This is a genomic window from Flaviramulus sp., assembly GCF_982512915.1.
Genome location: NZ_CEWOCJ010000001.1, coordinates 230,686 through 288,356, shown reverse-complemented (window position 1 = coordinate 288,356; position 57,671 = coordinate 230,686). Strand labels below are relative to the sequence as shown.

The 57,671-nt window shown below is 31.2% G+C and carries 49 protein-coding genes (2 of these 49 only partly in view); 21 read left to right on the top strand and 28 right to left on the bottom strand.

What is annotated here, in order from left to right:
- Positions 1–298: the 5' portion of a VOC family protein gene (locus tag AC1XJX_RS01350; protein ID WP_482002160.1), read on the bottom strand. 170 nt of this gene lie to the left of the window's left edge; the window shows 298 of its 468 coding nt (coding positions 1–298); it begins with the start codon at positions 296–298; its stop codon lies off the left edge, out of view.
- Positions 299–383: 85 nt separating this feature from the next.
- Between AC1XJX_RS01350 and uvrC the strand changes: the two genes are divergently transcribed.
- The 10 genes from uvrC to AC1XJX_RS01300 all read left to right on the top strand — a co-directional run bounded on the left by uvrC (position 384) and on the right by AC1XJX_RS01300 (position 15,991).
- A complete protein-coding gene (gene uvrC, locus AC1XJX_RS01345) occupies positions 384–2,180 on the top strand; it encodes an excinuclease ABC subunit UvrC (RefSeq protein ID WP_482002159.1) in 1,797 nt (598 codons plus the stop codon).
- Positions 2,181–2,186: 6 nt separating this feature from the next.
- Entirely contained in the window at positions 2,187–4,421 is a 2,235-nt protein-coding gene (locus AC1XJX_RS01340) for a patatin-like phospholipase family protein (protein WP_482002158.1), read from the top strand.
- Between the two features lie 310 nt (positions 4,422–4,731).
- Complete coding sequence (locus tag AC1XJX_RS01335; protein ID WP_482002157.1) at positions 4,732–5,889, top strand: homogentisate 1,2-dioxygenase; 1,158 nt, start codon at positions 4,732–4,734, stop codon at positions 5,887–5,889.
- A 182-nt stretch (positions 5,890–6,071) separates the two neighbouring features.
- The gene (hppD, locus tag AC1XJX_RS01330) at positions 6,072–7,232 is read left to right on the top strand and encodes a 4-hydroxyphenylpyruvate dioxygenase (protein WP_482002156.1); all 1,161 of its coding nucleotides are present in this window, start codon (positions 6,072–6,074) and stop codon (positions 7,230–7,232) included.
- 184 nt (positions 7,233–7,416) lie between these two features.
- Positions 7,417–8,199 (top strand): DUF3108 domain-containing protein, encoded by a 783-nt coding sequence (locus AC1XJX_RS01325; protein ID WP_482002155.1) that lies wholly within the window; start codon positions 7,417–7,419, stop codon positions 8,197–8,199.
- 6 nt (positions 8,200–8,205) lie between these two features.
- Complete coding sequence (locus AC1XJX_RS01320; RefSeq protein WP_482002154.1) at positions 8,206–9,123, top strand: tryptophan 2,3-dioxygenase family protein; 918 nt, start codon at positions 8,206–8,208, stop codon at positions 9,121–9,123.
- Positions 9,081–10,400, top strand: coding sequence for a peptidoglycan DD-metalloendopeptidase family protein (locus AC1XJX_RS01315; protein WP_482002153.1), 1,320 nt, complete (start codon positions 9,081–9,083; stop codon positions 10,398–10,400). The genes AC1XJX_RS01320 and AC1XJX_RS01315 overlap by 43 nt, the downstream gene beginning before the upstream one ends.
- Before the next feature lie 2 nt (positions 10,401–10,402).
- Complete coding sequence (gene pgi, locus AC1XJX_RS01310; RefSeq protein ID WP_482002152.1) at positions 10,403–12,022, top strand: glucose-6-phosphate isomerase; 1,620 nt, start codon at positions 10,403–10,405, stop codon at positions 12,020–12,022.
- A 178-nt stretch (positions 12,023–12,200) separates the two neighbouring features.
- Complete coding sequence (locus AC1XJX_RS01305; protein WP_482002151.1) at positions 12,201–15,449, top strand: TonB-dependent receptor; 3,249 nt, start codon at positions 12,201–12,203, stop codon at positions 15,447–15,449.
- 101 nt (positions 15,450–15,550) lie between these two features.
- On the top strand, positions 15,551–15,991 hold the full coding sequence (locus AC1XJX_RS01300) for a hypothetical protein (protein WP_482002150.1): 441 nt from the start codon (positions 15,551–15,553) through the stop codon (positions 15,989–15,991).
- Here AC1XJX_RS01300 and AC1XJX_RS01295 read toward each other — a convergent pair.
- Positions 15,988–17,031, bottom strand: a complete 1,044-nt coding sequence (locus AC1XJX_RS01295; protein WP_482002149.1) for an endonuclease/exonuclease/phosphatase family protein — start codon at positions 17,029–17,031, stop codon at positions 15,988–15,990. The genes AC1XJX_RS01300 and AC1XJX_RS01295 overlap by 4 nt on opposite strands.
- Before the next feature lie 108 nt (positions 17,032–17,139).
- Here AC1XJX_RS01295 and AC1XJX_RS01290 point away from each other — a divergent pair, with 108 nt between their 5' ends.
- From AC1XJX_RS01290 to AC1XJX_RS01280, 3 genes are read left to right on the top strand one after another with little or no spacing between them, the layout of a single operon-like run.
- A complete protein-coding gene (locus tag AC1XJX_RS01290) occupies positions 17,140–19,950 on the top strand; it encodes a carboxypeptidase-like regulatory domain-containing protein (protein ID WP_482002148.1) in 2,811 nt (936 codons plus the stop codon).
- 12 nt (positions 19,951–19,962) lie between these two features.
- Entirely contained in the window at positions 19,963–21,399 is a 1,437-nt protein-coding gene (locus tag AC1XJX_RS01285; RefSeq protein WP_482002147.1) for a DUF5689 domain-containing protein, read from the top strand.
- A 40-nt stretch (positions 21,400–21,439) separates the two neighbouring features.
- Positions 21,440–21,820, top strand: coding sequence for a hypothetical protein (locus AC1XJX_RS01280; RefSeq protein ID WP_482002146.1), 381 nt, complete (start codon positions 21,440–21,442; stop codon positions 21,818–21,820).
- On the opposite strand, the gene AC1XJX_RS01275 is transcribed toward AC1XJX_RS01280, so the two are convergent.
- Positions 21,821–22,795, bottom strand: coding sequence for an endonuclease/exonuclease/phosphatase family protein (locus AC1XJX_RS01275; RefSeq protein WP_482002145.1), 975 nt, complete (start codon positions 22,793–22,795; stop codon positions 21,821–21,823). It lies immediately after the preceding gene.
- Positions 22,796–22,864: 69 nt separating this feature from the next.
- On the opposite strand from AC1XJX_RS01275, the gene hflX reads away from it, so the two are divergent.
- Positions 22,865–24,082, top strand: a complete 1,218-nt coding sequence (gene hflX, locus AC1XJX_RS01270; RefSeq protein ID WP_482002144.1) for a GTPase HflX — start codon at positions 22,865–22,867, stop codon at positions 24,080–24,082.
- A 106-nt stretch (positions 24,083–24,188) separates the two neighbouring features.
- Here the strand turns inward: hflX and AC1XJX_RS01265 are convergent, their stop codons facing one another.
- The 17 genes from AC1XJX_RS01265 to AC1XJX_RS01185 form a co-directional block, all read right to left on the bottom strand.
- The gene (locus AC1XJX_RS01265; RefSeq protein ID WP_482002143.1) at positions 24,189–25,115 is read right to left on the bottom strand and encodes a DUF3078 domain-containing protein; all 927 of its coding nucleotides are present in this window, start codon (positions 25,113–25,115) and stop codon (positions 24,189–24,191) included.
- Between the two features lie 71 nt (positions 25,116–25,186).
- A complete protein-coding gene (locus AC1XJX_RS01260; RefSeq protein ID WP_482002142.1) occupies positions 25,187–25,702 on the bottom strand; it encodes a DUF2480 family protein in 516 nt (171 codons plus the stop codon).
- Position 25,703: 1 nt separating this feature from the next.
- Positions 25,704–26,027 carry an SUF system Fe-S cluster assembly protein gene (locus tag AC1XJX_RS01255; protein WP_482002141.1) on the bottom strand — a complete coding sequence of 108 codons (324 nt, stop codon included), beginning with the start codon at positions 26,025–26,027 and terminating at the stop codon, positions 25,704–25,706.
- 66 nt (positions 26,028–26,093) lie between these two features.
- Positions 26,094–26,516, bottom strand: a complete 423-nt coding sequence (locus AC1XJX_RS01250; RefSeq protein ID WP_482002140.1) for a SufE family protein — start codon at positions 26,514–26,516, stop codon at positions 26,094–26,096.
- A gap of 40 nt (positions 26,517–26,556) precedes the next feature.
- Complete coding sequence (locus tag AC1XJX_RS01245) at positions 26,557–27,351, bottom strand: META domain-containing protein (RefSeq protein ID WP_482002139.1); 795 nt, start codon at positions 27,349–27,351, stop codon at positions 26,557–26,559.
- An 89-nt stretch (positions 27,352–27,440) separates the two neighbouring features.
- Positions 27,441–28,499 (bottom strand): zinc metalloprotease, encoded by a 1,059-nt coding sequence (locus AC1XJX_RS01240; RefSeq protein WP_482002138.1) that lies wholly within the window; start codon positions 28,497–28,499, stop codon positions 27,441–27,443.
- 140 nt (positions 28,500–28,639) lie between these two features.
- A complete protein-coding gene (locus tag AC1XJX_RS01235) occupies positions 28,640–29,854 on the bottom strand; it encodes an aminotransferase class V-fold PLP-dependent enzyme (protein ID WP_482002137.1) in 1,215 nt (404 codons plus the stop codon).
- Between the two features lie 90 nt (positions 29,855–29,944).
- Entirely contained in the window at positions 29,945–31,258 is a 1,314-nt protein-coding gene (gene sufD, locus AC1XJX_RS01230; RefSeq protein ID WP_482002136.1) for a Fe-S cluster assembly protein SufD, read from the bottom strand.
- Between the two features lie 152 nt (positions 31,259–31,410).
- Positions 31,411–32,163, bottom strand: a complete 753-nt coding sequence (sufC, locus tag AC1XJX_RS01225) for a Fe-S cluster assembly ATPase SufC (RefSeq protein ID WP_482002135.1) — start codon at positions 32,161–32,163, stop codon at positions 31,411–31,413.
- Positions 32,164–32,168: 5 nt separating this feature from the next.
- Positions 32,169–32,579, bottom strand: a complete 411-nt coding sequence (locus tag AC1XJX_RS01220) for a hypothetical protein (RefSeq protein WP_482002134.1) — start codon at positions 32,577–32,579, stop codon at positions 32,169–32,171.
- A gap of 52 nt (positions 32,580–32,631) precedes the next feature.
- On the bottom strand, positions 32,632–34,083 hold the full coding sequence (gene sufB, locus AC1XJX_RS01215; protein ID WP_482002133.1) for a Fe-S cluster assembly protein SufB: 1,452 nt from the start codon (positions 34,081–34,083) through the stop codon (positions 32,632–32,634).
- 9 nt (positions 34,084–34,092) lie between these two features.
- Positions 34,093–34,422 (bottom strand): HesB/IscA family protein, encoded by a 330-nt coding sequence (locus AC1XJX_RS01210; protein ID WP_482002132.1) that lies wholly within the window; start codon positions 34,420–34,422, stop codon positions 34,093–34,095.
- Between the two features lie 247 nt (positions 34,423–34,669).
- The gene (locus tag AC1XJX_RS01205; protein ID WP_482002131.1) at positions 34,670–34,831 is read right to left on the bottom strand and encodes a hypothetical protein; all 162 of its coding nucleotides are present in this window, start codon (positions 34,829–34,831) and stop codon (positions 34,670–34,672) included.
- A 94-nt stretch (positions 34,832–34,925) separates the two neighbouring features.
- Positions 34,926–35,990 (bottom strand): cytochrome-c peroxidase, encoded by a 1,065-nt coding sequence (locus AC1XJX_RS01200; RefSeq protein WP_482002130.1) that lies wholly within the window; start codon positions 35,988–35,990, stop codon positions 34,926–34,928.
- Positions 35,991–35,995: 5 nt separating this feature from the next.
- Positions 35,996–36,766, bottom strand: a complete 771-nt coding sequence (locus tag AC1XJX_RS01195; protein WP_482002129.1) for an MbnP family protein — start codon at positions 36,764–36,766, stop codon at positions 35,996–35,998.
- Between the two features lie 9 nt (positions 36,767–36,775).
- Positions 36,776–38,113: a hypothetical protein gene (locus AC1XJX_RS01190; protein WP_482002128.1), complete on the bottom strand. Its 1,338-nt coding sequence runs from the start codon at positions 38,111–38,113 to the stop codon at positions 36,776–36,778.
- 17 nt (positions 38,114–38,130) lie between these two features.
- The gene (locus AC1XJX_RS01185) at positions 38,131–39,498 is read right to left on the bottom strand and encodes a choice-of-anchor B family protein (protein ID WP_482002127.1); all 1,368 of its coding nucleotides are present in this window, start codon (positions 39,496–39,498) and stop codon (positions 38,131–38,133) included.
- Between the two features lie 84 nt (positions 39,499–39,582).
- Between AC1XJX_RS01185 and thiL the strand changes: the two genes are divergently transcribed.
- Positions 39,583–40,629, top strand: coding sequence for a thiamine-phosphate kinase (gene thiL, locus AC1XJX_RS01180; protein WP_482002209.1), 1,047 nt, complete (start codon positions 39,583–39,585; stop codon positions 40,627–40,629).
- Here the strand turns inward: thiL and AC1XJX_RS01175 are convergent.
- From AC1XJX_RS01175 to AC1XJX_RS01165, 3 genes are all read right to left on the bottom strand, one after another.
- Positions 40,619–40,870: a hypothetical protein gene (locus AC1XJX_RS01175; protein ID WP_482002126.1), complete on the bottom strand. Its 252-nt coding sequence runs from the start codon at positions 40,868–40,870 to the stop codon at positions 40,619–40,621. The two genes, thiL and AC1XJX_RS01175, sit on opposite strands and share 11 nt — an antisense overlap.
- A 57-nt stretch (positions 40,871–40,927) precedes the next feature.
- Positions 40,928–41,182: a hypothetical protein gene (locus AC1XJX_RS01170; protein ID WP_482002125.1), complete on the bottom strand. Its 255-nt coding sequence runs from the start codon at positions 41,180–41,182 to the stop codon at positions 40,928–40,930.
- Positions 41,183–41,265: 83 nt separating this feature from the next.
- Positions 41,266–42,045, bottom strand: coding sequence for an alpha/beta fold hydrolase (locus AC1XJX_RS01165; RefSeq protein ID WP_482002124.1), 780 nt, complete (start codon positions 42,043–42,045; stop codon positions 41,266–41,268).
- Between the two features lie 35 nt (positions 42,046–42,080).
- Between AC1XJX_RS01165 and brnQ the strand changes: the two genes are divergently transcribed.
- Positions 42,081–43,355 (top strand): branched-chain amino acid transport system II carrier protein, encoded by a 1,275-nt coding sequence (brnQ, locus tag AC1XJX_RS01160; RefSeq protein WP_482002123.1) that lies wholly within the window; start codon positions 42,081–42,083, stop codon positions 43,353–43,355.
- A 2-nt stretch (positions 43,356–43,357) separates the two neighbouring features.
- On the opposite strand, the gene AC1XJX_RS01155 is transcribed toward brnQ, so the two are convergent.
- Entirely contained in the window at positions 43,358–44,014 is a 657-nt protein-coding gene (locus tag AC1XJX_RS01155) for a hypothetical protein (RefSeq protein WP_482002122.1), read from the bottom strand.
- A gap of 97 nt (positions 44,015–44,111) precedes the next feature.
- Between AC1XJX_RS01155 and AC1XJX_RS01150 the strand changes: the two genes are divergently transcribed.
- Positions 44,112–45,434: an aspartate kinase gene (locus AC1XJX_RS01150; RefSeq protein ID WP_482002121.1), complete on the top strand. Its 1,323-nt coding sequence runs from the start codon at positions 44,112–44,114 to the stop codon at positions 45,432–45,434.
- Between the two features lie 50 nt (positions 45,435–45,484).
- On the opposite strand, the gene AC1XJX_RS01145 is transcribed toward AC1XJX_RS01150, so the two are convergent.
- Together AC1XJX_RS01145 and AC1XJX_RS01140 are read right to left on the bottom strand one after the other, a co-directional pair.
- A complete protein-coding gene (locus AC1XJX_RS01145; protein WP_482002120.1) occupies positions 45,485–46,789 on the bottom strand; it encodes a leucine-rich repeat domain-containing protein in 1,305 nt (434 codons plus the stop codon).
- Positions 46,790–46,816: 27 nt separating this feature from the next.
- Positions 46,817–48,106 carry an aminopeptidase P N-terminal domain-containing protein gene (locus tag AC1XJX_RS01140; RefSeq protein WP_482002119.1) on the bottom strand — a complete coding sequence of 430 codons (1,290 nt, stop codon included), beginning with the start codon at positions 48,104–48,106 and terminating at the stop codon, positions 46,817–46,819.
- 222 nt (positions 48,107–48,328) lie between these two features.
- Between AC1XJX_RS01140 and AC1XJX_RS01135 the strand changes: the two genes are divergently transcribed.
- The 4 genes from AC1XJX_RS01135 (at position 48,329) to AC1XJX_RS01120 (ending at position 52,812) form a co-directional block, all read left to right on the top strand.
- Positions 48,329–49,015: a succinate dehydrogenase cytochrome b subunit gene (locus tag AC1XJX_RS01135; RefSeq protein WP_482002118.1), complete on the top strand. Its 687-nt coding sequence runs from the start codon at positions 48,329–48,331 to the stop codon at positions 49,013–49,015.
- A gap of 1 nt (position 49,016) precedes the next feature.
- Complete coding sequence (locus tag AC1XJX_RS01130) at positions 49,017–51,017, top strand: fumarate reductase/succinate dehydrogenase flavoprotein subunit (RefSeq protein ID WP_482002117.1); 2,001 nt, start codon at positions 49,017–49,019, stop codon at positions 51,015–51,017.
- 10 nt (positions 51,018–51,027) lie between these two features.
- The gene (locus tag AC1XJX_RS01125) at positions 51,028–51,768 is read left to right on the top strand and encodes a succinate dehydrogenase/fumarate reductase iron-sulfur subunit (RefSeq protein WP_482002116.1); all 741 of its coding nucleotides are present in this window, start codon (positions 51,028–51,030) and stop codon (positions 51,766–51,768) included.
- A gap of 132 nt (positions 51,769–51,900) precedes the next feature.
- Positions 51,901–52,812 (top strand): M28 family peptidase, encoded by a 912-nt coding sequence (locus tag AC1XJX_RS01120; protein ID WP_482002115.1) that lies wholly within the window; start codon positions 51,901–51,903, stop codon positions 52,810–52,812.
- 21 nt (positions 52,813–52,833) lie between these two features.
- Here AC1XJX_RS01120 and AC1XJX_RS01115 read toward each other — a convergent pair whose 3' ends face one another.
- Both AC1XJX_RS01115 and AC1XJX_RS01110 read right to left on the bottom strand, forming a co-directional pair.
- Positions 52,834–53,970, bottom strand: a complete 1,137-nt coding sequence (locus tag AC1XJX_RS01115) for an efflux RND transporter periplasmic adaptor subunit (RefSeq protein WP_482002114.1) — start codon at positions 53,968–53,970, stop codon at positions 52,834–52,836.
- A 3-nt stretch (positions 53,971–53,973) separates the two neighbouring features.
- Positions 53,974–57,671 carry the 3' portion of a CusA/CzcA family heavy metal efflux RND transporter gene (locus AC1XJX_RS01110; RefSeq protein ID WP_482002113.1) on the bottom strand. Its footprint extends 616 nt past the window's final position, so only the last 3,698 of its 4,314 coding nucleotides appear in the window; its start codon lies beyond the right edge, outside the window; the stop codon is at positions 53,974–53,976.

The following is a 57,671-nucleotide window of genomic DNA, read 5'->3' as shown; positions in this document are numbered from 1 at the left end:
AATCTGATGTGGTAACAGCAAAATGGACCGCTTTATTAAGTTTAATATTTCCTTTTATAGTAGAGATTAAATGAAGTTCTTTTCCATCACCTAATGAAAACCATTTAATACCATCAGCCTTAGTTTTATTCGTAATTTCCTTAAGATTTAAAGTGTTTTTGTAGAATTCTGCCGATTTATCAAGGTTTTTAACAGAAAGTGCTATATGATCAAAACTCAAATAAAAATTTAATTTTTCTTGAGCTATGGCTTTTATCGAAATTAGGATGATAGCTAATAAGACTATATTTTTTTTCATTTTTTTTTAAAATTTCAATATACAAGATAGTAAAAAAGGAAAGCTAATTTTTACATTATCTATAATTTAATATACCTTTGATTTAATGGACACGCCTGCTTTAGATATACAATTACAAACCTTGCCTAATCAACCCGGAGTTTATCAATATTTTGATAAAGATGGTACTATTATTTATGTAGGTAAAGCTAAAAATTTAAAAAAACGAGTTAGTTCGTATTTTACTAAAACCCACGATAACGGTAAAACCCGCGTACTTGTAAAAAAAATTGTAAATATAAAACACATTGTTGTTGACACCGAAACTGACGCGCTTTTACTTGAAAACAACTTAATTAAAAAACACAAACCACGCTATAATGTATTATTGAAGGACGATAAATCATATCCATGGATATGTATTAAAAACGAACGTTTTCCAAGAGTTTTTTCAACACGAAGAGTTTTTAAAAACGGTGGCGAATATTTTGGTCCTTACACCAGTGTAAAAACAGTTTACACACTTCTGGATTTAATAAAAGGTCTCTATTATTTAAGAACCTGTAATTATGATTTGGCAGAGGAAAAAATACAAGCTGGAAAATATAAAGTGTGTTTGGAATACCATTTGGGAAATTGCAAAGGCCCCTGTGAAGGTCTTGAAACCGAAGCGGAATACAATGAAAACATTAAAGCCATCAAGGAAATCTTGAAAGGAAATTTTAAAGATTCATTGCAGCAGTTTAAAAAACAAATGCGAGATTTTGCTGATAATATGCAGTTTGAAGAAGCCCAAAAAATAAAGGAAAAAGTAGAGGTTTTAGAAAATTATCAATCAAAGTCTACTATTGTAAATCCAAAAATTAGTAATGTTGATGTTTTTACTATTATAAGTGATGAAAGTTATGGGTATATTAATTTTTTGCAACTTTCGTACGGCTCCATTATACGCTCTCATACGCTTGAAATAAAAAAGAAATTAGATGAAACCGATAAGGAATTATTGGAGCTCGCCATTACCGAAATTAGGCAGCGATTCCATTCAAAAAGCAAAGAAATTTTTGTGCCTTTTCAAGTCGATTTAGGGGAAGATATTAAGGTAACCGTACCGCAATTGGGCGACAAAAAACATATTCTGGATTTATCGCTTCGTAACGCTAAATATTTTAGAATGGAGCGTTTTAAACAAATGAAAATTGTCGATCCAGATAGACATGTAAATAGAATTATGGCTCAAATGAAGGTAGATTTAAGACTTTCTGAAGAGCCACGACACATTGAATGTTTTGATAACTCAAATATACAAGGCACCAATCCTGTTGCAGCCTGTGTAGTTTTTAAAAACGGGAAACCCAGTAAAAAAGATTATCGCCACTTTAACATCAAAACTGTTGTTGGGCCTGATGATTTTGCCTCAATGGAAGAAGTGGTTAACAGGCGATATAAAAGAATGCTTGAAGAGGAGCAACCTTTGCCACATTTAATCATCATAGATGGAGGAAAGGGACAATTATCATCCGCTTTAAAAAGTTTGGATGCTTTAAATCTAAGAGGAAAAATTGCCATCATTGGGATTGCAAAACGTTTAGAAGAATTATTCTATCCAAACGATTCAATTCCCTTATATTTAGATAAGAAAAGTGAAACCTTAAAAATTATACAACAATTAAGAAACGAAGCACACCGTTTTGGTATTGAGCACCACCGAAATAAACGCAGTAAAAGTGCTTTAAATACAGAGCTTGAAACGATTGCTGGTGTTGGAGAAAAAACAATCGTTGAGTTATTAAAACATTTTAAATCTGCTAAACGCGTTGCGAATGCCAAGTTAGATGAGTTGGAGGAAGTTATTGGAGTTTCAAGAGCAGAAAAGGTTTATAATTATTATCATAATGCAGAATAATACATTTTGAAAACTAAAAATATCATATTAACCCTATGCATACTAGTTTTGTTTTCCGCGAAAGCGCAAAATGATTTAGTAAAAACCCCTGAGCCAAAAGTTGGTTTGGTGTTAAGTGGTGGTGGCGCCAAAGGGTTAGCTCATATTGGTGTTTTAAAAGTAATTGATAGTTTGGGTATTAAAGTTGATTATGTTGCAGGAACTAGTATGGGAGCTGTTATCGGCTCTCTTTATGCCTCAGGATATTCTGGTAAGCAACTCGATTCGATATTTAAAACCGTAGATTTTGATGCGATTATAAATGATAATTTGCCAAGAGCTTCAACCGCTTTTGACGAACGTGCCAATACCGAAAAGTATCTAGTAAAATTACCTTTTAACAATTTTAAAGTTAAGTTGCCATCAGCACTTTCAAAGGGTTACAATACCTATAGTTTATTGTTAAAATTAACTTTACATGTAAATAAAATTGAAAATTTTAGTGAATTGCCTATTCCATTTTTTTGTTTGGCAACTAATATCGAAACGGGAAAACAAGTTGTTTTAGATAGCGGTAACTTGACGCAAGCTGTCATGGCAAGTTCTGCATTACCATCGTTATTTCAACCAGTAAATATTAATGGAAATCTTTTAATTGATGGTGGTGTTGTAAATAATTATCCGGTTGATGAATTACGAGCAAAAGGTATCGATATTATAATAGGCGTAGATGTGCAACACGGTTTAGCCTCTAGGGATCAATTAACATCAGCTCCTGAAGTTTTAATTCAGATAAACAACTTCAGAACCATTAACGATATGAAGTTTAAAGTGAATAAAACAGATATTTATTTAAAACCAGATATTGATAATTTTAATGTAGTTTCTTTTAATGAAGGGTCAAAAATAATTGAAGCTGGGAAAAATGAAGCATTATCAAAACTAAGTGCATTAAATGTTTTACAAACCAATTCAAATCCTTTGTTACTTAAACCTAAACAAATTGATAGTTTAATAATAAATACTATAACTGTAAAAGGTAATGAGAAATACACAAGAGCTTACGTTTTAGGAAAACTAAAACTTAAAAACGAAGAAAAAATAAGTTATGATGATTTTAAAAAAGGCATTAATAATTTAGTAGCCACCAACAATTTTGATGCTTTTGAATATCAATTAAAATCAACAAAAGATAAAGAAGGTTATGATTTATTGGCCAATTTAAAAGAAACACAAGTAAATACTTTTATAAAATTTGGTTTGCATTATGACGATTTATATAAGAGTGCTGCTTTAGTAAACTTAACTAAAAAACAACTACTTTTTAAAAACGATGTTGCATTACTTGATGTTATTTTGGGGGATAATGTGAGGTATAATTTTGAATATTTAATTGATAAAGGTTTTTATTGGAGCATTGGTATAAATTCTAGATACAATCAATTTAACAAAAATGTAAATGCGCAGTTACTATTAGATGATAATCAAATAGCAACTACTGGAATAAATAAAATTGATGTAAAGCTAAGAGACCAAACCAATCAGTTTTATCTTCAAACGTTGTTTAGAAGAGATTTTTCATTTAGTATTGGTGGCGAGCACAAACGTTTAGAAGTTAAATCTGAAACTATTTTTGGAAACAATTCTACAGATGATTTTTTCTTTGAAAACACCGACTATTTGAGTGTTTTTGGTAATCTAAAATTAGATACTTATGACAATAAATATTTCCCCAAAAAAGGTGTTTATTTTAATGGAGATTTACATACGTATTTATACGCTTCTAATTTTAATGAAGTATTTGAAGACTTTTCCATAGCAAAAGCAGATATGGGTTATGCTTTTAGTGTTTCTGATAAATTTGCTTTTAATTTACAAACAAGTGGTGGTTTTAAAATGGGCAGTAATTCTACTAGAACTTTAGATTTTGCTTTAGGTGGTTATGGTAATAATTTTATAAATAATTTCATACCGTTTGTGGGTTACGATTTTATTTCACTTACAGGTAATAGCTTTGTAAAAGCATCATTTATTGCAGATTTCGAGGTATATAAAAAGCACCACATTACAGCCGAAGGCAATTGGGCAAATATAGATGATAATATTTTTGAAACTGGAGAATGGTTAACCTTGCCAGATTACCGAGGTTATGCATTAGGGTATGGTATTGATAGTTTTTTAGGTCCAATTCAAGCAAAATATAGTTTCTCTCCTGAGGAAAAACAAAGTGTTTGGTTTTTTAACATTGGTTTTTGGTTTTAATTTTAAAAAAAAAATCAAACACTTCTGTGGATGTTTCTCTTAAAAATGTTATTTCCCAGAAATCTAGAATCTAAATAAATTTCTAATACTGTTCATTTTACGCTTTACTGGAAAATCAAAAATTCTAAAAAAATTACGATATTTGTATCATTATGAAACTTTTTTGGACAGATTTACTTCAGCATCTTCATTTTCTTATCAAGAGAAATCCTGAATAATTAGGCATTATTGTCATTTCTGCTAAGGCAGAAATCTATTTAATTTCACTATCTTTAGTATATTTTAACAACACATTTTAATTTTAAAGAAAATGCCTTTTTATCATAAATTAGGAGAAATTCCACACAAACGTCACACACAATTTAGAAAAGCAGATGGCAGTTTGTATTACGAGCAATTGTTCGGAACCATTGGGTTTGATGGCATGTCCACAAATAGTTACCACGAGCAACGCCCAACACAAGTAAAAGAAATAAAAAAACAATACAGTGTAGCCCCAAAAATAGCTTTAGTAAATAATATAAAATCTTATCGATTAAAAGGTTTTCAAGTAAAACCAGAAATAGATTATTTAGAAAGCAGAAAAACGATTTTGATAAATAAAGATTGCGCTATTATTCTTGCAGCGCCAAAGCAATCAACTCAAGATTATTTTTATAAAAACACAGATGCAGATGAGCTTATATTTATCCATAAAGGTTCAGGTAAATTAAGAACTCATTTAGGAAATCTAGATTTCAAATACGGGGATTATTTATTAGTGCCAAGAGGCATTATTTATAAAATTGATTTTGATACAGAAAACAATAGGCTGTTTATTGTGGAGTCTCGCAGGCCTATTTATACGCCTAAAAACTACCGTAATTGGTTTGGACAATTATTAGAACATTCGCCATTTTGCGAACGAGATATCCGCAGACCTTTCGAGCTTGAGACCAATAACGAAAGTGGTGATTTTTTAATAAAAGTTAAAAAGCAAGATGATATTATTGAGATGGTTTATGCCTCTCATCCTTTTGATGTGGTTGGATACGATGGTTATAATTATCCATATGCTTTCTCCATTCACGATTTCGAGCCTATTACTGGGCGCATCCATCAACCGCCACCAGTACATCAAACTTTTGAAACTGATGCCTTTGTTGTGTGCAGTTTTGTTCCACGTATTTACGATTATCACCCACAGTCTATTCCAGCGCCATACAATCACAGTAATATAGATTCTGATGAGGTTTTGTATTACGTAGATGGCGATTTTATGAGTAGAAACGATGTAGAAGCAGGTCACATATCATTACATCCAGCAGGTATTCCGCATGGTCCACACCCAGGGGCTACAGAGCGAAGTATTGGAAAAACAAAAACCGAAGAACTCGCTGTTATGGTAGATACTTTTAAGCCTTTAATGGTAACAGAAGAAGCCATGAAAATAGCCGATGAAAGCTATCATAAATCATGGTTAGAGTAATTTAATTTTTTGCTATTTCCTGCATTACGCTATATTTTTGAAAAAAAAGATGCCGCTTCAAATGCGAAGCATTCAACAAAACCAAAAGAAAGTACAATAACTGAGTTAATCATGGCTAGGGTTTAGAGTTAAATTTTGGCATTAAGAATAAACAATTTAACTCATAAATAAATATTCAAAAAATGAGTAAAGACATAAAATCAGTAAACTACGGTTTAGAAAAAATATTTGAAGGCGCACAAGATTTCTTACCACTTTTAGGAACAGATTATTTAGAATTCTATGTGGGTAATGCCAAACAATCAGCACATTTTTATAAAACAGCATTCGGTTTTCAATCATACGCTTACAAAGGTTTAGAAACTGGCTCAAAAGATCAAGTTAGTTATGTGTTAAAACAAGATAAGATTAAACTAGTTTTAACAACTCCTCTCAATAGTAAATCACCAATTAACAATCATATTGTAAAACATGGTGATGGTGTCAAAGTGGTAGCGCTTTGGGTTGAAGATGCAAAAAAAGCATATAAAGAAACTACAAGTAGAGGAGCCAAATCTTATATGGAGCCCGCTGTAGAAAAAGATGAACATGGAGAAGTTGTTAGAGCAGGAATTTATACTTACGGAGAAACAGTGCACATGTTTGTAGAACGCAAAAATTACAATGGCACTTTTTTACCAGGTTTCCGCGAGTGGAAAAGTGATTATAATCCAGCCCCAATAGGCTTAAAATATATAGATCACATGGTTGGAAATGTAGGTTGGGGTCAAATGAATACGTGGGTAAAATGGTATGAAGACGTAATGGGTTTTGAAAATTTCTTATCCTTTGATGATAAACAAATCCATACAGAGTACTCTGCACTTATGAGTAAAGTAATGAGTAATGGTAACGGACGTATAAAATTCCCAATAAACGAACCAGCTAAAGGTAAAAAACGTTCACAAATTGAAGAGTATCTCGATTTTTATGAAGGAGCAGGTATTCAACATATAGCTGTAGCTACCGATGATATTATTAAAGCAGTAAGCCAATTAAAAGTGCGTGGTGTAGAATTTTTATCAACACCACCAGAAGCTTATTATAAAGCTGTTCCTGGAAGATTAGAGGAATATAGTCATGAACTAAGAGAAGATATTGAAACTTTAAAAAATTTAGGTATTATGATTGATGCTGATGAGGAAGGTTATTTATTACAAATTTTTACAAAACCACTACAAGATAGACCAACTTTGTTTTTTGAAATTATACAAAGAATGGGAGCTAGAGGCTTTGGTGCAGGAAATTTTAAAGCCTTGTTTGAATCTATTGAACGTGAACAAGCAAATAGAGGGACACTTTAAAAAATTTTTTTTCAAAAAAAAGCTCTGTCAAATTTATTTTGATGGAGCTTTAATTTTATGTTAAGTTTCTTGTAATAAAAGGTGGTCTGAAGAATTTTTATATTTTTGGAATAGTAATTGTAATTTATAATCTTTAACAATAAAGTATTGTAAATCGAGTTACAATAAAATCACCCAAATAGAAATGAAAAAAATACTACTAATAACATTGGTAATAGCTTCACTCCAAATAGCTTATGCTCAGAAAGAATCTTCATTTGGTGATGGTGAATGGTTTAAATTTAAAATGAGTTATAGTAATTGGCTAAAAGCAGGTAATGCAACACTTACAGTTAAAGATACCAAATTAGAAGATAAAGAGGTTTATCATGTTGTTGGGAAAGGCTGGACAACAGGCATGATAAAATGGTTTTTTAAGGTTAAGGATAGATACGAATCTTATTTTGATAGGAAAACAATAAAACCATATAAATTTATCAGGAATATAGATGAAGGGGGGCATACAAAAGATATAGAAATTAATTTTGATCATGAAAATAATAAAGCTTTTGTAAATGATAAAAAGCAAAATGTCCAAAAAGTTTTTGAAATCAAACCAAATATACAAGACATGGTTTCAACATATTATTATCTTCGAAATAATATCGATGTTAAAAATTTGAAAATAGGTGATGAGATTCGTACAAATATGTTTTTTGATGAAGAAAATTATGGTTTTAAGCTTATGTATTTGGGAGAAGAGATTATAGACACTCAATTTGGCGAAATTGAATCTCTAAAATTTAGGCCCTATGTAATGGCAGGACGTGTTTTTAAAGAAGAAGAAAGTTTAACACTATGGGTTTCAAAAGACAAAAATAAAGTACCTTTACGCATAAAAGCAGATTTGGCTGTGGGATCGTTAAGAGCAGATCTAGAGGCTTTCAAAGGATTAAAATATCCTTTTAAAATAGTTGTAAAAAATTAAAAAATTTTGAACTCCAAAATAACTAACCAGCTTAAGGAGAAATATGAAGCCATCGACCAAGATGTTGATGTTCATTTAGAAGGTTTATTATACAGTAAACCAATAAATTATTGGGATTATATTCAAACCGATGCTTTATTAAATTTACAAATACAACGCACCGTTTTTCCTGACGAAAAGGTGTTTATTATGTATCATCAAATTTCTGAGTTATTGTTTAAAATGATTCTTAGTGAAATAGAACAACTAGCTAAAAATGACGCTATTTCTACTGAAATTTTTACTGATAAAATAATGCGTATAAGTAGGTATTTTGATGTACTTACATCATCTTTCAGTATCATGAAAGACGGTATGGATTTAGAGCAGTACAATAAATTTAGAAACACTTTAACACCAGCAAGTGGTTTTCAAAGTGCTCAATACAGAAAAATAGAGTTTGCTTCAACGGAGCTTATTAATTTAATTGACAAAAGATTTAGAGATACAATTGATAGAACCTCCTCTTACGAGCATGCTTTTGAGCATCTTTATTGGCAAGCTGCAGGGAAAGATTATAAAACTGGTAAAAAAACTTATACATTAAAAGCTTTTGAGGATCGATATAAAGACGAATTTATTAGATTTACAAAGTTTTATTATGGTAATAATTTGTGGTCTAAATTTAAGGCTTTACCAGAAGAAGCTAAAACAGATAAAAATTTAATAAACGCCATGCGTCATTATGATTATACTGTTAATATTAAATGGGTTATGGCACATTATAATACTGCAAATCATTATCTAAATATCAATGGTAAAGCTGCAGAAGCAACCGGAGGAAGTGAGTGGGTAAAATACATGCATCCTAAATATCAAAAAAGAATATTTTTTCCAGATTTATGGACAGAAAAAGAAAAGGAAACTTGGGGAATAAATATCTAATAATACTAGCATTAGTTTTAGGGTTTTTAAGTTGTAAAAAAGAAGAAAAACCTTTAATAGAACAAGAATTAGCTTTAGTAGAAGAGCCAAAAGAGATTTCAGAATTTGGATTTAAGCTCAATGATTTTATTGTTAAAAGAGATACCATTAAAAATGGAGATACATTTGGTTTTATTCTAGAACGAAACAATGTAGGTTATCCAAAAATATTTCATATAGCGCAAAAAGCTAAAGACACTTTTAATATTGCTAGAGGTTTACAAGTTGGTAAACCATATACACTTTTATGTGCAAAAGACTCACTAGAAACGGCGAAATGTTTTATTTATCAGCCTAATTTAGAAGAATATGTTGTGATAAATTTTCAAGATTCTATTCACGCATATACTAGTAGAAAACCTATTAAATATGTTGAAAAAACAATAACAGGGGTTATTAATAGTAGTATTTCTGAAACCTTAGATCAGCAGGGTGTTAGTGCCGTTTTAACAAATAAATTGGCAGATGATATTTTTGCTTGGACTATTGATTTCCGCCGTCTCCAAAAAGGAGATCGTTTCAAGGTTATTTATAATGATAAGTATATAGACGATAGTATTTATGCTGGAGTTCATAATGTAAAAGCTGCTTATTTTGAGCACAATAATGAGCCTTTTTATGCTTTTAGATTTAGATCAGATTCATTAAAAGGGAATGTAGATTATTTTAACGAAGAAGCTAAAAATTTACGTCGCGCCTTTTTAAAAGCACCTGTAACTTTTTCTAGAATTTCTTCTAGATACAATCTAAAAAGACGGATTGCTGTTTATGGGTATCAAGTGCGCCCGCATAAAGGCACTGATTTTGCTGCTGATATTGGCACACCTATTAAGGCAACAGCTAACGGTACGGTGACAAAATCTAGTTATACTGGAGGGAACGGTAATTATGTTAAAATCAGACATAACGCTACTTATGAAACGCAATACCTTCACATGAAAAAGCGTAATGTTAAAGTTGGCCAATACGTAAAACAAGGTGATATTATTGGTTGGGTTGGAATGACTGGTAATACTGGTGGACCCCATGTGTGTTATCGTTTTTGGGTTAATGGAAAACAAGTAGATCCCTTTAAGCAAAAATTACCAGAAGCGAAACCAATTTCAGATTCCCTAAAAACAGAATATTTAGAATTTATAAAGCCTGTAAAATATCAATTGGATAATATTAATTTTAAACCCCAAATTGATAAAAAAGAGGACCCTAAAAAAACCACAATAAACCAAGCAAACTCATAACTATGTCATTACCAAATGTAAATCCAACAACAACTAGTTCTTGGAAAAAATTAAGCGAACATTTTGAAGAAATAAAGAATGTTCACATGAAAGATTTATTTGCAAAAGATGGCAACAGAGCAAATAAATTCACTATAAGATGGGACGATTTTTATGTAGATTTTTCAAAAAACAGAATTACAGAAGAAACATTTAAATATTTGTTAGAACTAACAGATGAGGTGAAGTTAAAAGACGCCATTGAAAGTCAGTTTTCCGGCGAAATAATTAATGAAACAGAAGAAAGAGCTGTTTTACACACCGCTTTAAGAGCTCCAAAAACTACGGTCTTTAAAGTTGAAGGTGTAAATGTCATGCCAGAAATTTATGAAGTAAAAGCAAAAATAGAAGCCTTTACCAATGATGTTGTAAATGGACATTTAAAAGGTTACACTGGAAAAACTTTTACAGATGTTGTAAACATTGGTATTGGTGGTTCAGATCTTGGTCCTGCCATGGTTGTTGATTCTCTTCAATACTACAAAAATCAATTAACTACTCATTTTGTGAGTAATGTTGATGGCGACCATGTAAATGAAGTAATTAAAAAACTTAATCCAGAAACAACCTTGTTTGTTATTGTTTCCAAAACATTTACAACTCAGGAAACTTTATCAAATGCTAATACACTTAAATCGTGGTTCTTGAAATTTACTTCAGAAGATGCTATTGCTAAGCATTTTGTAGCGGTTTCTACAAATATTAAAAATGTAAAGGCTTTTGGTATTGACGAAAATAATATTTTCCCAATGTGGGATTGGGTTGGAGGGCGTTTTTCTCTTTGGAGCGCCGTAGGTTTAACAATTAGTTTAGCCGTAGGTTACATTAATTTTGATAATCTTTTAAAAGGGGCTCACAAAATGGATGAGCATTTTAAAAATGAAGATTTTTCAACTAATATTCCAGTTGTATTAGCTCTAATAAGTGTTTGGTATAATAATTTTTTTAAAGCTGAAAGCGAAGCCGTTATTCCTTATTCACAATACCTAAATCAATTTGCTACTTATTTACAGCAAGGTATAATGGAAAGTAATGGAAAAAGTGTAGATAGAAATGGAAATCCGATAGATTATCAAACAGGAACCATTATCTGGGGAGAACCAGGAACAAATTCTCAACATGCTTTTTTTCAATTGATTCATCAAGGTACTAAGTTAATACCTGCTGATTTTATTGGTTTCAAAAAATCGTTACACGGAAATCAAGACCATCAAGATAAATTGATTTCTAATTTCTTAGCGCAAACGGAAGCTTTATTAAATGGGAAAACAAAAGCTGATGTTAAAGCAGAAGGCACAAGTAATACTTTATTACCATTTAAAATTTTTGAAGGTAATAAACCAACCAATACTTTATTCATCAATAAGCTTTTACCTGAAAGTTTAGGTAAGTTAATTGCACTGTATGAGCATAAAATATTTGTTCAAGGTATTATTTGGAATATTTTTAGTTATGACCAGTTTGGTGTTGAATTAGGAAAACAACTAGCGAGTAAAATTTTACAAGAAATTAACAGTAGCTCTGATAATGAACATGATTCTTCTACTCATAATTTATTAAATTATTACAAGGAAAACTCATAAATGGTTGCTAAATAATCAACTATAAACCTAAAACGATTTGATATTTTAAATGTTAAATCGTTTTTTTTATTCACTAGTGTTAAATTAATTAACATTTGCATAATATTTAATAGATTATTATGTGTAATTTTGCAGCGACTAATTTCAAAAAATTAAATAATTAATCATTTAAAAAATTATGAGAAAAATTACTCAAATTTTAATGCTGGTTGTAAGTATGTTGGCAGTGACTTTGTCATTTGCTCAAACAACAACTTCTGCTCTTAATGGGCGTATTACTGACACTAACGGGGAGCCACTTCCTGGAGCAAATGTAGTTGCAAAACATTTACCAACAGGTACTGTTTATGGAGCTGCAACAGATTTTGACGGATTCTACAGGATATCAAACATGAGACCAGGAGGTCCTTATTCTGTAGTAATTACTTATGTAGGTTATTCAGAGTTTTCTGAGCAAGGACTTCAATTAACACTTGGTCAAACGACATCTATTAACAAACAATTAGCTGAAGAGGCTAATGCCTTAGAAGAAGTTGTTATTACTACTACACGTAACAATGTATTTGATTCTAACAGAACGGGTGCTGAAACTACAGTAAGTAAGAGAGATTTAGCCACTATTCCATCTGCTTCTAGATCTGTAGCAGACTTTTTAAGAGCAACACCTCAAGCACAATTAAGTGAAGGTAATGATGGTTTTTCTGTTTCTCTAGGAGGTCAAAATAACAGATTTAACAACTTTACTGTTGATGGAGCTGTTAGTAATGATGTTTTTGGTCTTGCAGGTTCAGGAACAGACGGTGGACAAACTGGAGCAAATCCATTTTCTATTGATGCATTAGAGCAAATCCAAATTCAATTAGCACCTTTTGATGTTAAAATTTCTGGTTTTACAGGCGGTGCAATTAATGCTATTACACGTTCTGGTTCTAACAACGTAGAAGGTTCTATTTACACATTTTTTAGAAATCAAGATCTTGTTGGGAAAACACCAACGGCTTTAACTAATGATGGAGACACTAGAGAGAAATTAGCTGATTTTACGGCTTTAACTTACGGAATAAGAGTAGGTGCTCCAATTGTAAAGGATAAATTATTCTTGTTTGTTAATTATGAAAAACAAGATAATGAAACGCCACAGCCATTTAATATTAGTAATTATATTGGTGATTCATCTGCATCTGATATAGAATCTTTAAGACAATTTTTAATTTCTAATTATGGTTATGATCCTGGAGTTTATAATAATAATGCCTCTACTTTAGTAAATAACATGGTTACTGCTAAATTAGATTGGAATATAAACGAAAATCACAGTATTACTTTGTCACATAGGTTACAAGATGTTGATAATTTGGAAGCTAGAAGTTCTTCTAATGCAGCAATAAATTTTATTAACGGATCAGAGCTTTTTGTAAATAAAACAAATGCTACAACCTTACAATGGAATTCTTCTTATGGTAATAAGTATGCTAACAGTATGACAATTGCATACAAATCAGTAAGAGATGATAGAGATCCTGATGGATCTCCTTTCCCAACTGTTAGATTAGATGATGGTGCTGGTAGTATCAATTTTGGTTCTGAGCCATTCTCAACAGCTAACTTATTGGATCAAGATATTTTTACATTTACAAATAACTTTGAAATTTTTAAGGGTAGACATACAATTACTTTAGGTACACACAATGAGTATTCTAAGTTGAAAAACTTATTTATACCAAATAACTATGGTAGTTATCGTTTTAGAAACGGTTCAACTCTTTCTGGATTAGAGTCTTTTTTAGCTGGTTTAGCTACTTCTGATTACGACAAAGGTTATTCTCTTGCAGGTGGAACTGCTGTAGGGGATGAATCATCAGGAGCTTCAGAATTTGAAGTATTTCAATTAGGTTTTTATGTTCAAGACGAAGTACAAATGTCTGATGATTTTAAGCTAACTGCTGGTATTCGTTTTGATATGCCTTTCTGGTCTGATGGTCCTGTAAATGAGGATTTCAATAACAGAACAATTCCTTTGTTGGAATCTTTTGGAAAAGATTTAGAAGGCGCACAAGTAGGTCGTGGTGTAAACACTATAATGCATGTGTCACCTAGAATTGGATTCAATTGGGATGTTAATGGTGACAAAACAACACAAATACGTGGTGGTTTAGGTATTTTCACTTCTAGACTACCTTTAGTTTGGCCAGGAGCAACTTACAATAGTAATGGTGTAACAAGTGGTTCAAGTGATGAACGAAACTTTACTGACCCTATTTTCTTTAATTCAGACATTAATAATCAACCAGTGCACATAGCTCCTGGATCAGGTGCAACTTCTGGAAATGTAGATTTATTTGCTCCAAACTTTAAATTACCACAACGTTTTAAAGTAAACCTTGCTTTAGATCAAAAGTTACCTGTTTGGGGATTAATAGCTAGTGCTGATGTAATTTGGAATGATAACATTACAGATGTTTACTACCAAAACTTAAATTTAAAAGGCCCTGTTGGTACTTTAGCAGGAGCTGATAACAGACCAGTATACAACAGATCTGACCTTATCGATCGTACATATAGTGGTATTTATTTAGCTACTAATACTGGAGGAGGAAATTCTTGGAATGCTGCCTTTACATTAAGAAAACCTTTTGAAAATGGTTTTGCTGGTCAAGTATCTTATTCTTATGGTGAAGCAAATGCTATATTTGATGGTACTTCATCTCAAAACAGTTCTCAATGGAGAAACCAACAAACTGTAAACGGTAAGAATTCAGTTTTACCTGTTACTAGATCAGATTTCTCTCAAGGACATAGAATTTCAAGTAACATGTCTTACGAGATTGATTGGAATGACAATATCAAAACAACTATTGGATTATTCTATAATGGTTCTCAAGGACAACCTTTCTCTTATGTATATAGAGCTGGTCGTTTTATATTAAATGATGATAGTAGAGATAATGCTTTAATGTACGTTCCTGCAACAGCTGGTGAAATTGTATTACAAGATAGATCTGGTTCTGCTGCTGGTACGGCTGATGAGTGGGCAATATTAGATAACTATATTAGTAACGATAAGCATTTAAGCTCAAGAAGAGGTCAATATGCTGAAAGAAATGGTTCAAGAGGTCCATGGAGTCATATTTTAGATTTTAAATTGTTACAAGACATTTCTTTTCCAGCAATGAAAAAGAAAAATACGTTACAATTATCTATTGATATTTTTAACTTCACTAACTTAATCAATAAAGATTGGGGAAGACAAGCATTTGCTTTTAGCAATACCTCAATATTAGAAACTACAAGCGCTAGTGTTGGTAACACACCAGAATTTAGACTTATAGAAAATGTACTTGAAGAAGGTCCTACTGTATTTGATGATAGTGGAATTCAAAGTTCAAGATGGCAAGCTCAAGTTGGTTTAAGATATACTTTTAACTAATTTTAGTAAAATATTAAAAACTTAAAACCGCTTCAATTTGAAGCGGTTTTTTTATGCTTTTAATTATTACATTTGCTAAATAAAAATTAATACAAATCATCATGTACGAAACTGTAAAAACCCTACATTCATATTGGGCATATTTAGTCCTTTTAGTTTTAATTATTGCTACAGTAAATGCTATTGTTAAAACTTTAGGAGATAATGAATATGAAGCTTCCGATTTTAGAAAATCATTATTTACCTTGATAGTTTCACATATTCAATTACTTATAGGGTTGGCTTTGTATTTTGTATCTCCTAGATTACAAATCTTTAGCGAATTAGGAATGGGAGATATTATGAAAGATTCTGTAAATAGATTGTATTTAGTAGAGCACCCTTTAATAAATATTGTAGCAGTGGCTTTAATAACAATTGGCTATTCAAAACATAAAAAGAAACGCATATCGAAACCTAAATTAAAAACAATTGCTATTTTTTATTCAATAGCCTTAGTCTTGTTTTTATCTAGAATTCCTTGGAGCACTTGGTTAGGTTAGTTAACTTCCTTAATCACATAAACATATACAGGAAAGTGATCGCTAAAACCATCGCTGAAACCACCATTAGACCAGCTTCTGTAAGGATAACCTTTATAAGTACCTCTTTTAGTAGTTAAATATTGTTTGTTAAAAATCCCTGCTTTATAAAATCTAAATGATGAATAATCTCTTTCCAGTAAAGGTTTGGTAAGTAAGATTTGATCGAATAGGCTCCAGTTGTCTCTGTAAGCTGTAGTACCAATTCCGTTTTTAAAAAAACTTTCATAAGGATTGTAAATACCTTTTAATCCCATCTTGCTTTTGTCTTTTTTGGTTTTTAATATTTCTTTAATACTTTTATTAGTAGGGTCGTCATTTAAATCACCTGTTATAAAAACCTTTGCGTAAGGATCTATAACTTGTAAGGAATCAACAAGGTGTTTAGTTAGTTTTGCTGCAGCGACACGTTTAGGATTACTTTTTGCTTGTCCACCACTTCTGGATGGCCAATGATTAACAATAATATGAATAAGTTCTCCGTCTAGATTCCCGCTAACTAATAATTGATCTCGTGTATAAACTCTTTTTTGAGTATTATCATCATAAATTTTTAACTCATGACTACTTGTCGAAATTGGTGAGAATAATTGTTTTTGATAAAGTAACCCCACATCAATCCCACGAATATCTGGTGATGAGTAATGAATTATGCCATAGTCTTTTTTAATCAATATGGAATCGTTTATTAAATCTTCAAGTACGGCTCTATTTTCTACTTCTGAAACACCTAAGATTACAGGAGAATTGTTAGTTACGTCTAACCCAATTTCAGAAATAACCCGCGCCATATTTTTAATCTTTTTTTTATAGATAAAAGTTCTGTTGGTGTTAATTTCCATAATTGGACTAGCTTCATCAAACTTATTTGGATCATTAATTGTATCAAATAAGTTTTCAAGATTATAAAATGCAACGGTATGAATTTTATATGTTTTTTTATTCTGACCGTTAAGAAATAAACAAAAGAATAATAAAATAAAAAAGCTAATCTGTCTCATTAATAACTATCTAAGGTTACAATTTTCAATACAAAACTTACGCCAAAAGTAAATATTTAATATAAATGAATTAAATTTAAAATTTTGATTGAAATTCTAGATTAAGAAATGAAGAAATTATCCGTAGTACTTTTAGTTTCAATTTTATCAATTTTCAAATCCCTTTCACAAGAAACAATTATTAAAGGTAGTGTGAGAGATGGTGTGTCTTATGAGTTAATATCTGGAGTTTTAATTACTATTGAAGAAACTAATCAAACAACTACAACTAATGCCTTAGGTGAATTTATTTTTTCTTTAAATGTGCCTTTAGGAGAACAGATTTTAAAGATTTCGAAAGTAGGATTTAATACAAAACGTTATCCTATTATTGTAAACAATAATGCTACAGTTAAAATTTTTGACATGACTTTAGAAAGAGACCTTGCAGAAAGTCAAGATTTATTTACCATTACACTTTCTGATGACGAATTGGATAATGATTTTTTAGGTTCTGATAATATTTCAGGATTGCTGTCATCATCTCTAGATTTGTTTCAACGTACTGCTGCCTTTGAATTTAGTGCCTCTTTTTATAGATTGAGAGGTTTAGATTCAGATAATGGATCTATTTTAATTAATGGAATAGAAATGAATAAACTCTATAATGGGAGACCACAGTGGAGTAATTGGGGCGGATTGAATGATGTTATGCGCAGTCAAGAATTATCGGTTGGTTTAACACCGTCTAATTATAGTTTTGGAGGCGTTTTAGGAACTACAAATATAAATACTAGGGCTTCAGAAGTATCCGAAGGAGGGCGATTAACATATTCCTCATCAAACAGAAGTTATACAAATCGTCTTATGTTTTCTTATGCTTCGGGTTTATTAAAAAATAATTGGGCTTATACATTATCATTTGGAAGGCGCTGGGGAAATGAAGGATATCAAGATGCTACTTTATACGAATCGAATTCGCTTTTTGTTTCAGTTGAAAAGAAGATTAATAAACATAGTTTTAATTTCACAGGTATTTATGCTCCCAATAGGCTAGGGAGATCATCACCAAACACTCAAGAGGTTTATGATTTAAAAGGTTTTAATTATAATGAGTATTGGGGTTTTCAAAACGGAGAAAAACGTAACTCTCGCATCAAAGAAGTAGAAGAACCTATTTTTATATTAAACCATTTTTGGAATATTAATAGTAAAACAAGACTAAACACCAATTTAGGATATCAATTTGGTGAAACTGGAAATAGTAGAATTGCATTTACAGGAACTAATAGAATAGTTACAACAGATGGACAAGTAACTTTTGAAGGTGGGGGACGAAATCCAAGCCCTACTTATTATCAAAAACTACCTAGTTATTATGAGCGTAATTTTCCAGACGATTTAGAGTTTGTCTATGGAGCACAACAGGCATTTTTAAGCAATGGGCAATTAAATTGGAATAGTTTGTATGAAGCCAATTTATCAAATGCTTCACAAGGGAAAAACGCAACTTATATGCTTTATGAGGATGTGGTAGATGATTCTCAATTTACAGTAAATACTATTTTAACAAGTGAAATAAATGATAATATATTATTTAATGCTTCTTTAGGGTATAAAAATTTAAAATCTAAAAACTATGCACAAGTTTTAGATTTATTAGGGGGCACAGGGTTTTTAAATGTAGATGCTTTTGATGGTATTCAATTCGATTTAAGAAACCCTAATAGAGTTTTGCAAGTAGGTGATGCTTATAGTTATAATTATAATTTTTTGGCAAATGTTATGTCTGGTTATGCTCAAGCTTTATTCAAATATAAAAAGTTTGATTTTTATGCATCTACAAGTTTAATAAATACGCAATACCTAAGAGAGGGGTTGTTTCAAAATGAAAATTTTGAAAATAATTCCATCGGAAAGGGAGACCAGCTATCCTTTTTAGGATTGGGTTTTAAAGGTGGTTTAACCTATAAATTTACTGGATCTCAATTGTTTGACGTTAATGTAGGTTATATAACTAAAGCACCATCTATAAGGAACAGCTATTCAAATTCAAGATTTAACTACAATATTGTACCTCGTATTAAAGAGGAAAAAATAATGGCATTTGATGCCAGTTATATTTATAGAAGCTCGGTTTTAAATGCCAAAATCACGGGCTATTATACTCATTTAAATGATGCCAACGAAATTTCATTTTTCTTTGCAGATGGTATTGGAAACGTAATTGCAGGTTCTAGTTCACAGCAATCAGGAAATGATGATACCGAATTTATTCAGGAAATATTAACAGGAATAGATAAATTACATTTAGGTGTAGAATTAGGTTTAGAGGCACAAGTAACATCAACTATAAAATTAAGAGGTGTAACTTCAATTGGCCAATTTACTTATGCCAATAATCCAGATTTATATTTGTCTTCAGATAGGTTTGAGAATGTTTATTTGGGGACTTCGAAATTGAAAAATTATAAAGTGGCAGCAGGTCCTCATCAAGCTTTTTCATTTGGATTTGATTACCGAGACCCTGATTTTTGGTGGTTTGGAGCTACAGCTAATTTTTTTAGAAACACTTATATTGATATTAGTCCGTTAACTAGAACAGATAATTTTTTTAAAGATATTGATGGTTTTACTTTTAGTGATTACGATGAAACTTTGGCGAGAGAACTTTTAAAACAAGAACGATTTGATGATTATATGTCTGTCAATCTGGTTGGTGGTAAATCATGGAAAATCAATCAATACTATGTTGGTTTTTTTGCAAGTATAAATAACTTTTTAGATGAAGCCTATAAAACGGGAGGTTTTGAACAAGGTAGAAATGCTAATTATGAACAATTAAGAGATGATAAAGCTTTAGATGCACCTGTTTTTGGATCTAAATATTGGTATGGAAGAGGCGCAACTTATTTCGTAAACCTTTATGTTAAATTTTAAAAGTATTATGCCATGAAAAATATAAAAAAACTTTTAATTCTTTTGGGTATTTTGATGATAGCATCTTGTGTTAATGATGATGATTATGGTATTCCAATTCCGGGAGAAGCTGAAAACGTAATGGTTCCTGCTAATAAAATTACCACATTCAGAGCTATAAAACAGCGTTTTGATCAAGCTATTAATAATGGAAATTTAATTACTACAATTGATGTCGATGAAGAGATTTATCTTGAAGGATATGTTGTTTCTAGTGATGCCGCTGGCAACTTCTTTGAAGAGCTTATTATTCAAAATAAAACAGATGCTAGTAACCCTGATAATGACCCTAGATTAGGTTTTAGGATTGATATTAATGTTTCTAGTTTATCAGAAACTTTTGAGTTTGGAAGAAAAGTATATATAAAGTTAAGCGGATTAACGATAGGGAAGTCTAATGGCATTTTAACTATTGCGAAAGGCGAAGGGCAACGTCTTGAACAAATACAAGAATTTGAATACCGTAATATTATTATTAGAACGCAAGAGGTAGTAAGTATTATTCCAAAAAGTACTACTCTGATTAACTTAACAGAAGCTGATAGAAATACCCTTATAAAACTTGATAACATGCAATTAAATAGGTTTGAGTTAGGCGCAACATATGCAAGTGAGTCTATTGATCAATTTGATGGATTGCGTACCTTAGAAAATTGTGATTCTGGAGTGTCAATTATCATGCAGACTAGTACATTTTCCAATTTTAGAACTCTTATTATTCCCCAAGGTAAAGGTTCTATTACTGGAGTTTTTAGTAGAGATTTTGGTGATGATTTTAATGTGTTAATTCCTAACAGCGCAGTTGATGTTGATTTCACCAATACAGAGCGTTGCGACCCATTAGAATTAGATTGTGGTTTAGCAGAAACTATTGGGACTCAAAATTTATTTTATGAAGATTTTGAGACGCAATCTAATAATAGATTGATTGAAATTAGTGGTTGGACAAACTACATTGAAGTTGGCAGTGAGGGATGGGAAGGATATTCCTCTACGTCTTCAAATGCATCTTTAGGGCGTTCTGCAAGAGTTCAACCTGCAAGTTCTGGAGATTTAAGTAATATCGCTTGGTTAATAACCCCTCCCATAGATTTAGACGCTTACAATAACCTAACACTACAATTCAAAACCTCTAATAGTTTAGCTGATAGTAGTTTTCTGGAAGTTTTGTATAGTTTAGATTGGGACGGCATTGAAGCTAATATAACATCGGCAAATTGGGGAGTATTATCTGCTGCATATGTTGTAAAAGATACCGATTCATTTGTGCAGTGGTTTAATTCTGGTAATGTCAATTTATATTGTTCATCTGGGACCATGTATATTGCTTTTAAATATACAGGTGGTGGCATAGATACTTTTGATGGTATTTATGAATTAGATGAGATTAGTGTTGATTATCTACCATAGAAAATTGCTTCATTTTAATATTCAGTAAAAAACACTCAAAATGACACTATCCGAAACACTATTCCATAATATTTTTGTCTACTATAAACCTAGATGGAAACAAAAAGCGAATGGAGTTGCATTAATTTATATTACTATTTTACAGGTTTCCATGATATTGCTTCTTGGTGTTTTCTTTTCAGAATTTTTTGAGCAAATGAATATGGATACCATCTCGTCTTCAAAAGGATGGGTGTTATTTGCTTTAGTGGCTATTTTTTGTTACTTCAAAAACTGGATGTATTATACAGGTAAAAGACGTATGATTATACAAGCTAAAATGAATAAAACAAAATCTAACAGCACTTATAATATTTACTTATTATGGCTTTTACTAATTGCTATTTTGGGTTTAACTCTTGTAATTGTTCAAGCTAGTTAATTACTTCTTAAAAATGGCATATACAGGAAAATGGTCGCTATATCCACCCTGATACTTTTTGCCTATATAGGTTCTAAATGGCGACCCTTTAAATTTTCCGTTAAAGAGTTTTAAAAAATCTTCATCAAAAATATTCGCAGTAAAGTATTCAAATAAATCTTTTGAAGGCTTAAAAAAGTTTTCTGAAATTAAAATCTGATCAAATAAATTCCATTGGCGATTGTGGTATGTTGATCCTCTATTAAAAGATCGTAAAGCTTCCATCGGATTAAATAAGTTACAGCAATCAGCAAGTTGCTTGATGCTTAAATTATGTGGGTCATCATTAAAATCTCCAATTATAATAATTTTAGCATGCTCATTTTCTTTTTTAATAGAAGTTATTAACTCAATCACTTTATTTGATGAAGCTAATCGTTTAGGTTCGGTTTCTTTTTCTCCTTCACGTCTAGACGACCAATGATTTACGATAACATATACATGTTCTCCATCAAGTAGACCAGAAACTAATAAAACATCTCTTGTATAATCTGGCAAGTCTTTATAATCAAATAATGGAACAGTAAAAGTTTCAGAATATAAAACTTCAAAAGCATGGGTATCATAAATTAAAGCAACATCGATACCACGTTCGTCGGGAGAGTTGTAATGCACGTACTTGTAATGACAAGATTCTAAATGTTTTGATTTTATTAAATCCTCAATCACTTTAGCGTTTTCAACCTCTGCTAAACCAACTAAGGCTGGATGTTTTCCCGTTTCTTTTTTACCAATATTGGAAATGGCAAAACCTAATTTTCTGAGTTTATTCTCGTATCGTTTGGGAGTCCATTTTTTAACGGATGTTGGTAAGAAATCATTATCGTTAGTATGTTTATCATCAACTAAATCAAATAAATTTTCCAGATTATAAAATGCTACAGTTTGCATATCATTACGCACAGGAATATCGTCTAAAAAATCAGTCATATTCATAATATAATGTCTAAAAATATAAAAATTAAAATGGTCGCAATTACGTAACTTTGTATAATATTTATTTATATGATTGAAAAGAAAGACATTGCTTTAGAGAAAGCGGTTTTAATAGGTGTTATAACAAAGGAACAAGGTGAAGAAAAATCTAAAGAATATTTAGATGAGTTAGAGTTTTTAACCTTTACAGCAGGAGGTTATGCGGTTAAGCGTTTTGTGCAAAAAATGGATATGCCTAATCCTAAAACCTTTATTGGAACGGGAAAAATAGAGGATGTTCGCCAGTTTATAGAAGAAAATGATATAGGAACAGCTATTTTTGATGATGAATTATCTTCGGCTCAAGAACGTAATATTAGTAAAATACTTAATTGTAAAGTATTAGATAGAACCAACCTTATACTTGATATTTTTGCACAACGCGCTCAAACAAGTTATGCACGAACTCAAGTAGAATTAGCACAATGCGAATATTTACTACCAAGATTACGAGGGATGTGGACACACTTAGAACGACAAAAAGGTGGTATTGGAATGCGCGGACCTGGAGAAACAGAGATTGAAACCGATAGACGTATTGTAAGAGATAAAATTGCCCTTTTAAAAGAACGCATTAAAACTATTGACAAGCAAATGGCAGTGCAACGCGGTAACCGTGGAGCCATGGTTCGTGTGGCTTTAGTTGGTTATACTAATGTTGGTAAATCCACATTAATGAATGTAATTAGTAAAAGTGATGTTTTTGCTGAAAATAAACTTTTTGCAACATTAGATACTACGGTAAGAAAAGTAGTAATTCAAAACCTACCATTTTTATTAAGTGATACCGTTGGTTTTATACGGAAGTTACCAACCCAGCTAGTAGATAGTTTTAAAAGTACTTTAGACGAGGTAAGAGAAGCTGATTTGCTTTTGCATATTGTTGATATATCACATCCAAATTTTGAAGAACATATCGAGTCTGTGAACAAAGTTTTAGGCGAAATAAAAAGTAGTGATAAACCCATAATTATGGTCTTTAATAAAATTGATGCCTACGAGCCTGAGCCTTTAGATGAAGATGATTTAGAAACTGAAAAAACAGAAAGGCATTACACGCTTGAAGAGTGGAAGAGTACTTGGATGGGTAAAGTAGGTAACAACGCCTTGTTCATTTCTGCGCTAAATAAGCAAAATTTAGAAGACTTTAAAAAACGTGTCTACGATGAGGTTCGTGAAATTCATGTAACCCGTTTCCCTTATAATCATTTTTTATATCCAGATTATATAGAGGAAAAAACACATTAATATTTTAGGCGTTTCCATTTGGGTTCTGCTATTGATTTCAATCGATAGAACATAAAAAAAGCGCACTTAAAAATGGTGCGCTTTTTTTATTAATATCAGATTTCGATTAAAATTTATAACTCAAACCAATAGTGTAATAGGTTTGTAAATCATTATTAACAGTATCAAAAGTATCTGAAGTATTTCCTAAAGTATTAATGGAGTAATCTAATGCTTCTTGTCTATTATTCCTTAAACCAAAATCAAAACCAACACCAATCATTTTCCATAATGTATAGCTAAATGAGTTATTCCACGTCCAGTTTGATAAGTTGCTACTTTCGTAACTCTGGAACATTGATAAGTTTGTTTTAAAGCTTACAGCATTAATTTGTCTTGTATAATCTACAAGTATTTTAGCACCTAAAGACGATGCGAATATAGCATCTTGTCTACTAAAAACAAAGTTGTAGTTTAATGGATGTATTACAACAACTAAATCTTTAATAGGTGTCCAAGTAGCACCAACTCCTAAATCTAAATATCCAGGATTATTAAAATTGTTTAAAATAGTGGTTCTATATTCTCCTAAACCAGATATCGCAAATGTTTCACTTAATTTTTGTCCATATAATGAAGAAATGTTAAATACATCAGTAGCTTCTCTAAATTTAGAGTTATCCGTAGGATTGTCTTTGTCATCAAACTTAACCCAAGATAAGTTTACGTTACCAGCATTTCTCCAAAAGAATTTTTCTTTATTCAAATTAGCAAAAGCATTTGCTGTAAAACCAATATTCCCTGAAACGTTATTTGGAGAGCCTTGAGAATACCAATTGCTAAAGTTTGATAAACTTCCGCCAATAGTACCAAAAGCACCTTTTTTCCAACCCGGTAAGGCGTCAATTTGAGCTTGTAAGGCATCAACTCGCCCTTGAATAGCTTTAATAGAATCTTTTTTAACAGCTTGTGTAGCCTTTAATTCATCTTCCGTTTGTGCGTTTATCGAAACCATCCCGATAAAGAATAGACATAATAATACTATTTTTTTCATTTTTTATTAGTTGTTAAATTTTTTGTAAATATAAGATTAAGACCCTGTTATGCAATTTAGTCACTTAAAATTTATATAAATTGTTTCTTTTTGAAAAGAGGTACTGAAGAACAAGCTTCGCCATACATAATAGATTTGGCAACTGGTTTTAGTTTTGTTGCTAGCATAATATAAGCATTTTCTGGCACAGGTTTTTTTGAGCAACCTTTTATAATAATAGGTTTATCTTGAAATTCAGTTACATCTAAATTGGCTATAATTTCTTGATATATAGATGTTTCTAGAGATTCTAGATTGCCAATAATTGTTTTTTTTGAGAAAGATTCTAATTGAATACTTAAAAGCATATAGGCCCAACCTGGAATAATAGCATCTGTACTACAGGTTAATGCTACATAAACATCCTTAAATTGACTCCAATCAAAGCTTTCAACTTGGTTTCTAAAATCTTTTTCGCGTAATACAAAACCCTCAAATAACCAGTCTTTAATATCAAATAATACACGTTTGCCTGAAGGGTAATAATCTTCAAGGTTAAACGTAATTAATTTGCTATTCGCTACGCGATTTATAATATCATCTTGCATTTTACAACATACCAAGCTCTAACTTAGCTTCTTCACTCATTAATTCTTGAGTCCATGGCGGATCAAAAGTAATTTCAACTTCAGCACTTTTTACAGCATTAAGCGATTTTACTTTTTCTTCAACCTCTAACGGTAATGTTTCTGCTACTGGGCAATTTGGTGTTGTAAGTGTCATTAAAATTTTTACATCGTAATCTTCATTTACAAACACATCGTAAATTAAACCCAGTTCGTAAATATCTACAGGAATTTCCGGATCGTAAATGGTTTTAAGAACGTTTACTATTTTTTCGCCTAATTCTGTGGTATCTAAAGTTTCACTCATTTTTTTAAATGTTTAAACGTTTATTTATTGAATTGTCTTATTGATTAAACGTATTAACTTATAAACTTAATTTAATTGCGTTTGATATGCAACGGCATACATTTTTAGTTGTTTTATCATACTAACTAAACCATTAGCCCTAGTTGGAGATAAATGTTCTTTTAATCCAATTTTATCAATAAAATCAGTATTTGCTTCAATAATATCTTTAGGGTTTTGGTTTGAAAAAACTCGTATTAAAATAGCTATAATACCCTTAGTGATGATAGCATCGCTGTCTGCAGTAAATGCTAATTTGCCATCAGTCATTTCAGCATGAACCCATACTTTACTTTGGCAGCCTTTAATAATGTTGCTATCGGTTTTATATTGCGTGTCAATTAAAGGTAAATCTTTCCCTAAATCAATCATATATTGATAGCGCTCTTCCCAATCTTCAAACATTGAGAATTCATCAATTATTTCATTTTGTATGTTTTCAATAGTCACAATCACAAATTTTTATACAAAAATACAATAACAAAAGTTGCTATTCAATATTTTCTGAAATAGATAAGATTTCTTTAACTAAGTTTTTAATAGCTTTAGGCGGATTTCCATGATCGAAAGGCTCAGACTCATATAATTTACCTTTATGAGTTATTTTTAACTTTGCAAAAGCTGCACCATCATATAAAAAGGCTTTACTGGGTGCTTCTAAATTAGGTATGGTTTCTATAGAAATATTCTTTAAGTTTTCTGTTATTTTTTGCCAAAAATCATCATTACAATTTTTAATAGCTAACTTACTATCTATTTGGTTTGAAGTTGAAATGGTTTTTTTATTAATAATGATTTGTTTGAAAAATCCTCTCGATGATGCTGTATATTCTAACTCTGAATTATCAAAAACAATTGGTTTTGTGGCATTTAGTAATAATTCCTTTTTATTAAAAAGGGAAAAACCTCCATCCTTTCTAAACAAAATAACATGAGCTTTATTAAGTGTCTTTAAAAACTTACTTTCTACGCTATTAGCATTTTCTTCACACATCATTCTAGTAGAACCCAAATCTCCAAATTTTAATGTATTGCCTTCTATACTATAAGACCCGAAAAACCGATTGCAACCAGAAAATCCTGATACCTGTTTTGTACTGTTATTAAAAGTTATAGTTACATTGTGAGTTGAAATATCTTCAGTTTCTAAATGGGTTATTTGATAAGTTCCTTTAAGAACTTTTGGAACTGTATTATTATCTTCTTTTTTCATAAGTTGAAATTCTTTTGGTCCCCAACAGCATTGTAAAATTATAATACTAATTATTGTTAAAATGTATTTCATGAAATTAATGAATTTTTAGATTTTTAAAAAATAATATACAAAAAAGACGCCAAAGTTGGCGTCTTTCGAATTTTATTAAATAAATTCTTTTAATTTCCAGCTAATTCAGCTCTAGCACCACCTGAAGTAAAAATTGCTCTCATTCTTGCTTTCTGACCCTCTGAGAACATAAACATACATGCATCATTTGTGTAATCCATATAATTCATTGTCATATCATTAGACTTACATTTAACCGTTGGATAAGAAGGGCAACCATAGTTAGGTGCATTTGAACTAGGTGTGTCAGACACAAAATCATCTTGTCTACAACTTCCATCACCCCAAATATGGCGTAAGTTTAAATAGTGACCCACTTCGTGAGTTGCAGTTCTTCCTTTATCAAAAGGAGTAGCCACAAAGCCAGTAGTGCCAAAGTATTGTGGAGATATAACAACACCATCTGTAGCTAATGAGCCACCAGGAAATTGTGCATAACCTAAAATACCACCTCCAATATTACATACCCAAATATTTAAATGAGTTGAAGGGGTTACTGGAGGATATGTAGTTTTTACCGCACTTGTAGTACCCCAAGAAGTTCTTGAATTAGAATTTCTGAAAACACCAGCTAAAGAAAAGTTTATTTCTGAATCAGCCGCTCTACCTGAAAATTCCGCAGGGATACCATTGGCATCGTTATTAGTTTTTCTGAAATCTTGGTTTAAAACAGATATTTGAGAGTTAATCTGAGCATCACTAATATTTTCATTTGAGTTGCTATAAACTACATGTACATATACAGGAATATTTACAACACCTAAGTTATCAACAGGAGGTTCGGTACCACCTCCACCACCTCCACCACCTGGGTTCGATGGTTTACCTTTAGCGGCTATAAAACTTCTTGTATGGTATTCTATATCATACATTTTTTTTGCAAGACCAGGGTTGGCCTCAAGATTTCTGTTAAGAACAGACATGGTGAAACAAGTTTTTGGATCGTCTTTCCCATTACTAGGTTTTGAAACTAATGCGTCACTTTCGTCTGTGTAAACATAAAAATCGCTCATGTCGATTTCCTGTACGTCAGCAACTTCATTTTTTTGGTCATCACACGCTGTAAATAATAAGGCTACAGCTACCATGCTTAAAAGTACTTTTTTCATTTTATAATAAATTTGAATTAGTCGGTGTTGAAGATATAATAATTTAAGAATAAATCTAACAATTGTTTAAAAAAAATATTAAATATTCTAAAAATACCATATTAATTAAGATATGAAAATTAAACAAAATGAATATAATTTTAAGAAAGCATCATTTTTGCTTTCTTAACACCATTAACTAAAGTGTCAATTTCAGCCTTGGTATTATAAAAAGAAAAAGAAGCCCGAACCGTACCTGGGATTTTATAATAATCCATTATAGGTTGCGCACAATGATGGCCTGTGCGAACAGCAATTCCTAATTTATCTAAGATACTACCTACATCATAAGGATGAATATTCTCTAAGTTAAACGAAATAACAGCTGTTTTATGTTTTGAAGTACCGTAAATTTTTAAACCATCAATTTTAAGAAGTTCATTTGTGGCGTATTCTAGCAAGTCATTTTCATAAGAAGCAATGGTATTAAAACCAATAGCATTCATATAATCGATGGCTGCCCCAAAAGCAATGCCTCCACAAATATTTGGTGTCCCAGCTTCAAATTTATGTGGTAAATCAGCATAGGTTGTTTTTTCAAATGTAACCTCTGCTATCATTTCTCCACCACCTTGGTATGGAGGTAATTTTTTTAACCACTCCTCTTTACCATAAAGCATACCAACACCAGTTGGTCCGCATATTTTATGAGCTGATGTTACGTAGAAATCTACATTTAAAGCTTGTAAATCTGGCTTAATATGTGGGCAAGATTGCGCGCCATCTATTAAAATAGCAGCACCAAATTGATGGGTTTTTTCTATGAGGTATTCAATGGGGTTTATTGTACCTAAGGCGTTTGAAACGTGGTTTACAAAAACCAATTTTGTTTTTTCTGAAAGTATTTTGTCAAATTCAGAGATTACCAACTCGCCTTCTTGGTTCATCGGAATTACTTTTAAAGTTGCACCAGTACGTTCGCAAAGCATTTGCCAAGGCACTATATTACTATGGTGCTCTAAAGCTGAAACGATAATTTCATCTTCTTTTTTTAAAATTGATGAAAAGCCATTGGCAACTAAATTAATACTATGAGTTGTACCCGAAGTGAAAATGATTTCGTGGGAAAATTTAGCATTAAAATGCGCTTGTATTTTATGACGTGCTTGCTCGTATAAACCTGTAGCTTCTTGACTTAAGGTGTGTACACCTCTATGAATATTAGCATTGTAGTTTGAGTAATAATCTACAATAGTATCTATAACTTGTTTTGGGGTTTGAGAAGTTGCAGCATTATCAAAATACACCAAAGGTTTGTCATTTACTTTACGGGAAAGTATGGGAAAATCTTTTCTTATGTCTTCTACTTTAAACATAGTTTTTTAATAGCCCCGATAGAAGCAACATCCTTTTTTAAGGTACGAGAAAAAGATATAGCGGATAGCGGGAGATTGCTTCAAATAATATTATAAATCAAACCCAATATTTACGCCTAATTTGTTGGCGATGATTTTGGTGATGCGTTGTTTCATTTCTGGAATTTTAACCGAGTTTAAAACGTTATTACTAAAAGCATACATTAGGAGTGCTTTGGCTTCTTTTTTTGGAATTCCGCGAGATTGCATGTAAAACAAGGCACTTTCGTCTAACTGACCAATGGTACAACCGTGAGAACATTTTACATCATCTGCAAAAATTTCTAATTGTGGTTTAGTATTTATAGTTGCTTTGTCGCTAATTAAAATGTTATTATTAGCTTGAAATGCATTAGTTTTTTGAGCTTCTTTTTCAACAATAATTTTTCCGTTAAATACGCCTGTTGAATTTTCGTCGAAAATACCTTTATAATCTTGATGACTTTCGCAATTAGGTTCTATATGATGTACTAAAGTATTGTGGTCTACATGTTGGTTATTGCCAATAATAGTAACACCCTTTAGCGTAGAATCGATACGCTCTCCGTTTTGATAAAAATTAAGGTTGTTACGTACTAATTTACCACCAAACGAAAAAGTATGAACCGATGCTACACTCTCTTGTTTTTGTTGAATGAAAGTGTTATCAATTAAAGAGGCATTTAGCGAGTCATTTTGTATTTTATAATAATCAACTATAGCTCGTTTATTAGTAAAAATTTCTGTAACAGAGTTTGTTAAAACTGGATTTGAATTTAAACTTTGATGACGCTCTATGATTTGTACATGCGAATTTTCATCAACAACAATTAAGTTCCGCGGTTGTAACATGTTTGCTGATTCGTTTCCTGTTGAAAAATAAATAATTTGTATCGGTTTTTCAACAAGTTTGTTTTTTGGAATATGGATGTAAGCACCCTCACTTGAAAACGCCGTATTTAATGAAGGTAGACTATCTTGAGTAGCCGCTTTGTTAAAGTAATTTTCAATAACTAAACGGTATTTAGGTTTTGAAAGTGCTGAGGACATTAAACAAATATCCATCCCATCATGTGTGGTTTGAGATAGGTGTGAAGAATATTTCCCATCGATAAATACTATTTTGAAAGAGTCTATATCATGAATAAAATATTTTTTTACATCACTATATTCTATGGTGTTTTCTTGTTTAGGGAAAACGCTATAATCTTCCTTCAGTATTTTATTTAAAGATGTGTATTTCCAAGCTTCCTCCTTTTTAGTAGGAAAACCTTTTTCTTCAAATATTTTTATGGCATCGTTTCGAAGGTTGTGTACATAAGAATCTATATCTACACGATCTTCAAAAACTAAATAGGACGATAATAATTTTTCTTTTAAATCCATGTTTCAGTCTTCAGTGGTCAGGCTTAAGTAAGCAGTTAAAAAGCATTACTAAGTCTGTATAATTTATAACTGTTTTATTATTTCTAGTTTCGTAAGAATAATCAGAATTTGAATAGGCGATTGCCAATTGGTAACTGAATACTACTAACTAACTATGCGTTTACTTCTTCTTTAATCCAATCGTATCCTTTTTCTTCAAGCTCATGAGCTAATTCTTTAGTACCCGATTTAACAATTTTACCATTATAAAGTACGTGTACAAAATCCGGAACGATATAATCTAATAAGCGTTGGTAGTGTGTAATTACCAATACTGCGTTGTCTTTGCTTTTGAGTTTGTTAACACCATTAGCAACAATACGGAGTGCATCAATATCTAAACCAGAATCCGTTTCGTCAAGAATGGATAATTTAGGATCTAGCATAGCCATTTGGAAAATTTCGTTACGTTTTTTCTCACCTCCAGAAAACCCTTCGTTTAATGAACGCGATAAGAATTTTCTATCAATTTCTAATAAGTCAGCTTTATCACGAATTAATTTAAGCATGTCTTTTGCAGGCATATCTTCTAATCCCTTAGCTTTACGAGTTTCGTTAATAGCTGTTTTAATAAAGTTAGTTACAGAAACTCCGGGAATTTCAATAGGATATTGAAATGATAAAAAGATGCCTTTGTGTGCACGCTCTTCAGCAGCTAAATCTTCTATATCTTCGCCTTCAAAGATGATGTTTCCTTTGGTAACTTCGTAATCTTCTTTTCCTGAAATAACAGATGCAAGTGTACTTTTACCAGAACCATTTGGTCCCATGATAGCGTGTACTTCACCTGGTTTAATTTCAAGGTTGATACCTTTTAAAATACTTTTATCGTCAACACTTGCGTGTAAATTATTTATTTTTAACATACTATTTATTGTCCTAGTTTAATAATATTTTGATCTTTTAATAAAGGTTTTGATACACTTAAAATTTCTTTTATTTCAACTCTTAATGGCCAACCTTCTTCATTTTCTGGTTTTGGTATTATTTCCCCTTTTATTTCTACGATAATCATATCTGTTGGTTCAGTTTTAAAAGGCTTTACTTGTTCATCAAGTTCATGCATTTTTTCGTCTATAACCACACCATAAATTTCGTTATTAGTTTGCAGTACTGCTGCATCCGCATAATAGATAAATTCGCCTTTTAAATGAGTTAAGCCATTATTTTGTTTTTCAGCACTTTCAGAAGAAATAGTTTCTTCCTTTTGTTTGGATTTAGTTTCGTTTTTACAGCTTACTGAGGCTATAAGAAAGCTCACGATAAAAAACACCTTTTTCATATAAAAAATTTAGTTTTAATTTAAAAGATTACGGCATACGTAGGAATGACAATTATCCAACACTTCCTTCTAAACTTATTTCTAATAATTTTTGAGCTTCTACAGCAAATTCCATAGGAAGTTTGTTTAAAACTTCTTTACTAAAACCATTCACAATTAATGCGATGGCTTTTTCAGTATCTATTCCACGTTGGTTACAATAGAAAATTTGATCTTCCCCAATTTTGCTGGTAGTAGCTTCATGTTCTATTTTAGCAGTTTTATTTTTAGCTTCTATATAAGGGAACGTATGTGCACCACATTCATTACCCATAAGTAAACTATCACATTGTGAAAAGTTACGAGCATTATCTGCATTTGGGCTAATTTTCACTAAACCACGATAACTGTTTTGAGATTTTCCTGCTGAAATACCTTTTGAAATGATGGTTGACTTCGTATTTTTTCCTAAGTGAATCATTTTTGTACCGGTATCAGCTTGTTGAAAATTATTAGTTACTGCAATGGAGTAAAACTCGCCAACCGAATTATCACCTTTTAATACACATGATGGATATTTCCAAGTTACTGCAGAACCAGTTTCTACTTGTGTCCAAGAGATTTTTGCATTTTTCTCACACAAACCTCTTTTGGTTACAAAATTGTATACACCACCTTTGCCTTCAGCATTTCCAGGGTACCAGTTTTGCACTGTAGAATATTTAATTTCTGCATCATCCAATGCTATAAGTTCAACAACTGCAGCATGTAATTGATTTTCATCTCTACTTGGAGCCGTACAACCTTCTAAATAGCTTACATAACTACCTTCATCAGCAATTACAAGCGTTCTTTCAAATTGACCAGTTCCTGCTTGGTTAATTCTAAAGTAAGTTGAAAGCTCCATAGGGCATTTAACACCTTTTGGGATGTAACAGAAAGAGCCATCACTAAAAACAGCAGAATTTAAAGCTGCATAAAAATTGTCTTTTTGAGGGACAACGGTGCCTAAGTATTTTTTTACAAGTTCTGGGTGCTCTTTAATAGCTTCAGAAATACTCATAAAAATTATTCCTTTTTCTCCTAATGTTTTCTTAAACGTCGTTGCTACTGAAACAGAGTCAATAACAACATCCATAGCAACATTAGCTAGTTTTTTTTGCTCATCAATTGAGATTCCTAGTTTTGCAAATGTTGCCAGTAATTCTGGATCAACTTCGTCTAAACTATCGTATTTAGGTTTGCTATTTGGTGCAGAGTAGTACGATATTGCTTGAAAATCTGGTTTTTTATAATGTACATTTGCCCATTCTGGCTCGCTCATTTCTCTCCAAGATTTAAAAGCCTCTAATCTCCAATCTGTCATCCATTGAGGTTCTTCTTTCTTTTTAGAAATAGCTTTAACAATATCTTCATTTAATCCAATAGGGAATGTGTCCGATGCTATATCTGTATAAAAACCATATTCATATTCTTTGGTTTTTAGCTCTTCTCTTAAATCGTCTTCTGTATATTTATTGCTCATTGTTTTATTTTATAGAGAGAAACTTTCACCACATCCACAAGTACGGTTGGCATTTGGGTTGTTAAACACAAAACCGGTTCCATTTAATCCTCCTGAATATTCAAGCGTTGTACCTATTAAGTATAGGAAGCTTTTCTTGTCAACAATAATTTTCACACCATTGTCTTCAAAAACCTTATCATCTTCTTGATTTTCTTTGTCAAATTTTAAATCGTAAGACAAACCAGAACAACCACCACTTTTTACACCAACACGTACATAATCAGTGCTTGGGTTATAGCCGTCATCTTGCATAAGCTCGATAACTTTCTTTTTAGCTGTTTCAGAAACTTTTATCATATGCTTTTAATTAAATTTAGTAAAGTTTTAATAATATTTTTATTAAGACAGTTTCTAAATAGAGTGCAAATATACAATATAAGTCATGGATTCCAATATAACCTAACATTATATTAGCATATAATACGATAGGTTTTTATTATTAATCAATAAATGAAACTAGGGAATGAACATTTTTTAATAAGTATCTTGATATTTTGAAATATTACTTTATTAAATTGTTTAAAAAGTAATTGTATTTATTAACTTATGCTGCGGAAGGTTCAATTTGAAAGTCTTCATTATCATCAAATAATTTATGGCAACATTTACAGATTAATTCAGGAGAATCAGGACTTGTTTTTTTTAACCGCATATAATTATGCCCAAAAGTAAAGCAAAACAGGTTTGTAGTTAGTTCAGTTTTCATTTTAATGATTTTAGGGACAATAAATTTAAACAAAATACTGTTTTAATCGACAAAAGATTATATTTTTTCGATGAAATGCATTTTTTTATTGAATTTAATCGTTTATAAAATCCGGATTGCCTATAAAATCATAGTCAGAAAGTGCTAATAAAAAAGCTTTTAAATTGGATTTTTCTTGAATTGATAATCCAACACCACCTTGAGCTACTTTTTTCATTAGTGGGTCTATGGTTGAAGAGTTTTTTAAGCCTTCGCTATAATGATTGATAACTTCATCTATAGTTGTGAATCTTCCATCGTGCATGTAGGGTGCTGTGAATATTAGATTACGCAGAGAAGGGGATTTGAATTTGCCATTATCAGCAGGGTCTCCAGTAATGGTGCCTAAACCTAAATCTGTAAAGGTTTCGTCTAAACCATTGTTGTGAAAAATGTTATCTGTCCATAATGGGTTTTTATCACTTCCATGGCAATGAAAACAATCGCCCTTAGTTTCATCCATAAAAATATTAAATCCATCAACTTCTTCTGGTGTAAGTATAACTTCACCTAAAAGATATTTGTCAAATTTTGAATTTGCAGAAATAAGTGTTCTTTCAAATTGAGCAATAGCTTTTGTTACTAAAGTTGAATCTATTTTAGAAGTTCCAAAAGCTTTTTGAAATAAGTTAGGGTATTCTGGGTGTTTTTGTAATTCTTGCTGTAATTGTTTCCAAGAATTTTTCATTTCTGTTGGGTCTGAGACCGGAATGAAAGCTTGGTGTTCTAGACTAAAAGTACCGCCATCCCAGAAAAAATTTTCATCATAATTCCAAGCTAAATTAAATAATGGCATAGAGTTTCTTTTACCCAAGCTACCATCGATGCCTTCGCTAAATCTAGATGAATCAGTAAACGCATTTTCTGGTGCATGACAATCAGCACATGCTAGGGTTTTATCTCCAGATAAAATAGGGTCAAAAAAAAGCTTTTTCCCTAACTCAATACCTTCAACCGTTTGTTGATTATCTGAAGGAATTACTGGTTTTAAAATATTGTTTTCAAATAGTTCAGGAATTTTAAGTAAACTTGGTGTTGGCGCATATTGCTGAACATCTTCATTAGAACAAGACAAAATAATGAAAATGATTAATAGTATATGTATTGCAAGTTTTTTCAATCTAATTATTGTTCTATGGATTCTAAACTAAATACATTTTGTCCGTTTTCAAACATCATAATTTGAGCATCGTAATTAGGCATCAACATATTATTTAATACTTTTAAATCCCAGGTGTTTGGGTTTTTAAACCATTCTGCAATATTCATTTCAATATTAAATATGGTATCATCTGAAATTGTAACACTCCCAAAATTAACTTCAAAAAAAGTATCCTCAAAAATTAATGAATCACCTGTATTATCAACAGCTCTAATTACGTGGTAAGCATAACCAGTTTCTTGAGTATTATTATCAGTAAATTTCCCTTCTAATTGCATAAAATGATAACCACCACCAAGCATTGCAGGAACATTCCATGAAACTGAATTTAAATCGGCATAATTACCGTTATAATTTGCATCATTATCAAAACCAAAAGTAAAAGATACATTATTATAAGTGCCAATTGGAATAGTAGTAATTAAATTGTAAGATAAATTTGAAGCATAAGTTAAATCCACTAAATTATAATCATTAAAGACCAGTTTTTCACCGGCTGAAGTTGTAAAAGTAATTTTTGAAATAAGATAACGTAGTCTTTCAATGCTCAAATTTTCTCCGTTAGAATTTATAAATTTAATGGTATTAAAATCTGAATTTGTTATTGATGTACCATCCCAATTATGTTTAAAGTTGAATGAAATATTAGCTTGATTAAAACTGTTGTTAGAATTATCAGTACACGAAATAGTTGAGAGCACAATTATTAATACAAATAATAGATTTTTTTTCATGCTGGCTATTTATTTTATAGAAATAATTAATAAATCAGTAAATCCTTTATTTTCAATAATATCAAGATTTGAGCTATTGGATTCACCAACTGTAATTATAGTTCTATCTTCAAGTTCCAAAGCATCGTTTGCAAAATCAATTTTAGAACCACCAACTGTTTTTTGCCAAATTAAATTGGCACTGGCATCTATTTTTAAAATCCATGCATCATTTTGCCCGTTGTTATTTGTTGTATTGCCATCTGCACTTCTGGAGCTTCCAGAAATAATAAAACCATTATCTTGAGTTTTAAAAACAGATCTGCCAACATCAAAATTTGAGCCTCCAAAAGTTTTCTCCCACATTAAATCTCCCTCCGGAGATATTTTTATAACCCACAAATCGGCAGCTCCTTTGTTTTTAGAAACGTCTAAATCATTACTTCTAGTATCTCCAACTATAACATAATTACCGTCTCCAGAATTAGTGATAGCTCTAGCTTCATCAATTTCAGAACCACCAAATGATTTTTCCCAAACTATATCCCCGGTTTCTGAAATTTTAATAACCCAAAAATCGTATGATCCTTTATTGTTAGAAATATCAACATCATTACTATCGGATGAGCCAACAATTAGATAACCATTATCTGGAGTCTGTATGCAATCGTAAGGGGTGTCTGTAAAAGATCCGCCATAATAATGGCTCCATTCTTTGTTACCAAAAGCATCTATTTTTATAGCCCAATAATCGCCGCCTGCATGCCTTTTGTTTGGCATCGTTTTGCTAATTCCTTGTCCGCCAGAAGCAGATACATCTAAAACTCCCGTTAACAGAAAGCCATCATCATTTGTTTGAATGATAGAAATGCCAGTATCAGCACCTAAAAATCCAAAAGATTTTTGCCAAATAATTGCACCCAAATAATTAACTTTTAAAATCCAAAAATCTTGCGCTCCAAAATTTTCAGAAACGTTAATGTCGTTACTTTTACTATAACCTAAAATAACATAGCCTCCATCATTGGTTTGAATAATATCGCTACCTCTATCATCTTCGGTACCTCCATAGGTTTTTTGCCATTTAATAGTATTATTGCTGTCAAATTTTAAAAGCCAATAATCAAAAGAGTCATTTGATTTGTTTTCAATATCTCCATCATTACTTTGTGTGTAACCTAAAACGGCGTATCCACCATCAATAGTTTTAATAATAGATTGAGCGCTTTCATTTTTTGTGCCACCAAAGGTTTTTGAAAGACTAATAAGGTTTATTGAACTTCTTGATTCGTCATTATTAGAGCAACTAGAGAGAATAATGAAGCAGATAGCTACAAAAATATGAAGATATGAAAATTTATTTTTCATTTGAGTAAATAAGATATTTAAAAGTCACTCTTTCTAACTACAAATAAGCCTCTGTTTATATCACTTATAACAATGTTACCACTTTCGAAGAAAGGATATACACTCCAAGCTCCATCAAAAGCAGTGCCATTATCTTCTGGATAAGTATCGAAAAATGCCGTTTCAACAATCGTTTCATTTTGTATTTGAGAGACATCTAAAACTCTAAGTCCAGCTCTATAACTTGCTTGAAAATAAGAATTACCATTTACATAACCATTGTGATCGATGGATTGACTGGGGCCTAAATAATCAAAATGAAATTGGGGGTTATCTAAATCTCTAAAATCTAAAATAATAGTTCTAGTGTTGATGCCAATTCTAAGTTCATCCAATTCATCACCTAAAATAAAATAAGACATATCTTCTGTAAACCAACCTTGATGCGCATACCAAACATTATTATAACTGATTGTTGAAATTATACTGGGATTGCTTTTGTTTGTAACATCGGCAATAACCACTTCATTTTCATTACTTCCTATCAATATTTCTTTGCCATTATGCTCTGCATCTGGACCATTATAAGTAACTACTTGAGCATCATGTGAATAATTTCCTTCAGCAAAACCACCTTCCAATACAGGATTTTTAGGATCTTGAATGTTTATAAATATAGGACCACCTGCAAACGTATTACTTCTACTACCACCTACAATGTATGCATAACCTGTATCTTCGTTAATAACAATATTATGGGCTCTTCCAATATTAGTTAATCTATTATCTGCTACAAAAACCTCTGGTGGATTGGGAATATTACGTAATCGAGTTAAATCAAAAATTTGCATACCATGACTATCTTCTCCTGTATTATTATCAGCTACTATAAATGCATGATTTTTATATACTTTAACATCACGCCAAGGACTTGATATTGTTGCTGTTGGTAGTTTTCCTAAGTATATAGGATTTTCAGTATCTGAAATATCAATAAATGCGGTACTGTTATTTGTTGCCATTAAAGCATACTCTTTTCCAGTTTCTGGGTCTGTCCACCCCCAAGAGTCGTTTCCAGCTGAGGCACCAAAAACACTCAAAGGTATATGAGCCATTAAATCGTAACCATTACAAGGATATATATCTGCAAATCCATTTTCACAAATTGCTAAAGGTGATACTACGTTTAAAAAGTCATCATCACATAAGTTTCCGATGCCATCATTATCATCATCCTCTTGATTAGGGTTTGAGATAGAAGGACAATTATCAACGCTATCATCTATGCCATCAGAATCAGAATCAATTTTCGCAACCCTTTCAATAGGTTCTATATTACAAGAAAAATTAGTTAAAAATAATGCAAAAGCTAGCATTAGGGCATAAATAGGTTTATGAGGTTTCATGGGAATTTTAATATTAATAACTATTTAGGTTTAGTTTTAGTATCAAAGATAGTAAAAACAAAAATAGCTTCTTATTTTTGCAGCATGATAGAAGATAAAAACCAACAACGAACAAACCTTAGTGAATTAGGAGAATTTGGATTAATAGATCATTTAACTAAGAATTTTCAAATTAAAAAAACATCAACTATTAAAGGTATAGGCGATGATGCAGCTGTTTTAAATTTTGAAAAAAAGAATATTGTTGTAACTACAGATTTACTTGTTGAAGGTGTGCATTTTGATTTGAGTTATATGCCTTTAAAGCACTTAGGTTATAAAGCTATTATAGTTAACTTATCTGATGTTTATGCAATGAATGCTAATGCAACCCAAGTTACAGTTTCAATTGCTGTATCTAATAGATTTCCCCTTGAAGCTTTAGAAGAGTTATATGCTGGTATAGAGACTGCGGCCAAAATATATGATATTGATGTAATAGGAGGTGATACCACTTCGTCAAATACAGGCTTGTTAATTTCTGTTACAGCCATTGGTGAAGTTGACCCTGAAAAAGTAGTATATAGAAATGGTGCAAAACCCAATGATTTACTTGTTGTTTCTGGCGATATAGGTGCGGCTTATATGGGTCTTCAAATTCTTGAAAGAGAAAAAGAAGTCTATAAAGTAAACCCTAACAATCAGCCAGATTTAGAGTCATATAGTTACATCATTGAGCGTCAATTAAAACCTGAAGCTCGAAAAGACATTGTTAAATTACTAAGTGATTTAGATGTTAAACCAACCGCCATGATTGATATTAGTGATGGACTATCTTCTGAAATCATTCACCTATGTAAGCAGAGTGAAGTTGGTTGTGATTTGTACGAGTCTAAAATCCCTTTAGATCCACAATTAATTTCTACGTGCGAAGAGTTTAATATAGATAGTACAACAGTTGCTTTAAATGGTGGTGAAGATTATGAGTTATTATTTACTATTTCTCAAGAAGACTTTCCTAAAATTAAAGCAAACCCACATTTTAGTGTTATAGGATTTATAACTGAAAAAAAAGCAGGGTTAAATTTGGTAACTAGAGCAGAAACTAAAATCCCAATTAAAGCCCAAGGATGGAAAAACTTTAGTTACTAAAAACTAAAAGATTTTCAATGGATTGATTTCCTGAAGCTCTACTCTTTGTGCGTTTTGTATGTACAAGTTGTAAAACGTCGTTAATTTCTTTAGATTTTGTTGTGAGTTCAACAATATTACCATTAACATTAGTGGTAAATTGCTTTTTGCATTTTTTGCATTTGTACTCTTTAACATGATTGGTGACTTTTCGAGTAATACGAAGATCATGTCCAAACATTTTACAATGAATGTTTTTCATTTTTTAACTATTTTCTATTGGTAGAGACCATGAAAATATTAAAAAAAAACCGTTAAATTAAACTACTGCACTGTAAATCGACGAAGTGACTGTTTTCATCTTTAAACGTTCTCTTCTTGAGGCGTGTATATGCTCTAGAATAGCGTTTATTTCTTTAAACTTAGGTGTTAACTCGATTAATCTACCATTACTATTGGTAGTTAATTCTTTCTTACAATGCCTGCAAGTATATTCTTTTACATGGTATGTAACTTTCTTGCTTACTTGGTAATCATGACCAAATAGATTGCAGTATATCTTTGGTATTAGCATTGATTTGTTGGGAGTAGTTTTTTTCATTTTGGGAACAATTCGAATATAAATATAAATAAAAAAAACAAAGTAACGACAAAACGCTATATTTTTTCGACAAAACGCATTAATGTATTTAGTAAATCCTCTTTATTTTCAATATGGCTCATGTGTCCATCAGGAAACTCTACAACTTTTACACAGGTATTTATCGTTTGATTAATTAATGAATCATAATCTAAAACAGGATCTTTTTTACTAATAATCATAAGTTGTTTGTAAGAAGCTATTTGTAAAATTTTTTCTCTGTTTTTTCTAGTTTTCATACCCTCTAAAGCTGCAATTATACCTTGTAAAGGAGTTTGTAAGGCTTCTTTTTTTATTTGCTTTATTTCTTCTGAAAAAAGGATTCTATTTTTGGGCCTGAATAAATTTGATATTGCCATGTTTACAAACATTTTATAGTCTTGCTTTACAACTAAAATGGCCCTATCTCTATTTTTCTTTCGTTCTGATGAGTCTGCTTGTGCAGTTGAATTCATCAAACATAATCCTTTAACCATTTCAGGATTTTTTTCAGCGAAAGCAAGTGCTACATAACCACCCATAGAATGACCAACAAAAATAACTTTTGTGATTTTAAGTTTTTTAAGTACTGCTTCAACGGCTTCTGCCATAAGTTCCATGGTATGAATATATCCTAAACAATCTGTTTGTCCATGACCTAATAAATCAATACAAATAACTCGCTTGTTTTTTGATAAACTAGTGATAAAGGGAAGCCACATAGAAGAGTTTTCTAAAAAACCATGCAATAAAACAATAGGGTTTCCTTTGCCTTTATCGGTGTAAAAAATATGGGCATCTTTGTACTCTAAAAACATTTTTAATTTATATTAGACAAAGATAAAACCATCCTATGAATAAAACTAGAGAAACCTTCGTCTTCGGTTTTGCTTTATTTTCCGGTTTTTTTGGCGCTGGAAATTTAATCTTACCTCCTCTTTTAGGTTTTAAATCTGGTCCGGATTGGTGGATTGTAGCTATAGGTTTTATTATAACCACTACTATTATACCACTGTTATCTATTTTTGCTCATGCTAAATTACAGGGGACTATGTATGATTTTGGCAAAAAAGTTTCTCCTTTATTCAGTACAATTTTTTGTTTTGTTATTTATGCAATTGTAATTGCTTTACCATGCCCTAGAACAGCAGCAGTAACACACGAAATAGCTATTGCTCCAAATTTTGGAACAAGTGCATTACTAACCAGTTTACTGTATTTTATCCTTGTTTTTATTTTTGTTTTTAACAGAAGTCAAGTGCTTAATATTCTTGGTAAGTATTTAACACCTATAATAGTTTTAATATTAATTACTATAATTTGTGTTGGTATATTTTCTCCTTTAACCGAAATGAATATATCAACTTTTCAAACACCTTTAATTAGTGGATTATTAGAAGGCTATCAAACCTATGATGCCATTGCAGGATTGGTTACAGGTGGTATGGTAATAGTTTCTATAAATAGTTTTAAAACTAGTTTAAATTTTGAGGAAAAGAAAAAGATGATTTCCAAATCTGGAATTATTGCCATGGGAGGTCTATTTATCATCTACTTAGGACTTATAGTTATTGGAGCAATTTACAATAAGCAATTTGATACGAATATTTCAAGAACAGAACTTCTTTCAGGGATAGCATTAAAAACATTAGGACTGATAGGTTCTACTTTTTTAAGTGTTTTGGTGAGTCTATCATGTTTTACCACAGCTGTAGCTATTATTGTTAGTATAGCAGATTTTTTTAAAGTGTATTTTAAGACTTTTAAAAATGCTTATTTTTATACAACTAGTTTTTGCTGTTTGGTAGGAATTCTTATAGGGCAAATGGATGTAAAGTATATAATTAATATAGCACTGCCTGCTTTAATGTTTCTTTACCCCATATGTATTGTTTTAATTTTACTTAACATTATGCCAGAAAAAATGGCTTCAAAACTCGTTTTTAGATGTGTTGTTTTAATAGCTTTTATTTTTAGTATTCCAGATTTTTTAGGTTTTGTTTTTCCTACTAATAATTTAGAAAATTTAAAATCATTAATACCCTTAGCGAATCAAAATTTAGGTTGGGTTTTACCTGCTTTTTTAACATTTATTTTAGTAAATATTTTTGAAAAATTTAAATCTTAAACCTAAGATTTTACTTTTTTAATAGCCGTAAAAGCCTTATCTACGAACTCATCTTCAACCAAAATAGTAAATTCATTAGTTGTAGAAATTACTTCATAAAGGACAACGCCTTCCCAAGCTAAACGTTTAAAGAAGTGATAATATAAACCCGCAATTTTAGAGTTATCTTTTGGTAGATTTATACTAATAGCAGATAAGCCATCCTGAACAGCTAGAAATGTTTCATTTTTTAATTGTTCTTCTATAAAACTTTTTAAACTACTAGAAATTATAATGTTACTTTCATGAATCCCTCTAGTAAAGGTGTAAAACAATTTAGATTCCTGATTAATTCTCTCTAAAATTTTAGCATGATTATCAATGATAGTATCTGAATTCTTTACCGTAAAATCAGTTAAATTAGACCGTACTGTTATATCTCCTAAATTTTGGATAACACGTTTCATTTTAACCGAATTTGAAAGTGAAGCTGGTGGATTGTATCGTCTTAGAGCCATCATTATAGCTCCAGGTTTTACATCTTTTTTTAGCATTTCACTTATTGGCTTAGTAAGTTCAATAGCTAAAGCACTAAAGTTAATAATGTTTCTAGAAAGCGCCTCTTCTAAATAAGGTTGCGCTATTAAAATGTCTTCTACACAGTTAGATACAGTTTTCATGTTAATTATTTAACAATATGTGCAAAAATAAACATTTTTTTCAATAAACATAGTTAATTGTAAAATGAGTTATAATTTTACCAATAAATTAATGAAAATGAAGGTATTGAAATTTGGAGGAACCTCGGTAGGTTCAGTAGAAAATATGAACAACGTTAAAAATATTATTAACGATGGACAAAGAAAAGTTGTAGTCCTTTCGGCTATGTCTGGTACTACTAATCAGTTAGTAGCTATTGCTCAAGATATTGCAGAAAAGAATCCTAACGAAGCTATCGATAAAATTAACAAACTAAATGAAACATACTTTACTGCAATTGATAAACTTTTAAGAAATAAAAAGTTAAATGAAGATGTTAAATCCTATGTTTCGGGAATATTTAATTTTTTAGTTGAAAGTACTTATAAAGAATATTCAGAAACTATAGAAAATCAAATAGTTGCTCAAGGAGAATTGCTTTCAACATACATGTTTAATAGTTATCTAAATCAAGAAGGGGTAAGTTCAGCTTTATTGCCAGCTCTAAGTTTTATGCGAATTGACGAGTTTACAGAACCTGATTATAATTACATTGAATCTAATTTTAAAGACGTTTTTGAAAATGTTGAAGAGTCTGAAATATATATAACTCAAGGTTTTATTTGTTTAGATATTAATGGAGAAATTTCTAATTTACAACGAGGAGGAAGCGATTATACTGCGACTATTATTGGTGCTGCTATTAAGGCTGAAGAAGTACAAATTTGGACAGATATTGATGGGATGCACAACAACGACCCAAGATATGTAGATAATACTAAGCCTATTTCTAATTTATCATTTGATGAGGCTGCTGAATTAGCTTATTTTGGAGCCAAAATATTACATCCACAAACTGTTACTCCTGTGAGAACTGATAATATTCCGGTTAGGTTAAAAAACACTATGAATCCTGAAGCTTATGGTACTTTAATTTCTAGTAAAACTTCTGTAAATGGAGTAAAAGCTATTGCTGCTAAAGATAACATTACTGCAATCAAAATTAAATCTGCGCGTATGTTGCAGGCGCATGGGTTTTTAAAAAAAGTATTTGAAATTTTTGAAAGCTACAAAACCTCAATAGATATGATTACTACCTCTGAGGTAGCAGTTTCGTTAACAATTGATGATGATAAGAATCTTGACAAAATTTTAGTTGAACTTGAGAAAATAGCAACTATAGAGGTAGATAAAAACCAAAGTATTGTTTGTTTAGTTGGTCATTCAGTAGTAAACCATCAAGATACTTTTAAGTTATTTCAAATATTACAAGATGTAAAAATTAGAATGATTTCATATGGGGGTAGTAATAATAATATTTCATTGCTAATTGATACAAAACATAAAATTACCACACTTCAAAAACTAAATAATTATTTATTTGAATTAGTCACTCTGTAAATTTATCTTAGTAATTATTGTTAAAAGAGTCGATTTAAAACGACTCTTTTTTAATTACAAATGGTTGCATAATTTGTAACATCATCTTTAATCCAATTGGTTGGAATATTTGCTAATTGGGAATCATTTACTTGAATACAGGTGATATTATTTGATGTACAATTTAGGTTAGTTAAATTTAGATTGTTACTTAAGTTTAATCCTGTAAGTTGATTATTATAGCATTGAAGCCAAGTTATAGATGCATTATTACTTACATCTAAGCTTGTAAGTTGTTGATTATTATTACACCATAAAATCTCTAAAGCTAAATTATTAGTGACATCTAAACTTGTAATTCGTGTATTTAAACATGTTAAGTTTTCTAGAGCCAGATTACTGCTAATATCAATACTTGAAATAGGATTGTTTCCAAATGATAAGGTTCTTAATGCGATGTTTTTGCTAACATCTAAACTACTAATTTGATTGTTATCGCAAGCAAAACTTTTTAAAGCTCTATTTTTTGTAATATCAATATTATTTAATTTGTTTCCAGAACATCCAAAAGTTTCCAAGGCTATATGTTTGCTAACATCTATATTAGTTAAAAGGTTGTCTGTGCAATCTAAAAGTTCTAGAGCTAAGTTATTACTCAGATTAATCCTCAATATACTATTATCCCAAAAGGAAAGATGTTTTAGATTGGTATTTGTATCAACATCTAACACGCTTAATTTATTAAATCTACAATCTAGAAATTCTAAATCTATATTATTACTAATATCTAATTGGGATAAGTTATTCCCGTAACACCATAGTTTTTTTAAGTCCACGTTATTATCAATGTTTAGATTTGAAAGTTGCAGATTCTCATAGGTATATAATTCTATTAAATTAACAGCCTTACTTAAGTCTAGGTTTGTAATACCACTTCTAAAGCACTTTAATATTTTAAGCTCAATATTTTTGCTGATATTTAAATTGGCTAAATTTTCAGATCCCATATCTGCAATTTCTAATTCCTTTAAATTTAAATTATTACTTAAATCTAGTGAAGAAATGTTTTGGGCAGAACAATTCAATTTTGATAAGCTAGTAAAATATTCAATGCCTTTTAAATCTCTCATTTTATCAACTAAATTTAAATTATAGCCAGATATATTGAGTTCATTCACCTCAACTACATTGGCAGTTAAAATTTCTCCATCTAAAACATCATCATAACCCAATTCAATTAAAGCCTGCTCAAAAGCTGGGTCTGGAATATTTCCAATTCTAGGAATACCGTCCTCATCATTTGGGCTACAATTGAATAATAAAACACTAAATGTAAGCGCACCAATTATTGTGTTTTTTTGGGTTTTTATTTTCATTAGTGTTTATTAAATTAGTTTGATTTCTTAATTCATTAAATCTTCAATTTCATCAACTTCAATAGGAATGTTTTTCATTAAATTTATGGGTTCGCCTTTTTCTTGAATAACCACATCATCTTCTAAACGAATACCAAAATTTTCATTTGGAATATAAATACCTGGTTCTACAGTAAATACCATATTGGCTTGCATAGGTTCTGTTAAAATACCATAATCATGAGTGTCTAAACCCATGTGATGAGATGTTCCGTGCATAAAGTATTTTTTGTAAGCTGGCCAATCAGGATTTTCATTTTGAATGTCTGCTTTATCTAATAATTTTAAACCTAACAATTCGGAGGTCATTATCTTGCCAACTTCAACATGATATGCTGCCCAATCTGTGCCTGGAATTAACATTTTTGTTGCTTCTTTTTTAACTTTATTAACTGCATTATAAACTTGTTTTTGCCTATCAGAAAACCGTCCAGAAACAGGTATGGTTCTAGTCATGTCACTGGCATAATTTGCATACTCAGCAGCCACATCAAATAATATCAAATCGCCTGCTTTACATTGTTGGTTGTTTTCTATATAATGTAGAACGTTGGCATTGTTTCCTGATGCGATTATTGGTGTATAAGCAAATCCTTTTGAGCGGTTTTTTAAAAATTCATGAATAAATTCAGCTTCAATTTCATATTCCCACACACCAGGTTTTACAAAATTTAAAACGCGTTTAAAACCTTTTTCGGTGATGTTACAAGCATTTTGAATTAAATCTATTTCTATTTGGTCTTTTACTGAGCGAAGTCTTTGCAAAATAGGATTGCTTTTAGCAACTACATGTGCTGGATATTTTGCTTTTAGCCATTTAGTAAATCGATCTTCTCTTGTTTCAGTTTGCACGTTTGCACGGTAATGCTCGTTTGTATTTATGTAAACGGTATCACATTGCGTCATAAGTTCAAACATAATTTTTTCCATATCCTGCAGCCAATAAACAGTTTTAATACCACTAGTCTTTAAGGCCGCTTCCTTAGTTAGTTTTTCGCCTTCCCAAACAGCAATATGTTCGTTAGTCTCTTTTAAAAACAAAATTTCTCTATGTTTTTCTTTTGCACAATCCGGAAATAAAACTAAAATACTTTCCTCTTGGTCTACACCACTTAAATAAAAAATATCACGATGTTGTTGGAAAGGCATGGTACTATCTGCGCTTATTGGATAAATATCGTTTGAGTTAAATACAGCTAAACTATTTGGCTTCATTTTAGCCATAAAGTTTCTTCTGTTTTTAATAAAAAGTTTGTTGTTTATTGCTAAGTATTTCATTTTTATTTATTCATTTGATTTTATAAAATTAGCAAAACAAAATGAATCTCAGACCTAATTAATCATATTTGGCAACACACAATTTCGACTCCCAAAATAATTGATAAATAAAATCAACAAGCACTCTTTATAATCATTCTAAATAGCTAAAACAAGCAGATGTTATTTGTCTATATATGAACGCTGACGTACCTTTGTATTAAATAAATTAACGTTATAAAAATGGGCGGATTTTTTAAGTCTTCAATTGGAAGAAAAGTAGCCATGGCGCTTTCTGCATTCTTCCTTATGTTTTTCTTGGTTCAGCATTTATCAATTAACATTTTGTCGGTATTCAATCCCGATCTTTTCAACGAAGTTTCTCATTTTATGGGAACAAATCCATTGGTTCAATTTTTACTTCAACCTGTATTAATTTTTGGAGTTGTTTTTCATTTTGTAATGGGTTTTATTTTAGAGTTGAAAAACAATACTGCAAGAAAAGTTAGTTATGTTAAAACTAATGGTGCATCCAATTCTACTTGGATGAGTAGAAATATGATTTATAGCGGTATTGCTATACTTGCTTTTATTATACTTCATTTTATTGATTTTTGGTTTCCAGAAATAAATACTAAATTTATAAATGGCGATTGGTCGGGTACCATGGAAGGCGTTGAAGGTTTCAGATATCATGAAGAGCTTACTCATAAATTTCATAGTCATACAAGAACAATTGCCTACGTTATAGCGTTTGTTTTTTTAGCATTGCATTTGTTACACGGGTTTACTTCTGCTTTCCAATCTATGGGAGGTACAGCAGGAAGAAAGAAAACATTACAAAATATAGGTAAGGCCTATTCAATTATTATTCCAATAGGTTTCATTTTTGTAGCGCTTTATCATCATCTTAAATACGTATTAGAATAATATGGCAACGTTAGATTCAAAAATACCAAAAGGGCCATTAGCCGATAAATGGACTAATCATAAAAATAAAATAGACTTAGTTAATCCAGCTAATAAGCGTTTAATTGATGTTATTATTGTTGGTACAGGTTTAGCAGGAGGTTCTGCTGCAGCAACTTTAGCTGAGTTAGGCTATAATGTAAAATCATTTTGTTTTCAAGATTCTCCAAGACGTGCGCATTCTATCGCCGCTCAAGGAGGTATAAATGCTGCCAAGAATTATCAAGGTGATGGTGACTCTACATACAGGTTGTTTTACGATACTGTAAAAGGTGGAGATTATCGTTCGCGTGAAGCTAACGTACATCGTTTAGCTGAGGTTTCTACCAATATTATAGATCAATGTGTTGCACAAGGCGTTCCTTTTGCTCGTGATTACGGAGGTTTATTAGACAACCGTTCATTTGGTGGTGTTTTGGTTTCTAGAACATTTTACGCAAAAGGCCAAACAGGTCAACAGCTTTTATTAGGCGCTTATTCTGCAATGAATCGTCAAATAGGTCGTGGTAAAATTAAAATGTATAGTCGTCACGAAATGTTGGATGTGGTTATAGTGGATGGGAAAGCTAGGGGTATTATTGCACGAAATTTAGTGACAGGTGAAATTGAGCGTCATTCTGCCCATGCGGTTGTTTTAGGAACAGGGGGCTATGGTAATTTATTTTACCTATCAACTTATGCTATGGGTAGTAATGTAACTGCAGCATGGAAAGCTCACAAACGTGGTGCCTTTTTTGCAAATCCTTGTTTTACACAAATTCATCCAACTTGTATTCCAGTTTCAGGAGATCATCAATCTAAACTAACATTAATGTCTGAATCTCTTAGAAATGATGGTCGTATTTGGGTGCCAAAAAATATGGATGATGTTTTAGCTATTAGAGAGGGTAAATTAAAGCCAACTGATATTTCAGAGGAGAATAGAGATTATTATTTAGAACGTCGTTATCCAGCTTTTGGTAATCTAGTGCCCCGTGATGTGGCTTCTAGAGCAGCTAAAGAGCGTTGTGATGCAGGTTATGGAGTTAACAAAACAGGTGAAGCTGTTTATTTAGATTTTGCTGCAGCTATTCAACGTTATGGAAAAGAGCAAGCGCATATAAAAGGCCTAGATGAAAATGATAAGACCATAACTACTAAGTTAGGTAGAGATATAGTGAAGGCTAAGTATGGGAATTTATTCCAGATGTATGAAAAAATTGTAGATCAGAATCCATACGAAACACCAATGATGATTTATCCTGCAGTACATTATACTATGGGTGGTGTTTGGGTAGACTATAATTTAATGACTACCGTTCCTGGATTATATGCTATTGGAGAAGCTAACTTCTCTGATCATGGCGCTAATAGATTAGGCGCTTCTGCATTAATGCAAGGTCTAGCAGATGGTTATTTTGTGTTACCATACACGATTGGTGATTATTTATCTCATGATATTAGAACAGGAGCAATCTCTACTGACACAAAAGAGTTTGATGAAGCAGAAGAGAAAGTAAAATCTGACTTAGATAAACTTATAAATAACAACGGAACGCATTCTGTAGATTATTTCCATAAAAAACTTGGAAAAATTATGTGGAATAAATGTGGAATGGCAAGAAATGAGAAAGATTTAAAAGATGCCATTTCTGAAATAGCAGAATTAAGAGCTGAGTTCTGGAAAGATGTTAAAGTTCCAGGAACTGCTGGTGAATATAACGAAGAATTAGCTAAAGCCGGACGGGTTGCCGATTTCCTAGAATTGGGAGAGTTATTTGCTAAAGATGCGCTTCAAAGAGAAGAATCTGCTGGAGGACATTTTAGAGATGAATACCAAACTCCAGAAGGTGAAGCTATGAGAAGAAAAGAGTTTCAGTATGTTTCTGCTTGGGAATACAAAGGAGAACCTAAAGATGCTTTATTACATAAGGAAGAATTGGTATATGAAAATATTGAAGTAAAAGAAAGAAGTTATAAATAACAAAGTAGTTATGAAATTAACATTAAAAATATGGCGTCAAAAAAGCGCTAACGATCAAGGAAAAATTGTTGATTATAAACTTGATAATGTGTCCGCAGACATGTCATTTTTAGAGATGCTTGATGTTTTAAATCAAGATTTAATCGATAAGGATGAAGAACCAATTGCATTCGATCATGACTGTAGAGAAGGTATCTGTGGAAGCTGTTCTATGTTTATAAACGGACGTGCACATGGCCCAGACAGAGCAATAACTGTTTGTCAATTACACATGAGAAGTTTTAAAGACGGCGATACTATTTACATTGAACCTTGGCGTGCAACCGCATTTCCTGTAATTAAAGATTTAATTGTAGATAGAAGTGCTTTTGATCGCATTCAACAAGCAGGAGGTTTTATATCTGTAAATACTTCAGGAAATACGCAAGATGCGAATGCTACGTTAATTTCTAAACAAGCCGCAGATACAGCCATGGATGCAGCAACCTGTATTGGTTGTGGAGCCTGTGTAGCCACTTGTAAAAACTCAAGTGCTATGTTATTTGTTGGTGCAAAAGTTTCTCAATATGCCTTATTACCTCAAGGCCAAATAGAAGCTGCAGATAGAGTTAAAAACATGGTAGCTCAAATGGATTTAGAAGGTTTTGGAAACTGCACAAATACAGGAGCTTGTGAGGTAGAATGTCCTAAAGGTATTTCACTTGATAACATTGCTAGAATGAATAGAGAGCTTATGAAAGCATCTATTTAATTAGTATAATTATAATTCAAAACTCATATTATTTTACCTAATAATATGAGTTTTTCTTTTTTATAAAATTTGAATTTGTATGTTTAATTATAAAGATATTTTTCTTAATAAAATAATTTGCAATCATTATAAATGAATAAGTATATCTTATATTTTGTTATTATTTCTTGTTTGTTCATAAATAGAAGTCTTGCTCAAGTAGATATAATTGATGCTAATTTTTTTGACGAAATTGCTTTATTAAAGAACATTAAATCTTTGTCATCTGATGCTTTTGAAGGCAGAAGAACTGGTACAAGAGGCGCTATTAAGACACAGAAATACATAATTAATCAATTCCATTCTTTTAAAGTAAAGCCTTTAGTAAAAAATTATAATCAATCTTTTTCATTTATAGATAAAAGGGAGATATATAAAGCTGTTAATATTTTAGGTCTTATAAAAGGAACTGAACTACCAAAAAAATATATTGTTATTAGTGCGCATTATGATCATGAAGGTATTAAAAATGATAGAATATATAATGGTGCTGATGATAATGCTTCAGGATTAAGTGCTTTATTTAGTTTTGCAGAATATTTTAATAAATATCCGCCTAAGCATTCTGTGATTTTAGCAGCATTTGATGGTGAAGAATTGGGGTTACAAGGCTCTAAATATTTTGTAAATAATTCTATAATTTCTATTGATGATATTTTAATCAATTTGAATATGGATATGATTAGTAGAAATGCTAAAAACGAATTATTTGTTGTGGGTACATCAAAAAATAAAAAATTAGAAGCTATCGTTAATCGCTTAGATGATTCTGAAAAAATCAAACTATTAGCTGGTCATGATGGTTATGATGGTGAAGAAAACTGGACTTATTCTTCTGATCATGCTAACTTTCATAAAAAAGACATTCCATTTTTATATTTTGGAGTTGAAGATCATAAAGATTATCATGAGCCAACGGATGATTATGAAAATATTAATCCAGAGTTTTATATAGAAGCTGTTAAAACCATTATTTCAGTTTTTGAAAAAATAGATAGGTTATAGTTTTAACAGCTTGACTTTTATTTATTCTTCACTTCCATTTAAAACCATAAAAGCACCTTTTATAATAACATCTTTATTTATTAATCTATCAGCATTTATAATGTTAACATAAGTTTCAGATTCTGTACCTGTATCAACTTTAATTTTTTCAAAGTGAAATACGTTTTCTTTTTTACTTTTTAAAACTAAAACAAAGTTATTGCCATCTTGCTCAATAATAGCTTCTTTTGGAAGTGCTAGTTTGTTTTTAGATTCTATTATGATATCTGCCTCAATAAACATTCCAACTATAAAATTAGCCTTAGATTCATCATCCCTGTGTCCATGTACATTTACAGTTCGGGTATTTTCATCTATGGTAGTACCTACTAAATGTACTTCTGCTTTAAAAATTTTATCTGAGGCTTCAGGTATTTTAAATGCTATTTTTTGTCCCTTTTTTACATTCAGAATATCTTTTTCAAAAACAGATAATTCTAAGTGAATATGATCTGTATCTACAATTTCAATAATAACATCATTAGAAGAAACATGCATACCATTACTTATATTTACCTTGGTAATGTAACCATCTATAGGAGAATATAGGTTTATGCTAGAGGTAATAGTACCAGTTTCAACAGAAGTTGGATTGATATTTAACATCACTAATTTTTTACGTAAACCATTATAATTTGCTAAACTACTCTTATAAGAACTTTCGGCTTTTAAAAAGTTTTTTTGTGAGGTAATATTTTCAGCAAAAAGTGTTTCCTGGCGAATATATTCAGCTTTTAAATAGGTAAGTTGTTCCGCTACTTCTAGATACTGTTGTTGCAGTTCAATAAATTCAGGGTTTTCTAGCGTTACTAAAACCTGTCCTTTTTTAACTTTATCCCCTATTAATAAAGGTGTTTTGGTAATATAGCCACCCAAAAAGGTGCTTATTATAGCTTTGTTTTGAGGTGGTACATCAATCATACCGTTAGTTTTAATGGTCTCGTTAAATAAGTATTCTTCAATTCGACCTAGTTCCATTTTTTCGCTTGAAAATTGAGATTCACTAATTATAATTTCATTTTGGTTTAAAGTTTCCGAAACAGTAGTTTCATTGTTTTTTTCTGATTTTCCACATGCTACTAAAACAATTGAAAATAGTGTGATATATAGATATTTCATTTTTTAAAGTATTAGATAATTGATAGTAATGATAGTTTGGTTATAAGCATTTAGGTTGTCAAGGTAAGAGAGCTCAATATCGGTTGCAATCTCAATACTTTGTATGTATTGAAAGAAATCTATTTCGCCTTCCTTAAAGGTTTGTTCAGCGGTTTTTATAATTTCATTTGAAAGTGTTTTTCCTTGTGTTTCGTAATAAATTATGGCCTCGTTATATTGCTGAAGTTTTGCCAATAGTGATTGATATTCAACATTTAATTTAATGGAGTAGTCTTGTTTTTCCGCTTCAACTACTTCCTCAGCTATTTTTGATGCCTTGATTTTTGATGTATGTCCGCTAAAAAATAATGGGATTTTAACACCAAATTGATAGCCTTTAATATTTGTATTTAATGTACTGTTTGTTCCCTGAAAATATTCAACATTTAAATCTGGTAAAAGGTTTTGTTTTTCCTGTTGATTTAATGCGTTATAGTAGCTTTTAGAATTTTCGAAATATGAAAAACCTAAATTATTTTCAATTGAGATGCTTTGTAGTTCTAGTTTTTGTGGGCGGTTTTCAATAATAGAGAACGAATCAATTTGTATTATTTTTTTTAATTGTTCTTCGGCTAAAATAACTTCTTGTTGCGATTGTTTGTAAACTGTTTCAAGTTGTTTTCTTTTAGATTTTGCAGTAATCATTTCTAAATAATTCGTTTCTCCCAATTCAAAACGACGTTCAGACGCACTAACAAACTTTTCGTATAAACTATCCAGAAACTTATAGGTTTTTGTTTTATTCTTAGCAAAATTTAAATTCGAATATGCTAAATGCACATTGCGTTTTAAAGCTTCTAGCTGGATATCATAATGAGATTTTTCCATATTCAATTTTGCTTTATTTACTTTTTTATCAGCAAAATAAACGGTTGGAAATTTAAAATCTTGAGACACTCCAAAAACTCTTAATGGTTCACCATTTATAGCTAAATTATTTTCGTCATAACTATAATAAACAGCTGTTTTGTCAAAACTAAAAGCGCTTCCAACTAATGCTTTGGCTTCATTCGTTTTTAAAGATGATGCTTTTAAGTTTGAGTTGTTTTCAATAGCTAAATTAATAGCCTCATTAACTGTAATTTGCTCGTTTTGTGCATTTATTTTTAAACACAGTAAAAAAATAATAACAGTGATTATGTTTTTTTTGTTCATTTTAATTTCTTTTTTTTCTTCAAACCAAGCATATAAAACAGGTAGCACTATAAGTGTTAAAACGGTTGCGGTTACTAAGCCGCCAATAACAACGGTTGCTAATGGGCGTTGTACCTCGGCTCCTGCATTTGTTGAAATTGCCATTGGCAAAAAGCCCAAAGTAGCAGCAGCAGCTGTTAATAAAACGGGTCTTAAACGCTCTGTAGTCCCTCTTTTTATTAGTTCTTCTATATTTGTAATGCCTTCTTCTTTTAGTTCTTTAAAATGTTCGATTAAAACAATACCGTTTAATACCGCGATACCAAAAAGGGCAATAAAACCAACACCTGCTGAAATACTAAAGGGCATATCTCTAAACCATAATAATAAAATACCACCAACCGCCGATAGTGGAATAGCAGAATAAACCATAGCAGCTTCCTTTATTGAGCCAAATGCAAAATGGAGTAGAATAAAAATTAAAACAAGTGCTATGGGTACAGCTACCATTAATCTGGCTTTGGCACTTTGTAAGTTTTCAAATTGACCACCATAAGTGATACTATAGCCTACAGGGAGTTTTACTTTACTTTCAATAATGTTTCTAACATCATCTACAACAGATTGTAAATCTCTGTTTCTAACATTAATCCCTACAACAATTCTTCGTTTTGTATCGTCTCTAGAAATTTTTGCTGGTCCTGTTGTGTATTTAATTTCGGCTAACTCACTTAAAGGAATTTTAATTCCGCTAGGTGTATCCACATATAAATTTTCAAGATTTTCAATATTTGTTCTATGATTATGATCTAAACGAATTACTAAATCAAAGCGTTTTTCTCCTTCAAAAACATTCCCCACTATTTTTCCAGCAAAACCCATAGATATTATTTGATTAATATCTGAAATGTTTAAACCATATCGGGCAATTTTGTTTCTGTTATAATTAACACTCATTTGGGGTAAGCCTTCTACTTTTTCGATAATGATATCTGATGCACCTTCCACATTTTGAATAAGTGATTTAATTTCGTTTGCTTTATTAGCTAAGATTGATAAGTCTTCACCAAAAATTTTAACAGCAACATCGGCACGAACACCTGTAATTAATTCATTGAATCGCATTTCTATGGGTTGTGTAAATTCTACTTCCATACCCGGAATTATAGCAAGTGCTTCTTTAAATTTATCAGCAAGTTTATCTTTACTTTCCGCCGAAACCCATTCGCTTTTTGGTTTTAATTTTATGATCACATCACTCTCTTCCATACTCATTGGGTCAGTTGGTACTTCGGCAGCACCAATTCTACTAACTACTTGATCTACTTCCGGAAAATTTCCTAAAAGAATTTGTTCAATTTTAGTTGTTATTTCAATGGTTTTACCCAATGATGTTCCAGTTTTTAAAACGGGCTGAATTACAAAGTCACCTTCATCTAATGTTGGCACAAATTCGCCTCCCATTGTTGTAAAAAGCCAAATACTTGACACCAATAATAAACCCGCTAGAGAAACCACAATTTTTTTATTTTCTAAAGCCCAATGAATGGTTGGTTTATATAATTTAGTTAAGAATGTCATTAACCTAACCGATATATTTTTATCGCTTTGTTTATTAGGTTTTAAAAACATTGATGAAATTACAGGCACATAGGTTAAGCAAAATAGCATAGCACCAATTAAAGCAAAACTGAAGGTAAGCGCCATAGGTTTAAACATTTTGCCTTCAACACCACTTAATGATAAAATAGGAATGAAAACAATCAAAATGATAAGCTGCCCAAAAATGGCAGAATTCATCATTTTTGATGCACTTTTATAAGTAATTGTATCTATCTGAATTTGCTGATCTATTTTAGAAAGTGATGAAATTTTTGCACTCTGACTCGTAATTTGAAAGGCTATAAATTCAACAATAATAACAGCGCCATCAATGATGATTCCAAAGTCAATAGCACCTAAACTCATTAAATTGGCGTCAATCCCAAAAATATTCATGAGTGAAATGGCAAATAACAAACACAATGGAATTACCGAAGCCACAACTAAACCAGAACGTAAATTACCTAACAATAAAACCACAACAAAAATGACTATAAGTGAGCCCAAAATTAAATTTTCGGCTACGGTAAATGTTGTTTTCGCAATAAGTTCACTACGTTCCAAAAAACCATTAATATACACACCTTCGGGTAAAGAATTTTGTATAGAAGCAACACGTTCTTTAACGGCATCAATAACTTGTTTAGAGTTACCATCTTTAAGCATCATAACTTGCCCTAGTACTTTTTCGCCTTCGCCATTCCCAGTTATAGCTCCAAAACGGGTAGCACTCCCAAAACCTACTTGAGCTACATCTTTTATGTAAACTGGCAAGCGGTCGTTTTTTATAACTATATTTTCGATATCATTTAGCGAATTAACTAAGCCTTCACCACGAATAAAAAATGCTTTATTGGTTTTTTCGATGTATCCACCACCAGCAACACTGTTATTTTTTATTAAAGCATCAAAAATTTCCATGTAAG

Excerpts from the sequence above, each read along its gene's own strand:
- uvrC (WP_482002159.1), top strand. The coding sequence starts at position 384 with ATGGACACGCCTGCTTTAGATATACAATTACAAACCTTGCCTAATCAA.
- AC1XJX_RS01335 (WP_482002157.1), top strand. The coding sequence starts at position 4,732 with ATGCCTTTTTATCATAAATTAGGAGAAATTCCACACAAACGTCACACA.
- hppD (WP_482002156.1), top strand. The coding sequence starts at position 6,072 with ATGAGTAAAGACATAAAATCAGTAAACTACGGTTTAGAAAAAATATTT.
- AC1XJX_RS01325 (WP_482002155.1), top strand. The coding sequence starts at position 7,417 with ATGAAAAAAATACTACTAATAACATTGGTAATAGCTTCACTCCAAATA.
- AC1XJX_RS01315 (WP_482002153.1), top strand. The coding sequence starts at position 9,081 with ATGGACAGAAAAAGAAAAGGAAACTTGGGGAATAAATATCTAATAATA.
- pgi (WP_482002152.1), top strand. The coding sequence starts at position 10,403 with ATGTCATTACCAAATGTAAATCCAACAACAACTAGTTCTTGGAAAAAA.
- AC1XJX_RS01305 (WP_482002151.1), top strand. The coding sequence starts at position 12,201 with ATGAGAAAAATTACTCAAATTTTAATGCTGGTTGTAAGTATGTTGGCA.
- AC1XJX_RS01300 (WP_482002150.1), top strand. The coding sequence starts at position 15,551 with ATGTACGAAACTGTAAAAACCCTACATTCATATTGGGCATATTTAGTC.
- AC1XJX_RS01295 (WP_482002149.1), bottom strand. The coding sequence starts at position 17,031 with ATGAGACAGATTAGCTTTTTTATTTTATTATTCTTTTGTTTATTTCTT.
- AC1XJX_RS01290 (WP_482002148.1), top strand. The coding sequence starts at position 17,140 with ATGAAGAAATTATCCGTAGTACTTTTAGTTTCAATTTTATCAATTTTC.
- AC1XJX_RS01285 (WP_482002147.1), top strand. The coding sequence starts at position 19,963 with ATGAAAAATATAAAAAAACTTTTAATTCTTTTGGGTATTTTGATGATA.
- AC1XJX_RS01280 (WP_482002146.1), top strand. The coding sequence starts at position 21,440 with ATGACACTATCCGAAACACTATTCCATAATATTTTTGTCTACTATAAA.
- AC1XJX_RS01275 (WP_482002145.1), bottom strand. The coding sequence starts at position 22,795 with ATGAATATGACTGATTTTTTAGACGATATTCCTGTGCGTAATGATATG.
- hflX (WP_482002144.1), top strand. The coding sequence starts at position 22,865 with ATGATTGAAAAGAAAGACATTGCTTTAGAGAAAGCGGTTTTAATAGGT.
- AC1XJX_RS01265 (WP_482002143.1), bottom strand. The coding sequence starts at position 25,115 with ATGAAAAAAATAGTATTATTATGTCTATTCTTTATCGGGATGGTTTCG.
- AC1XJX_RS01260 (WP_482002142.1), bottom strand. The coding sequence starts at position 25,702 with ATGCAAGATGATATTATAAATCGCGTAGCGAATAGCAAATTAATTACG.
- AC1XJX_RS01255 (WP_482002141.1), bottom strand. The coding sequence starts at position 26,027 with ATGAGTGAAACTTTAGATACCACAGAATTAGGCGAAAAAATAGTAAAC.
- AC1XJX_RS01245 (WP_482002139.1), bottom strand. The coding sequence starts at position 27,351 with ATGAAATACATTTTAACAATAATTAGTATTATAATTTTACAATGCTGT.
- AC1XJX_RS01240 (WP_482002138.1), bottom strand. The coding sequence starts at position 28,499 with ATGAAAAAAGTACTTTTAAGCATGGTAGCTGTAGCCTTATTATTTACA.
- AC1XJX_RS01235 (WP_482002137.1), bottom strand. The coding sequence starts at position 29,854 with ATGTTTAAAGTAGAAGACATAAGAAAAGATTTTCCCATACTTTCCCGT.
- sufD (WP_482002136.1), bottom strand. The coding sequence starts at position 31,258 with ATGGATTTAAAAGAAAAATTATTATCGTCCTATTTAGTTTTTGAAGAT.
- sufC (WP_482002135.1), bottom strand. The coding sequence starts at position 32,163 with ATGTTAAAAATAAATAATTTACACGCAAGTGTTGACGATAAAAGTATT.
- AC1XJX_RS01220 (WP_482002134.1), bottom strand. The coding sequence starts at position 32,579 with ATGAAAAAGGTGTTTTTTATCGTGAGCTTTCTTATAGCCTCAGTAAGC.
- sufB (WP_482002133.1), bottom strand. The coding sequence starts at position 34,083 with ATGAGCAATAAATATACAGAAGACGATTTAAGAGAAGAGCTAAAAACC.
- AC1XJX_RS01210 (WP_482002132.1), bottom strand. The coding sequence starts at position 34,422 with ATGATAAAAGTTTCTGAAACAGCTAAAAAGAAAGTTATCGAGCTTATG.
- AC1XJX_RS01205 (WP_482002131.1), bottom strand. The coding sequence starts at position 34,831 with ATGAAAACTGAACTAACTACAAACCTGTTTTGCTTTACTTTTGGGCAT.
- AC1XJX_RS01195 (WP_482002129.1), bottom strand. The coding sequence starts at position 36,766 with ATGAAAAAAAATCTATTATTTGTATTAATAATTGTGCTCTCAACTATT.
- AC1XJX_RS01190 (WP_482002128.1), bottom strand. The coding sequence starts at position 38,113 with ATGAAAAATAAATTTTCATATCTTCATATTTTTGTAGCTATCTGCTTC.
- AC1XJX_RS01185 (WP_482002127.1), bottom strand. The coding sequence starts at position 39,498 with ATGAAACCTCATAAACCTATTTATGCCCTAATGCTAGCTTTTGCATTA.
- thiL (WP_482002209.1), top strand. The coding sequence starts at position 39,583 with ATGATAGAAGATAAAAACCAACAACGAACAAACCTTAGTGAATTAGGA.
- AC1XJX_RS01175 (WP_482002126.1), bottom strand. The coding sequence starts at position 40,870 with ATGAAAAACATTCATTGTAAAATGTTTGGACATGATCTTCGTATTACT.
- AC1XJX_RS01170 (WP_482002125.1), bottom strand. The coding sequence starts at position 41,182 with ATGCTAATACCAAAGATATACTGCAATCTATTTGGTCATGATTACCAA.
- AC1XJX_RS01165 (WP_482002124.1), bottom strand. The coding sequence starts at position 42,045 with ATGTTTTTAGAGTACAAAGATGCCCATATTTTTTACACCGATAAAGGC.
- brnQ (WP_482002123.1), top strand. The coding sequence starts at position 42,081 with ATGAATAAAACTAGAGAAACCTTCGTCTTCGGTTTTGCTTTATTTTCC.
- AC1XJX_RS01155 (WP_482002122.1), bottom strand. The coding sequence starts at position 44,014 with ATGAAAACTGTATCTAACTGTGTAGAAGACATTTTAATAGCGCAACCT.
- AC1XJX_RS01150 (WP_482002121.1), top strand. The coding sequence starts at position 44,112 with ATGAAGGTATTGAAATTTGGAGGAACCTCGGTAGGTTCAGTAGAAAAT.
- AC1XJX_RS01145 (WP_482002120.1), bottom strand. The coding sequence starts at position 46,789 with ATGAAAATAAAAACCCAAAAAAACACAATAATTGGTGCGCTTACATTT.
- AC1XJX_RS01140 (WP_482002119.1), bottom strand. The coding sequence starts at position 48,106 with ATGAAATACTTAGCAATAAACAACAAACTTTTTATTAAAAACAGAAGA.
- AC1XJX_RS01135 (WP_482002118.1), top strand. The coding sequence starts at position 48,329 with ATGGGCGGATTTTTTAAGTCTTCAATTGGAAGAAAAGTAGCCATGGCG.
- AC1XJX_RS01130 (WP_482002117.1), top strand. The coding sequence starts at position 49,017 with ATGGCAACGTTAGATTCAAAAATACCAAAAGGGCCATTAGCCGATAAA.
- AC1XJX_RS01125 (WP_482002116.1), top strand. The coding sequence starts at position 51,028 with ATGAAATTAACATTAAAAATATGGCGTCAAAAAAGCGCTAACGATCAA.
- AC1XJX_RS01120 (WP_482002115.1), top strand. The coding sequence starts at position 51,901 with ATGAATAAGTATATCTTATATTTTGTTATTATTTCTTGTTTGTTCATA.
- AC1XJX_RS01115 (WP_482002114.1), bottom strand. The coding sequence starts at position 53,970 with ATGAAATATCTATATATCACACTATTTTCAATTGTTTTAGTAGCATGT.